50 protein-coding genes, 2 tRNA genes and 3 pseudogenes (1 of these 55 running past the window's edge) are annotated in these 56,473 nt (G+C 72.9%); 27 read left to right on the plus strand and 28 right to left on the minus strand.

Going from position 1 to position 56,473, the window contains the following annotated elements; genetic code table 11:
• Positions 1-118: 118 nt before the first annotated feature.
• The 8 genes and pseudogenes from ACIA6T_RS20800 to ACIA6T_RS20835 form a co-directional block, all read right to left on the minus strand.
• Complete coding sequence (locus ACIA6T_RS20800) at positions 119-964, minus strand: helix-turn-helix transcriptional regulator (RefSeq protein ID WP_399447940.1); 846 nt, start codon at positions 962-964, stop codon at positions 119-121.
• Positions 965-1,214: 250 nt separating this feature from the next.
• Positions 1,215-2,159: an SDR family oxidoreductase gene (locus tag ACIA6T_RS20805; RefSeq protein WP_399447941.1), complete on the minus strand. Its 945-nt coding sequence runs from the start codon at positions 2,157-2,159 to the stop codon at positions 1,215-1,217.
• A 165-nt stretch (positions 2,160-2,324) separates the two neighbouring features.
• A pseudogene (locus tag ACIA6T_RS20810) lies at positions 2,325-3,147 on the minus strand (IS5 family transposase).
• A 29-nt stretch (positions 3,148-3,176) separates the two neighbouring features.
• A complete protein-coding gene (locus ACIA6T_RS20815) occupies positions 3,177-3,455 on the minus strand; it encodes a molybdopterin cofactor-binding domain-containing protein (RefSeq protein ID WP_399447942.1) in 279 nt (92 codons plus the stop codon).
• A 66-nt stretch (positions 3,456-3,521) separates the two neighbouring features.
• Positions 3,522-5,783: a xanthine dehydrogenase family protein molybdopterin-binding subunit gene (locus ACIA6T_RS20820; RefSeq protein ID WP_399447943.1), complete on the minus strand. Its 2,262-nt coding sequence runs from the start codon at positions 5,781-5,783 to the stop codon at positions 3,522-3,524.
• Positions 5,784-5,793: 10 nt separating this feature from the next.
• Entirely contained in the window at positions 5,794-6,939 is a 1,146-nt protein-coding gene (locus tag ACIA6T_RS20825; RefSeq protein WP_399447944.1) for an XdhC family protein, read from the minus strand.
• A gap of 66 nt (positions 6,940-7,005) precedes the next feature.
• Positions 7,006-7,983 carry an FAD binding domain-containing protein gene (locus ACIA6T_RS20830; RefSeq protein WP_399447945.1) on the minus strand — a complete coding sequence of 326 codons (978 nt, stop codon included), beginning with the start codon at positions 7,981-7,983 and terminating at the stop codon, positions 7,006-7,008.
• Positions 7,983-8,606: a (2Fe-2S)-binding protein gene (locus tag ACIA6T_RS20835; RefSeq protein ID WP_399447946.1), complete on the minus strand. Its 624-nt coding sequence runs from the start codon at positions 8,604-8,606 to the stop codon at positions 7,983-7,985. Before ACIA6T_RS20835 ends, ACIA6T_RS20830 begins: the two co-directional genes overlap by 1 nt.
• A gap of 867 nt (positions 8,607-9,473) precedes the next feature.
• Here ACIA6T_RS20835 and ACIA6T_RS20840 point away from each other — a divergent pair.
• From ACIA6T_RS20840 to ACIA6T_RS20875, 8 genes are all read left to right on the plus strand, one after another.
• Positions 9,474-11,366, plus strand: a complete 1,893-nt coding sequence (locus ACIA6T_RS20840; RefSeq protein ID WP_399447947.1) for an ABC transporter ATP-binding protein — start codon at positions 9,474-9,476, stop codon at positions 11,364-11,366.
• Between the two features lie 402 nt (positions 11,367-11,768).
• Complete coding sequence (locus ACIA6T_RS20845) at positions 11,769-12,107, plus strand: hypothetical protein (protein ID WP_399447948.1); 339 nt, start codon at positions 11,769-11,771, stop codon at positions 12,105-12,107.
• Positions 12,108-13,001: 894 nt separating this feature from the next.
• Positions 13,002-15,134: a cellulose binding domain-containing protein gene (locus tag ACIA6T_RS20850; RefSeq protein ID WP_399447949.1), complete on the plus strand. Its 2,133-nt coding sequence runs from the start codon at positions 13,002-13,004 to the stop codon at positions 15,132-15,134.
• A gap of 172 nt (positions 15,135-15,306) precedes the next feature.
• A complete protein-coding gene (locus ACIA6T_RS20855; protein ID WP_399447950.1) occupies positions 15,307-15,699 on the plus strand; it encodes a VOC family protein in 393 nt (130 codons plus the stop codon).
• 322 nt (positions 15,700-16,021) lie between these two features.
• Positions 16,022-18,499 carry a nitrate- and nitrite sensing domain-containing protein gene (locus tag ACIA6T_RS20860; protein ID WP_399447951.1) on the plus strand — a complete coding sequence of 826 codons (2,478 nt, stop codon included), beginning with the start codon at positions 16,022-16,024 and terminating at the stop codon, positions 18,497-18,499.
• Entirely contained in the window at positions 18,496-18,942 is a 447-nt protein-coding gene (locus ACIA6T_RS20865) for a roadblock/LC7 domain-containing protein (protein ID WP_385051203.1), read from the plus strand. Before ACIA6T_RS20860 ends, ACIA6T_RS20865 begins: the two co-directional genes overlap by 4 nt.
• On the plus strand, positions 18,939-19,337 hold the full coding sequence (locus tag ACIA6T_RS20870) for a DUF742 domain-containing protein (protein WP_399447952.1): 399 nt from the start codon (positions 18,939-18,941) through the stop codon (positions 19,335-19,337). Before ACIA6T_RS20865 ends, ACIA6T_RS20870 begins: the two co-directional genes overlap by 4 nt.
• Positions 19,318-19,908, plus strand: coding sequence for a GTP-binding protein (locus ACIA6T_RS20875; protein ID WP_399447953.1), 591 nt, complete (start codon positions 19,318-19,320; stop codon positions 19,906-19,908). The genes ACIA6T_RS20870 and ACIA6T_RS20875 overlap by 20 nt, the downstream gene beginning before the upstream one ends.
• Before the next feature lie 114 nt (positions 19,909-20,022).
• On the opposite strand, the gene ACIA6T_RS20880 is transcribed toward ACIA6T_RS20875, so the two are convergent.
• Together ACIA6T_RS20880 and ACIA6T_RS20885 are read right to left on the minus strand one after the other, a co-directional pair.
• On the minus strand, positions 20,023-21,078 hold the full coding sequence (locus ACIA6T_RS20880; protein ID WP_399447954.1) for a YncE family protein: 1,056 nt from the start codon (positions 21,076-21,078) through the stop codon (positions 20,023-20,025).
• Positions 21,079-21,104: 26 nt separating this feature from the next.
• Positions 21,105-21,656 (minus strand): hypothetical protein, encoded by a 552-nt coding sequence (locus tag ACIA6T_RS20885; protein WP_399447955.1) that lies wholly within the window; start codon positions 21,654-21,656, stop codon positions 21,105-21,107.
• A 282-nt stretch (positions 21,657-21,938) separates the two neighbouring features.
• Between ACIA6T_RS20885 and fes (ACIA6T_RS20890) the strand changes: the two genes are divergently transcribed.
• Positions 21,939-23,234, plus strand: coding sequence for an enterochelin esterase (fes, locus tag ACIA6T_RS20890; RefSeq protein ID WP_399447956.1), 1,296 nt, complete (start codon positions 21,939-21,941; stop codon positions 23,232-23,234).
• Between the two features lie 23 nt (positions 23,235-23,257).
• Here fes (ACIA6T_RS20890) and ACIA6T_RS20895 read toward each other — a convergent pair whose 3' ends face one another.
• From ACIA6T_RS20895 to fes (ACIA6T_RS20930), 8 genes and pseudogenes are all read right to left on the minus strand, one after another.
• On the minus strand, positions 23,258-27,109 hold the full coding sequence (locus ACIA6T_RS20895; protein WP_399447957.1) for an amino acid adenylation domain-containing protein: 3,852 nt from the start codon (positions 27,107-27,109) through the stop codon (positions 23,258-23,260).
• Positions 27,106-27,333: a phosphopantetheine-binding protein gene (locus ACIA6T_RS20900; RefSeq protein ID WP_399448123.1), complete on the minus strand. Its 228-nt coding sequence runs from the start codon at positions 27,331-27,333 to the stop codon at positions 27,106-27,108. The genes ACIA6T_RS20895 and ACIA6T_RS20900 overlap by 4 nt, the downstream gene beginning before the upstream one ends.
• Before the next feature lie 6 nt (positions 27,334-27,339).
• Positions 27,340-27,969: pseudogene (locus ACIA6T_RS20905) on the minus strand (isochorismatase family protein); the annotation flags it as partial.
• 14 nt (positions 27,970-27,983) lie between these two features.
• Complete coding sequence (locus tag ACIA6T_RS20910; RefSeq protein ID WP_399447958.1) at positions 27,984-29,624, minus strand: (2,3-dihydroxybenzoyl)adenylate synthase; 1,641 nt, start codon at positions 29,622-29,624, stop codon at positions 27,984-27,986.
• The gene (locus ACIA6T_RS20915) at positions 29,621-30,814 is read right to left on the minus strand and encodes an isochorismate synthase (protein WP_399447959.1); all 1,194 of its coding nucleotides are present in this window, start codon (positions 30,812-30,814) and stop codon (positions 29,621-29,623) included. Before ACIA6T_RS20915 ends, ACIA6T_RS20910 begins: the two co-directional genes overlap by 4 nt.
• Positions 30,815-30,853: 39 nt before the next feature.
• Positions 30,854-31,636, minus strand: a complete 783-nt coding sequence (locus ACIA6T_RS20920) for a 2,3-dihydro-2,3-dihydroxybenzoate dehydrogenase (RefSeq protein WP_399447960.1) — start codon at positions 31,634-31,636, stop codon at positions 30,854-30,856.
• Entirely contained in the window at positions 31,633-32,607 is a 975-nt protein-coding gene (locus tag ACIA6T_RS20925; RefSeq protein WP_399447961.1) for an ABC transporter substrate-binding protein, read from the minus strand. Before ACIA6T_RS20925 ends, ACIA6T_RS20920 begins: the two co-directional genes overlap by 4 nt.
• A gap of 75 nt (positions 32,608-32,682) precedes the next feature.
• A complete protein-coding gene (gene fes, locus ACIA6T_RS20930; protein ID WP_399447962.1) occupies positions 32,683-34,185 on the minus strand; it encodes an enterochelin esterase in 1,503 nt (500 codons plus the stop codon).
• 177 nt (positions 34,186-34,362) lie between these two features.
• On the opposite strand from fes (ACIA6T_RS20930), the gene ACIA6T_RS20935 reads away from it, so the two are divergent.
• The 11 genes and pseudogenes from ACIA6T_RS20935 (at position 34,363) to ACIA6T_RS20985 (ending at position 43,761) form a co-directional block, all read left to right on the plus strand.
• Positions 34,363-35,409 carry a FecCD family ABC transporter permease gene (locus ACIA6T_RS20935; RefSeq protein ID WP_399447963.1) on the plus strand — a complete coding sequence of 349 codons (1,047 nt, stop codon included), beginning with the start codon at positions 34,363-34,365 and terminating at the stop codon, positions 35,407-35,409.
• Positions 35,406-36,479, plus strand: a complete 1,074-nt coding sequence (locus tag ACIA6T_RS20940; protein WP_399447964.1) for a FecCD family ABC transporter permease — start codon at positions 35,406-35,408, stop codon at positions 36,477-36,479. The genes ACIA6T_RS20935 and ACIA6T_RS20940 overlap by 4 nt, the downstream gene beginning before the upstream one ends.
• 348 nt (positions 36,480-36,827) lie before the next feature.
• A complete protein-coding gene (locus tag ACIA6T_RS20945; RefSeq protein ID WP_399447965.1) occupies positions 36,828-37,415 on the plus strand; it encodes a helix-turn-helix domain-containing protein in 588 nt (195 codons plus the stop codon).
• Positions 37,412-37,957, plus strand: coding sequence for a GNAT family N-acetyltransferase (locus ACIA6T_RS20950; protein ID WP_399447966.1), 546 nt, complete (start codon positions 37,412-37,414; stop codon positions 37,955-37,957). The genes ACIA6T_RS20945 and ACIA6T_RS20950 overlap by 4 nt, the downstream gene beginning before the upstream one ends.
• 30 nt (positions 37,958-37,987) lie before the next feature.
• Complete coding sequence (locus ACIA6T_RS20955) at positions 37,988-38,374, plus strand: MmcQ/YjbR family DNA-binding protein (RefSeq protein ID WP_399447967.1); 387 nt, start codon at positions 37,988-37,990, stop codon at positions 38,372-38,374.
• An 81-nt stretch (positions 38,375-38,455) separates the two neighbouring features.
• Positions 38,456-38,529 (plus strand) — tRNA-Pro (locus ACIA6T_RS20960).
• Between the two features lie 627 nt (positions 38,530-39,156).
• Positions 39,157-39,375: pseudogene (locus tag ACIA6T_RS20965) on the plus strand (response regulator transcription factor); the annotation flags it as partial.
• 139 nt (positions 39,376-39,514) lie between these two features.
• Positions 39,515-40,798, plus strand: a complete 1,284-nt coding sequence (locus ACIA6T_RS20970) for an ABC transporter substrate-binding protein (protein ID WP_399447968.1) — start codon at positions 39,515-39,517, stop codon at positions 40,796-40,798.
• A 5-nt stretch (positions 40,799-40,803) separates the two neighbouring features.
• Positions 40,804-41,724 carry a carbohydrate ABC transporter permease gene (locus ACIA6T_RS20975; RefSeq protein WP_399447969.1) on the plus strand — a complete coding sequence of 307 codons (921 nt, stop codon included), beginning with the start codon at positions 40,804-40,806 and terminating at the stop codon, positions 41,722-41,724.
• Entirely contained in the window at positions 41,724-42,557 is an 834-nt protein-coding gene (locus ACIA6T_RS20980; RefSeq protein WP_399447970.1) for a carbohydrate ABC transporter permease, read from the plus strand. The genes ACIA6T_RS20975 and ACIA6T_RS20980 overlap by 1 nt, the downstream gene beginning before the upstream one ends.
• Before the next feature lie 25 nt (positions 42,558-42,582).
• On the plus strand, positions 42,583-43,761 hold the full coding sequence (locus tag ACIA6T_RS20985) for an ABC transporter ATP-binding protein (protein WP_399447971.1): 1,179 nt from the start codon (positions 42,583-42,585) through the stop codon (positions 43,759-43,761).
• Positions 43,762-43,961: 200 nt separating this feature from the next.
• Here ACIA6T_RS20985 and ACIA6T_RS20990 read toward each other — a convergent pair whose 3' ends face one another.
• The 6 genes from ACIA6T_RS20990 to ACIA6T_RS21015 all read right to left on the minus strand — a co-directional run bounded on the left by ACIA6T_RS20990 (position 43,962) and on the right by ACIA6T_RS21015 (position 47,257).
• Complete coding sequence (locus ACIA6T_RS20990) at positions 43,962-44,489, minus strand: NUDIX hydrolase family protein (protein ID WP_399448124.1); 528 nt, start codon at positions 44,487-44,489, stop codon at positions 43,962-43,964.
• A 31-nt stretch (positions 44,490-44,520) separates the two neighbouring features.
• Positions 44,521-45,333: an SAM-dependent methyltransferase gene (locus tag ACIA6T_RS20995; protein WP_399447972.1), complete on the minus strand. Its 813-nt coding sequence runs from the start codon at positions 45,331-45,333 to the stop codon at positions 44,521-44,523.
• A 116-nt stretch (positions 45,334-45,449) separates the two neighbouring features.
• On the minus strand, positions 45,450-46,106 hold the full coding sequence (locus ACIA6T_RS21000) for an endonuclease (protein ID WP_399447973.1): 657 nt from the start codon (positions 46,104-46,106) through the stop codon (positions 45,450-45,452).
• A 5-nt stretch (positions 46,107-46,111) separates the two neighbouring features.
• Complete coding sequence (locus tag ACIA6T_RS21005; protein ID WP_399447974.1) at positions 46,112-46,444, minus strand: DUF3140 domain-containing protein; 333 nt, start codon at positions 46,442-46,444, stop codon at positions 46,112-46,114.
• Between the two features lie 40 nt (positions 46,445-46,484).
• Positions 46,485-46,967: a Dps family protein gene (locus ACIA6T_RS21010; protein ID WP_399447975.1), complete on the minus strand. Its 483-nt coding sequence runs from the start codon at positions 46,965-46,967 to the stop codon at positions 46,485-46,487.
• Positions 46,964-47,257 carry a WhiB family transcriptional regulator gene (locus ACIA6T_RS21015; protein ID WP_399447976.1) on the minus strand — a complete coding sequence of 98 codons (294 nt, stop codon included), beginning with the start codon at positions 47,255-47,257 and terminating at the stop codon, positions 46,964-46,966. The genes ACIA6T_RS21010 and ACIA6T_RS21015 overlap by 4 nt, the downstream gene beginning before the upstream one ends.
• A 131-nt stretch (positions 47,258-47,388) precedes the next feature.
• Between ACIA6T_RS21015 and ACIA6T_RS21020 the strand changes: the two genes are divergently transcribed.
• Positions 47,389-48,576, plus strand: coding sequence for a thiolase family protein (locus ACIA6T_RS21020; protein ID WP_399447977.1), 1,188 nt, complete (start codon positions 47,389-47,391; stop codon positions 48,574-48,576).
• Positions 48,577-48,651: 75 nt separating this feature from the next.
• A complete protein-coding gene (locus ACIA6T_RS21025; RefSeq protein ID WP_399447978.1) occupies positions 48,652-49,425 on the plus strand; it encodes a sulfite exporter TauE/SafE family protein in 774 nt (257 codons plus the stop codon).
• Here ACIA6T_RS21025 and ACIA6T_RS21030 read toward each other — a convergent pair.
• A complete protein-coding gene (locus ACIA6T_RS21030) occupies positions 49,411-50,862 on the minus strand; it encodes a diacylglycerol/lipid kinase family protein (RefSeq protein ID WP_399448125.1) in 1,452 nt (483 codons plus the stop codon). The two genes, ACIA6T_RS21025 and ACIA6T_RS21030, sit on opposite strands and share 15 nt — an antisense overlap.
• A 121-nt stretch (positions 50,863-50,983) precedes the next feature.
• Here ACIA6T_RS21030 and ACIA6T_RS21035 point away from each other — a divergent pair, with 121 nt between their 5' ends.
• Positions 50,984-51,733 (plus strand): cobalt-precorrin-6A reductase, encoded by a 750-nt coding sequence (locus tag ACIA6T_RS21035; protein ID WP_399447979.1) that lies wholly within the window; start codon positions 50,984-50,986, stop codon positions 51,731-51,733.
• A gap of 319 nt (positions 51,734-52,052) precedes the next feature.
• Here ACIA6T_RS21035 and cobF read toward each other — a convergent pair whose 3' ends face one another.
• Both cobF and ACIA6T_RS21045 read right to left on the minus strand, forming a co-directional pair.
• Positions 52,053-52,826 carry a precorrin-6A synthase (deacetylating) gene (gene cobF / locus ACIA6T_RS21040; RefSeq protein ID WP_399447980.1) on the minus strand — a complete coding sequence of 258 codons (774 nt, stop codon included), beginning with the start codon at positions 52,824-52,826 and terminating at the stop codon, positions 52,053-52,055.
• Positions 52,827-52,881: 55 nt separating this feature from the next.
• The gene (locus tag ACIA6T_RS21045; protein WP_399447981.1) at positions 52,882-53,406 is read right to left on the minus strand and encodes a DUF309 domain-containing protein; all 525 of its coding nucleotides are present in this window, start codon (positions 53,404-53,406) and stop codon (positions 52,882-52,884) included.
• Between the two features lie 99 nt (positions 53,407-53,505).
• On the opposite strand from ACIA6T_RS21045, the gene ACIA6T_RS21050 reads away from it, so the two are divergent.
• Positions 53,506-53,579 (plus strand) — tRNA-Pro (locus tag ACIA6T_RS21050).
• Positions 53,580-53,829: 250 nt separating this feature from the next.
• A complete protein-coding gene (locus ACIA6T_RS21055) occupies positions 53,830-54,276 on the plus strand; it encodes a CU044_2847 family protein (RefSeq protein WP_399447982.1) in 447 nt (148 codons plus the stop codon).
• On the opposite strand, the gene ACIA6T_RS21060 is transcribed toward ACIA6T_RS21055, so the two are convergent.
• Positions 54,237-55,844 (minus strand): chloride channel protein, encoded by a 1,608-nt coding sequence (locus ACIA6T_RS21060; protein ID WP_399447983.1) that lies wholly within the window; start codon positions 55,842-55,844, stop codon positions 54,237-54,239. The genes ACIA6T_RS21055 and ACIA6T_RS21060 overlap by 40 nt on opposite strands.
• 357 nt (positions 55,845-56,201) lie before the next feature.
• On the opposite strand from ACIA6T_RS21060, the gene fxsA reads away from it, so the two are divergent.
• Positions 56,202-56,468, plus strand: a complete 267-nt coding sequence (gene fxsA / locus ACIA6T_RS21065) for an FxSxx-COOH cyclophane-containing RiPP peptide (protein WP_399447984.1) — start codon at positions 56,202-56,204, stop codon at positions 56,466-56,468.
• 2 nt (positions 56,469-56,470) lie between these two features.
• A protein-coding gene (locus tag ACIA6T_RS21070; protein ID WP_399447985.1) for an FxsB family cyclophane-forming radical SAM/SPASM peptide maturase crosses the window boundary here: on the plus strand, positions 56,471-56,473 show its 5' end (the start). The gene runs 1,254 nt beyond the window's last position; the window shows 3 of its 1,257 coding nt (coding positions 1-3); the start codon lies at positions 56,471-56,473; its stop codon lies off the right edge, out of view.

A 56,473-nucleotide genomic window follows, 5' to 3' on the forward strand; every position in this document is an offset into this window, starting at 1 on the left:
CGCGTCCCTCCCCCCCCCCCCCCCCCCGCCCCCCCCCCGCCCCCCCCCCCCCCCCCCCCCCCCCCCCCCCCCCCCCCCCCCCCCCCCCCCCCCCCCCCCCCACCTCGGTAACGGAGTCCTACTGGCGAAGCGTTTGCGCGCCTATGACGGACAGCATCTGCAGTTTTTCGTAACTCTCGCTGCCGGGAATGGCGGTGTAGACCATGAGCAGATGTGACTGCCTTGGATCGACCAGGGTCTGGCAGGTCAACTCCATTGCTCCGAGATCGGGATGAACGAAGTGCTTCACCTCGCGGGGTTGGACGCCGACCTCATGGTCGTTCCATACCTCTCGGAATTCGTCGCTCTCCGCCAGGAGCCGGTCCGTGAGGTGCGCCGCCCTGGAATCGGGACCCCGCAGAGTAACCACCCCACGCAGACCTGCGACGAAGAGGCGGGTGAGGAAATGATGTTCGTCGGAGGCGTAGAGCCTTCTGGTGTCGGGATCGGTGAACCACCGATAGCCGAGGCTCCGCGCCGGGCCGCTGTAGGCGGTGAGGTCGCCGGTGAGAGCGACGCTGAGTTCGGTCTGTCGCAGCGTCTCGCCGAGCTCGGTGACGATCTCCGCGGGAGTGTCGTGCAGCCGGTCGAAGATGCGCAGCATGCCGGGGCTGATGTGCTCGCCGGCCGCGCCCCGCGCGGGTGGGTTGTGTCCTGCGAGCCTGAACAGATGGTCACGCTCATCGAGCGAGAGGTGCAGCCCTTGCGCGATGGAAGCGATCATCTGCTCGGACGGCTGGGGACCGCGCTCCCGTTCCATCCGCGCGTAGTAGTCGGTTGACATGTGGCAGAGCGCGGCAACCTCCTCTCGCCTCAGCCCATTCGTCCTGCGGCGCCGGCCCCGAGGGAGGCCGACGTCCTCAGGTTGCAGCGCCTCCCGGCGACGCCGGAGAAACTCCGCCAGTCCGCTCCGGTCGATCACCATGCTTGTCTCCTTCCGCCTTGCTCCATTTCTACCGCCCGCCCCTCCGCGTATCCACGACCTGTTGATCCCCCGTCATCTTCTTCGCGGTCCCGCAGGAGGGCCGCTGGCCTCCGGGCCCGGCATGACCGTTGCCCCCTTGACGAGACGCACCGTCGGACGAGGTCCAGGCCGGTCCGGTCGCTGAGCCGAGCCGCGCCCCGCTGCCCCACCGCAGTTCCGCGACTCCGCCGGGCAGGGGGTGCAGCGTGCTTCAGCCGAGGGGAAAGTGGACCTTCGTGAGCTCTTGCGACACTCGCCAGACGCGCTGGGCTTCCTCGGTGCCGGTCAGGCGGGAGTACGGCTTCTGCTCGGCAGGAGGTCCGCCGAGATGTCCCGGGCCGCTCGGGCCGTAGAAGCGGCCACCCCGGGCCTCGGCCGATGTCGCCGCATACAGAGCCGGGAGCTTCGCGGTCTCGACGGTTCCGAGCAGGACGCCGCCGACAGACAGGGCGCGGATGAGCCTCCTGCCCGTGGTCTCCTTGTCCCGTCCGACCTCGGGGCGCGCGGCGAGCAGGTTCGTCGGGGCGACGCCGGGGTGGGAGAGGTTACTGGTGATGCCCCAGCCGTGGGCCCGGCTGCGCCGGTCGAGTTCCAGGCCGAAGAGCCCGAACGCGATCTTCGACTGGCTGTACGCCTTCATACCGCCGTAGGAGCGTTCCCAGTTCAGGTCCTCCCAGTTGATGCTGCCGCGGTTCGCCGAGACGCTGAGCTGCGAGGTCACGCGAGCATGGCCGGCACGCAGCAGCGGCAGCAGGTGTGCCACCAGTGCGAAATGGCCGAGATGGTTGGTTCCGAACTGGAGTTCGAAATCGTCGACCGTCGTCTGCCGGTCGGGTGGGGTCATCACACCGGCGTTGTTGACGAGGATGTGGATCGGCCGGCCCTCCTCGCGCAGCCTCTCGCCGAGTGCTGCCACGGAGTCGAGCGAGGCCAGATCGAGCTGCCCCAGCGACACGTTCGCTCGGGGAACCTCCTGCCTGATCGCGGCGATCGCCGCCTGCCCCTTGCTCGGATTACGTACGGGCAGGAGGACCTCTGCGCCGGCCGCGGCCAGCCTCATGGCGATGCCGAGTCCCATGCCATCGCTTGCTCCGGTAACGACGGCGCGCTTACCGGTCAGGTCGGGAACGGTGATGTCGATGTGCCTGCGTGCCATGGGTTCTCTCCTGTGATCCGTGTTGTCGACTCCACTGTCGCCCAAGACGGCGGCGCTGTTCAGGGCCGCTGGATCCGCTGATACGCAAGGCGCGGGTCCGGACGGACGGAGTGACCCTTGCGGGTGTCGAGGAGCGGTTGAATGACCAATCACGCGTTTTCCGGCTCAGAGGCCCTGACAGAGTGTTCGGACGCGTCGGTACAAGATGAGGCAGACCGCCAACTGCAGGGACGCGTCGTGGATGTCGTCCCGACGTTCCCGACGGATCCTCGAGTGCCGGAAGCCCCGCAGCCACGACAGTCCGCGCTCGACCACCCCGTGAGGGGCTCCCAGGCCCGGTCCATGGGCCTGTCTCCGGCGGGCGATGACCGGTGTGATGCCCAGGGTACGGACCATGCGGCGGTAACGGTCGTGGTCGCAGCCACGGTCCGCGTACAGCCGCCGCGGTCTGAACCGGGGGCGCCCTCGGCGGTCACGGCCCGCGGGAATCGCCTTGGGCAGTGGGAGCGGTCGGGCGACGTCGTTGCCGTTGCCGCCGGTGCGGGCCACCGCGAGCGGGGTTTCGCGCGCGTCGGTGATCAGGCGGTGTTTCGCGTCCGGCCGGGCGCGGTCGACCGGGCTCGGTCCGGTTTCGGGCCGCCCCGCAGGGCCCTCACGTGGGAGGAGTCGATGGCGGCCCGGGAGAAGTCCGTTCGGTCCGCGCCGCGCAGGCGGGCCGGCAGGATGGCCTGGAGGTGCTGCCGGACGCCGGCCTCGTTCCAGTCCCGCAGCCGACGCCGGCAGGTCATGCCCGAGCCGAAGCCCAGTTCCTGCGGCAGCCGCTCCCACTGGATGTCGGTGGACAGCGCGAACAGGATGCCCTGCAGAGCTTTGCGGTCGTCCAGCCGCTTGCGGCCTGGGTGATCGTGACGGCGCTCGGTCCTCGGCAGGAGCGGCTCGATCAGCCCCACAGGTCATCGTCCATCTCCCAGGGCTTGGGACGGGACATCACGCACCTCCCGGCCAGAGCAGATCCGCTCAAATAGGCCCAGAATAGTGCAAATATCTCGTTCTGTTGGAGCTTCTGAAGCGCTCTGCACCGATTCGGTAGCAGTCGTCGAGGTGTTTGCTCGACCACGGTGGTTCCGTGGCGGGGCTGGTGCTGGCGTAGTTGCGCAGCCGCAGTTCGAGCGGGTCGATACCGACGTTGACGGCGAGCTCGTCCATCGCGGTCTCCAGGGCGAACGCTCCGGGGGCCTCCCCGTCGTGCCACACGGCGAGGGCGGCGTGGGGAAGAGGGCAGAGTGATTCCTTCATGTGCTGTACGCGAGTGCGCCGGGATGATGTGATGACGGCCCTGTGTCCGCTCCACGGGGCGGTGGCCTACAGCCGGTCGATCAGCTTGTCGAGGGTGATGGGCACGTCGCGCACCCGGATACCGGTGGCGTTGTAGACGGCGTTGCCGATCGCGGCCGCCGAGCCCACCGTGCCGATCTCACCGAGGCCGCGGGCGCCGAGGCTCCTGGTTCCGACGTCCTCGCTGCCGTCGCCCAGCGGCCCGGTGAGGACGGGGTCGGGGCGGTCGAGCAGGTGCACGTCGATGTCGGGGACGTCGGCGTTCACGGGCACGAGGTAATCGGCGAGGGTGCTGTTCGCGAGACGCCCCGTGTCGGGCTCCACCCGGTTCTCCTCCAGCAGGGCGTGTCCGATACCGAAGACGACGCCCCCGACGAGCTGGCTCCGGGCCGCCCGGGCGTTGATGACGCGGCCGACGTCGGCGACCGTCGTGAACCGGGTGACGCGGGTATCACCGGTGAACCGGTTGACCCGCACCTCGCAGAAGTGCGCGCCGAAGCTGTGGTGCACGTACCCCGGGTCGACAGCGCCGGGTGACTCGGCGAGCGCCGTGATGCCTGGTGAGTCGATGGCGGTGAGCAGGCGGCCGAAGGACATCGAACGGCCCTGCCCGTGCAGGATCCCGTGCTCGTAGCGCAGGTCCTCGACGTCCGCTCCGCGCCACGGCGACCCGTCGTCGGTGACGGCGACCCGCTTGAGCTCGTTGATCGCGTCGCGGGCGGCGTTCACGATCGCCGGCACGGTGGCGTGCGTGGCGCTGGACCCGACGGCGGGTGCGCCCTGCGGCAGCAGGGTGTCGCCGATCTCGGGTGTCACTCGCGTCAGCGGGATCCCCAGGGCGTCGGCGCCGGAGACCGCCACCACGGTCGCCGCGCCGGTGCCGAGGTCCGAGATCCCGGTCGAGACCACGGCGGTGTCGTCGTCGAGCAACCGGACGCGCACGCTCGCGGGTCGGCGGTGCGCCGGGTAGATGGCGGTGGCCATACCGGTGCCGATGAGCCAGTGCCCGTCCACGTGTGAGCGGGGCGTGGCACTGCGGGCCGACCAGCCGAATCGCCGCGCGCCGACGTGGTAGCACTCGTCGAGGTGCTTGCTCGACCACGGCAGGCCCCTGGAAGGGCTGGTGGTGGCGTAGTTGCGCAGTCGCAGCTCCACCGGGTCGACGCCGGTGGCGATGGCCAGCTCGTCCATCGCCGTCTCGAGGGCGAAGGCCCCCGGCGCTTCGTTGGGTCCGCGCATCGCCCGGCTCCCGGGCAGGTCGAGGACGGCGAGCTGCGCGTCGACGTGCAGGTTCGGTGTGCGGTAGAGCGCGTCCGTGGTGGCGTGGGCCGGTGTCATGGTGAAGGCGAGGGTGGTCGGCCGCTCGGAGACGCTCTGGTGGCTGACGGCGTTGAGGACGCCGTCGCGGGAGGCGCCCAGCCGGACGTTCTGGGTGAGCTGGGACCGGTGTCCGGTCAGGGTGAACATCTGCTCGCGGGTGAGCACGAGCCGGACCGGGCGGCCGATCTCCCGGGCCGCGGCGGCGGCGAGCGGGGTGTCGCTCCACAGGACGACGCGGGCGCCGAAGCCGCCGCCCACGTACTCCGTGATCAGCTGGAGGTTCTCCGGCAGGACGCCGAGTCGTTGGGCCGTCCCGAGCGCGTACGCCGCGGGAATCTGCGCGCCGGCGTGGATGGTCACCCGGTCGCCGTTCCAGGCGGCGAGGATCGCGTGGGGCTCCATCGCCACGTGGTGCTGCATGTGCTGGTGGAACTCGGCCTCCACGACGACGTCGCTGGCGGCGAGCGCGGCGTCGATGGAGCCGACGCCGGGCGCCAGGATGGTGAGGCTGCTCGGCGCCCCGCTGATCGTGGGGCCCGCCGGCACGTGCGGCTCGTCCGCAAGGGACGTGCGCGGAGGCTGCGTGTCGTAGGTCGCGGTGACCCGCGCGGCGGCGTCGCGTGCCTGTTCGGGAGTCTCGGCGACGACCAGCGCGATGGCCTGACCGTGGAAACGGACCTCCGCGTCGCGCAGGGGGACGTAGTTCTCCGCGAAGCCGGCGGCCGGGCCGGTGACGGGATACAGGCCCAGGCGGGATTCTGGCGCGGCGTACACGCGCAGGACACCGGGGGAGGCCAGTGCGGCCGTCGTGTCGATCCTGGTGATGGTGCCTCGCGCGACGGTGCTCGTGACGAGGTGGGCGTGCGCGAGGTCGACGGCTCGGTGGTCACCGGAGTACTCGGCCGCGCCGGTGACCTTCGGCCTGCCGTCGACGCGCCCGGTCTCGCGTCCGACTGGGGAACGGGTCATCGTGACTCCTTCATATGCTGTGGGCGAGCGCGCCGGACGACGGGACGCCGTGGTGGATGGGGACCCCGGTGCTCAGGGGTGCCCCCGAGCCACCGTGCCGGTGGGCGACGATCTCCGCCGCGATCGACAGCGCGGTCTCCTGCGGGGTGCGGGCGCCGAGGTCGAGCCCGATGGGTGAGTGCAGGCGGTCGAGCTCGTCGCTGGTGAGGCCCGCCTCGCGGAGCCGGTTCAGGCGCTCCTCGTGGGTACGGCGGGAGCCCATGGCGCCGACGTACGCGACCGGCATGCGCAGGGCGGAGGTCAGGAGCGGCAGGTCGAACTTGGGGTCGTGGGTGAGCACGCACACGACGGTGCGTCGGTCGAGCAGCCCGGCCTCGGCCTGGGACCCGAGATAGCGGTGCGGCCACTCGACGACGACCTCCGCGTCCGGGAACCGCTCCGGGGTGGCGAACGTGGCCCGGGCGTCGCAGACGGTCACTCGGTAGCCGAGGAAGGAGCCGAGGCGGGCGAGGGCGGCGGCGTGGTCGATGGCGCCGAAGAGGAGCATCCGTGGGGGTGGGGCGCTGGTCTCCACCAGCAGCGTCATGGGCTCACGGCAGCAGCTGTCGGCCACCCCGAGCTCGATCGTGCCGGTGCGCCCGGCGTGCAGGGCGCCGGTGGTCTGTGCCCCGGCGACCTGGTCGAGCAGCTCGTCCCCGAGTGTTCCCGCGACGGGTCGCCCGGGCCGCGCGACGATCGTTCGGCCGAGGCGGGTGTCCGGGCCGCGCACGATCGTGGCCACGGCCACCGCGTGGCCGCTCGCGGCGTCGGCCAGGGCCGTTTCGAGCCATGGTTCGGTGGCCGGGTCGTGGTGGCGCAGGAGGAGCTCGATCGTGCCGCCGCAGGTCAGGCCGACGCCGAGCGCGTCGGCGTCGCTGTATCCGAACCGCAGGGCCCGGGGTCGGTGGTCCCCGGCCAGCATCCGCTGGCAGGCCTCGTGGACGGCGGCGTCGACGCAGCCGCCGGACACGTTGCCCAGCACAGTGCCGTCCGCGTTCACGACCAGGGACGAGCCGGGCTGCCGCGGAGCGCTGCCGGCCACGCTCGTGACGGTGGCCACCGCGAAGGGGGTCCGGCTGCGAGTGCGTCCGAGCAGCTGGGCGGCGAGCTCAAGCATGGCCGCCGCCCGATCCGGGACCGCCTGACTCGACGACGACAGGGTGGACGGGATCACGCCGGCCGCTCACCGGCGCTCCCGCAGCTCGGTCAGCGCCCGTACCAGGGTGCGGCGCAGCAGGGCGGGCTTGAAGGCGTTGTGCTCCCGCGGCCGGGCGCCGTCCGCCGCACGGGTGACGGCGGCTTCGAACGTGGCGGGGGTGGCGGGCCGCCTGGTCAAGGCGCGTTCGACGGCCGTCAGCCGCCAGGGCCGGGTCCCGACGCCGCCGGCGGCGATCCGGGCGGTCGTGATGGTCCGGCCCCGCAGCTCAAGGGCGACGGCGGCGGAGGTGAGGGCGAACTCGTACGACTGCCGGTCGCGGACCTTCACGTAGAGCGAGCGCGCGGCCCAGGGGGACCGGGGCACGGTGATGCCGGTGATGAGCTCGTTCGGACGCAGTACGTTCTCGACGTCGGGCGTGCTGCCGGGCAGGGTGTAGAAGGTGTCCAGCGGCACGCTGCGAGTGCCCCGCGCCGAGGCCAGGTGTACCACGGTGCTCAGCGCCACCAGCGGTACGGCGAGGTCGCTGGGGTGGGTCGCGATGCACGCATCGCTGGTGCCGAGTACCGCGTGGCCGCGGTTGATCCCTTCCAGGGCTGAGCACCCGCTGCCCGGCTCGCGCTTGTTGCACGGGGTGGTGACGTCGCGGAAGTAGCCGCACCGGGTGCGCTGCAGCAGGTTGCCACCGATGCTGGCCATGTTCCGCAGCTGCGCCGACGCACTCAGCTCCAGCGCCTGCGCGATCATCGGGTAGTGCTCGCGCACGGTGGGGTCGGCGGCGACGTCGCTCATCCGTTCGAGCGCACCGATGTGCAGTCCTTTGTGGTCGAGGGTGATGCCGCCCAGCGGGAGCCGGTTGATGTCCACGACGTGTTCGGGGCTCACCACCTCGAGCTTCATCAGGTCGACCAGCGTCGTGCCGCCGGCCAGGAACGCGGTGTCCGGCCCGGCATCCCGCAGGGCCTCGCGTACCGAGCGGGCCTGGGCGAAGGTGTAGGGCCGCATCAGCGCATCACCCGCTGGGCGTCACGGACCGCGTCGACGATGCGGGGGTAGGCGCTGCACCGGCAGATGTTGCCCGACATGCGCTCCCGGATCTCGTCGTCCGAGCGTGCGCCTCCCTCGTCGTCGACCATCGCGACGGCGGACATGATCTGCCCCGGGGTGCAGAAGCCGCACTGCAGCCCGTCGTGGTCGATGAACGCCTGCTGCATCGGGTGCAGCCGCTCGCCCTGCGCCAGGCCCTCGATCGTGGTGACCTCGTGGCCGGTCGCCGAGGCGGCCAGGGTGAGGCAGGACAGCACGCGCCGGCCGTCCACGTGGACGGTGCAGGCCCCGCACTGGCCCCGGTCGCAGCCTTTCTTGGTGCCCTTGAGGTCCAGCTGCTCGCGCAGCGTGTCCAGCAGGGTGGCCCGCGGGTCGACCCGCAGCGTGACAGGGCTGCCGTTGACGGCGGCCCGCACCGTCACCTGGCTCACGCCGTCCGCGGTAGGTGCCGAGGCGGTTTCCGCCGCCTCGGCCTGTCCGGTCAGCAGCGGCGTCACGGCGACGGCGGCCAGGCTGCCGCCCATGAAGTTCCGCCGGGACACACCCGAACGGCCGTGTCCCGCATCGTTCTCTTCGTTCATCGAGTTTCTCCTGGCTGGTCGCAAGTCCGGGCAGGGGACGGGCAGCGCCGCGACCATCCATGTGGCCTCCGGGTTCAGCGCTGCTCCAAGGCTGGCTACCGGGAACAGGGACATCCAGGACCTGCCGATCCCAGGATGAGGTCGAGCTGATGGGGCTGGAGCGGGCACCGAGCCGGGTCCGGGGCATGATGCGGGGGATCGGTCGTGTGTGGCGCGCCGCGCGTCGGGACGGTGGAAACGGACCATCGCAGGTCAGCGAAGTGCGACGCAGGTCGGTCGGCACGGAATCGGCATGCTACGAGCCCCGTGCTGGTTCCGTGCTGGCTTCGAGGGCCCGAATCATGGAGAACCGCAGGTCCTAGCCACGGTCGAATGGGTTGTCGTACCACTCGATGGTGGTGCCGATGAGGGACGTGGCGACGATGCGCTTGAGGTTGGCGGGGGCGGTGGAGCGGTTGCTGGGGAGGCCATGTGCGCCACTTCCTCGTGTGCGATGGGGACGGGTACGTGTCGGCACACCGTAGAAATACGCAGGTCAGGCGCACATATGGCGGGACACCATAGTTCGGGGACTGGGTATGCGCGCGGCCACCATGCTGACTCCCGTGCTGGTTCGGGCGGGACCGGGCGGGATCCCCGCCCCGCCCGGTCCCGCCGCCGTACGTTCCGTACCGCTTCTCGCTGTCGGACCCCGTCCGCCTTTCGAAGCCGAAACGGCCGCACCGGCCACCGGAAGTCCACCGGCGGATACGTCCGCTGTGTGCGTTGAGCGCACCGGTGTCCGGTTATCACCTGTCCGCGTTAAATGCCTGGACCGGGGACCTTCCCCGACGGGAGACTGCCGACTTCCGAACCTCCGGGAGTGTGATGGGGACAACAGATACGCGAGGGCCGACGCCGGGCAGGAGCGCGGTCGTTCTGGCGCTGCGCCGCTACGGCCGGGAACTGCTGCGACTACGACTGCTGGCCCTGCCCGCGCTGCTGCTGCCGGCCGTGGGCAACATCGGCATCCGCTACGTCGCCCCCCTGCTGATCGCCAAACTGGCGGGGCAGGCCGCCGACGACGGTGGTCTCACCCTCGCCTCGGCACTGCCGTACGTGCTGGGCTTCGGCGCGGTGCTGCTGCTCGCCGAGACCGTGTGGCGGATCGGGCAGCACTGCCTGAACCGTGTGGACGCCTTTGGCATGGAGCACCTGTACGTGAGCGGCATGGACGAACTCCTCGCCCAGGACGCGGCGTTCTTCCACGACAACTTCGCCGGCTCCCTGACCAAACGGGTGTTGAGCTTCGGCAAGCGCTTCGAGGACTTCGTCGACACGGTGACGTACCGGATCGTGGGCAGCCTCGTCCCCCTGGTGTTCGGTGCCGTGGTGCTGTGGAGCTACGAACCGATGCTCGTCGCCGGCCTCCTGGTGATGATCGCGCTGACCGTGGTGGCCGCGACACCTCTGATCCGGCGCCGGCAGCGGCTCGTCAACGACCGTGAGGCGGCGATCGCCCGGGTCTCCGGTCATGTCGCCGACAGCCTCATGAACATGGAGACCATCCGGGCGTTCGCGGCCGAGCGGCGGGAGGCCCAGGAGCACCGCAGTCGTGTCGCGGACTCCCGGCGCCTGACGCTGAGGTCGTGGGACTACGGCAATCTGCGCGTCGACGTCCTGGTCGCCCCCATGTCCGTGCTGACCAACGTGCTCGGCCTGTTGGTCGCCGTCGCCTTCGGCGGCCCGGGACAGGGAGTGGAGGAGATCGTCGTCGCTTTCACCTACTACTCCAACGCGACCCAGATCATGTTCGAGTTCAACCAGATCTACCGGCGTCTGGAAAGCTCGATGACCGAGGCCGCACAGTTCACGGAGCTGCTGCTGGACCCGCCCACCGTGCTCGACCCGACGGAACCCGAACCGCTCGCACCGCGGGACACCGGTATCCGCTTCGAGGCGGTGACGTTCGCCCACACCGGTGCGAAGCCGATCTTCCAGGGCCTCGACCTGGACGTGCCCGCAGGCGCACGGATCGGCCTGGTCGGCAGGTCCGGCGGCGGCAAGACCACACTCACCCGGCTCCTGCTGCGGATGTCGGACATCGACGGCGGACGCGTCCTGATCGGCGGTCAGGACATCAGCCGGCTGCGCCAGGCCGACCTGCGCTCACTGATCGCCTACGTCCCGCAGGAACCCGCGATGTTCCACCGCAGTCTGCGGGACAACATCGCCTTCGCCCGGCCCGGCGCCACCGACGAGGAGATCCACGCGGCGGCCGTGGCCGCACACGTCACGGAGTTCGCCGACCAACTCCCGGACGGCTTCGCCACCTTGGTGGGGGAGAGGGGAGTGAAACTCTCGGGCGGTCAGCGTCAGCGCGTCGCCCTCGCCAGGGCCGTCCTCCGCGACGCCCCGGTCCTGCTGCTCGACGAGGCGACCAGCGCGCTGGACTCGGAGAGCGAACTCCTCGTCCAGGACGCCTTGTGGCGGCTGATGGACGGACGTACGGCCCTCGTGGTCGCCCACCGTCTGAGCACCGTCGCCGGCATGGACCGTCTCGTCGTCCTCGACCGCGGAAGCGTCGTCGAACAGGGCACCCACAAGGAGCTGCTCGCGACGAACGGCGCCTACGCCAAGCTGTGGCGGCACCAGTCGGGCGGCTTCCTCGGCGAGAGCGCAGAGAGCGCCGAGAGCGCCGAGCCCGTCCCCGGACACCCGGTGCTCGACGGGGACCACAGGACGTCGTCGCACGTTCGTACGAGCACCGGGTCCACATGACGAGTGGGTTTCCGGCCGTCCTTGACCGCCGGTGGTGTCACGCCGGCGAGATCAGGGCTGCACTCCATGACAAGGATGGCTGCACTCCCCGCCGAGGACTGAATCGTCCGTGCTTGGCACAGTGAAGCGGTGACACCCGAGTGAGCTCGTGCCTGCCCGGTGCCGGACGGCACGTGGTGTCCGGCAAGCGGAGGCGACGAGCAGGGCAGGGGGCACCGACGGCATGAGGACGAGCAGGGCAGGGGGGTGCCGGCGGCATGAGAACGAACGGCTCTTCGTGGGCCCCGACTTCAACCATGTGGCGGCGTGATCCGCTGATCACCGACGGCGTCCCCGCCGCAGCGGAAGAGGCGTTGCGGATGGCGCATGCACCCGTACCGGGCGAAGGAGGAAACCGACGCGATGAAAACGGACGACATGGGGGAGCCCGAGGGCGGGCGCCCCTGGCAACGTTCGAAGGCCTGGAGCGAACCGCCGGCAGGCGGCCCCGGCGGGCCGGCCCGCCCCGGAGGGCCCGACCGTCGCCATGTGGAGGACGGTGACGGCAGATGGCACACGACACGGAGCGTGCCGTCCGTCATCGTCGTGGTCCTGCTCGCCGTCTGGACCGTCTTCGCCGCGCAGTGGAGAGAGCAGGACTGCGCCCTCGTCCCCACCTCCTACGTGCTCGTGATCACTCACGGAGCCCCGAGCGTCTTCGAGGGATGCGGCGATCACCCCATAGACGTCACCGAGGACTGAACGGCGTCAAGTCGCTGGCCAGGGAGGGCTGAACGGTATCTTCGGGTACCTCCTCGGGTCGACCGGCCAGAAGGCCGACCGACCAGAAGGCCGACCGGACGCTCACAGGGTGCGGTGCGGCGTCCAGGGACCGTGCGCCGCGTCCGGTCGACGGCGACCCGGTGGTCGGCCCGACGGCTCCCGGCGGGGCCGCGTCCGCCGTGGCGCTCGGCGGACTGGAGTACGAGCCGGACCCGCCGGTCCGCACCTCCCGCGGCACCGCGCCGATCAACCCCGACGGTGGCCGCGCCGCCGTGTTCGGCGCCGCGTGTCCCAGTCGTGCCTCGCGTCCGTCGACGAACGTGACGACCCTCGCGGTACGGGACCTGGAGCCCGGTGAGGCCGTTCTGCCCACGCCGTACGCGTCCGGCGGCGAGCGGGTCCCGTCGCCGCGCCCTGTGCCGGGACGGCCGTCGAGGCGAAGACCGCCGAGGGCCTGCCGGCCGGGATCCGGTCCGCACCCGACAGCCGGTTCCGCGTCGCCGCCACGGTCGTCGACCCCGTCAAGGCCCTTCAGATCCGCCAGGACGCCGGACACGTCCGGCAGGGCGGATGCCCCGCCGTCTCGCGCCGGCCCGTGTCCCCGAGGCTCTCCTCCTGGCGGACGGCCGCGCCGATGTCCCCGGAGTCCGCACTCCTGTTGACAGGATGTCACACCACTCCCATCATGGGAGCGCTCCCACCAGCGTGATCCGCCGCGCGCCGCCCGTGCACGACCGCACCGCATCCACGCACCGTTTCCTGTGCCACCGGCGCGGAACGTCCTGCTGCCGCACCGGCACTCCGCCTGTCCGGCCGCACGGTCCGGCACACGCCGCCCCGTCCGTGCCGCCGGGCCCCGAGGGAGGATCCCCCATGTCCTTACCGCAGAGATCCGGCCGGCCGGCCGGTACCGGCACCCGTCACCTCGTACGCGCTGCCGCCGCCCTGACCGCCGCGCTCGCCCTGCTGTCCCCGCTGAACACCGCCGGTGCCGCGTCGGCCGCCGCGCCCGGGACCTCCGCCGCGGACGTCGACGTCCGGGTCAACACGCAGGCGTCGCTGGGCCGCATGTCCGACACCGCGCGCGGGGTCAACACGGCCATCTGGGACTCGCACATGAACGATCCCGAGGTCGCCGACCTGATGAAGGCGGCCGACGTCGGGGCGATGCGCTACCCCGGCGGCTCGTACGCGGACATCTACCACTGGGAGACGCACACGGCGCCCGGCGGATACGTCGCCCCCGGCACCGGCTTCGACGCCTTCATGGGCACCGTCCGCGCCACCGGCGCCCAGCCGGTCCTGATCGCCAACTACGGCTCCGGCACGCCCGAGGAGGCGGCCGGCTGGGTCCGGTACGCCAACGTCACCAAGGACTACGACGCGAAGTACTGGGAGATCGGCAACGAGATCTACGGCAACGGCCACTACGGCAGCGGCTGGGAGCACGACGAGCACGAGGACAAGAGCCCCCGGGAGTACGCCCGTCAGGTCCGCGCCTACGCCGAGGCCATGAGGGCCGTCGACCCCACCGTCAGGATCGGCGCGGTCCTCACCACCCCGGGCGAGTGGCCGGACGGCATCGTGGGCGAGGGCGATCCGGGCGACTGGAACCACACCGTGCTCTCCGAAGTCACCGACGTCATCGACTTCGTGAGCGTCCACTGGTACGCGGGCGGTGCCGACACCACCGCCGAGGACGCCATGGCGAGGCTGACCAGGCTGCCCGGCGAACTGCGCGAGGTCCGCGGCCAGCTCGACCGGTACGCGGGCGCCGACTCACCGCGCATCGGCATCGCCCTCACCGAGATCAACACCAACACCGGCGGCGCCATGCTCACCGCCCGGCCCAACGGCCTGTTCGCCGCGGACGCGTATATGACGGCCCTGGAGAACGGTGTCTTCACCGTCGACTGGTGGAACACCCACAACGGCGCGGGGCGGATCACCACCGTCGACGGCGAGACGGACTACGGCGACATGGGGATGCTCTCCAGCGGCGCCTGCACCGGTGACGTCTGCGAGCCGGCACCCAACACACCGTTCCACCCCTACTACGGCATGAAGATGACCAGTGAACTGGGCACGGCCGGCGACACCCTGGTCGCCGCCGAGTCCTCCGCGCAGGACGTCTCCGTCCACGCCGTGCACCGTCGCGACGGACGGCTGGGCGTCCTGCTCATCAACAAGGACCCGGACGCCGCACGGACCGTGGCCCTCGACTACGAGGGATTCACCCCGTCCGCCGCCGCACCCGAGGTCAGCCGTTACGCGCGCGGCGACAGCGACATCACCGACGTCACCGACGGTACGGCGTCCGCCTCCCGGATCACCGTGCCGCCGTACGGAATGCTCACGCTCACCCTCACCCCGCAGCCCGGCACCGGGCCGGGGGCGTCCGACGCCGGGGCCCCGGGGACGCCGCGGCTGGAAGCGGTGACCGACACCACCGCGAGCCTGTCCTGGGAGGGCGCGGCGGGCGCCACCCGCTACCTGGTCCAGGAGCGCGACGGCGCGCACACCTACGTGGTGGGCGAGACCACCGGCACGTCCGTGACCCTGCGGAACCTGCCCCCGGGCAGCGCCCACACGGTCAACGTGCTGGCGGCCGACGCCTCGGGCCGGCTCTCCGCCCCGTCCACTCCGCTGACCTTCACCACCGGCACTCCGCCGGACGCCCCCTGCGCGGTGACCTACCACCGCGACACGAGCTGGGGCAACGGCTTCGTGGCCACGGTCACCGTGCGGAACCTCTCGGACACCCCGATCACCGGCTGGACCGTGGACTGGGACTGGCCGACCGACCGCCAGTCGGTGTCCTCCGGCTGGAACGCCACGTTCCACCAGACGGGCGCGCATGTACGGGTGACGGCTCCCGAGGGTGCCGGGGTGCTGGCCCCGGACGGCGGGTCGACGGCCTCGTTCGGCTTCGTCGGCGCCAACGACGGGCCCAACCCGCAGCCGACGGTCTTCCGCCTCAACGGCGCCGTCTGCTCGGGCGGCTGACGCCGGGCCCGCCCGGGACCGGTGGCAGGGTGACCTGCTCCCGGGCGGGCCGGTCTCCTCGCAGGGGGTCGGGAGCGCACGGCCATCCGGCCGCCACCCGCGTGGCGCGCCCGGCGCGCATGGTGTGGCCTGAGACGTGCGGGAGGGTCCACCCACGGAGGAGACACGGAGCATGTTCGGTCAGGCGCAGGCGTTCAGCGGTTTCTCGGTCGACGACCTCGGCGAGGCCCGCCGGTTCTACGGCGAGACCCTGGGTCTCCAGGTGGAGGAGACCGGGCAGGGGGACATGCGGGTGCTGGCTCTCACGCTCGGCAGCGGTGCGCGGGTCTTCGTCTACCCGAAGGAGACGCACACCCCCGCGACGTTCACGATCCTCAACTTCCCCGTCGACGACATCGTGGCCGCCGTCGCCGAACTGGAGCGGCGCGGCGTCACCCTGGAGCGCTACGCGGAATTCGACCACGACGAGAAGGGCGTCGTCCGGGTCGGCGGCGACGGCCCCGCGGCGATCGCGTGGTTCACCGACCCGGCCGGGAACGTCCTCGCCGTGCTCCAGGAGAACTGACCGAGGGCCGTCGAGCGGTACGGCACGGACCGTCCGCCGCTTCCCTTCGGCCAGGGATCACCCGTCCCTCCCGCTGCTGTCGGACCGGCGTGGACGGTCCGACGGCGCCTGCGGGGCGGTCGGCCGTTGTGACGGAAACACGGAATCGGGTGTTCTGTCACGGGGTGACAGGTCCGTTCCGGCGGGCCGCGTCCCCGTGCACTGTCGAATGCGTTTTCGGCCTTCGCGCGCTGTATGGCTAATATCAGGCCACCAACCGCTACTGTCTGGCGCGTTCTCGTCACAGGTGCGGCTGACCAGTGACGAGGAGAGTGTCCTGCGGGTGAGCGGATCGAACAGGGACGGGCGGCGCGGAAGGAACAGCGCGCGGGCCGGCCGTCGACGGAAGGGCGCGACGGACGAGCAGCCGTGGGCGGCCGGCGAACGACGTCTGCCGCTGCGCACGGTGCTGCTGGTGCTGCTGCTCGTACCGAGCGTGGCGCTGGTCGCGCTGTGGGGCCTGGCCACGTACGAACTGGGCAACGAGTACCGGGTGCAGGCCGCCCAGCACGACCTGAAGACGACCGTGGGCCCGCGCAACGCGGCCCTGTTCAACGCCCTGCAGCGGGAGCGGCGGCTGACCCAGGAGGCGCTGGCCGCGCCCGAGGCGTCCCGGACCGCCCTGATCCGGCAGCGCACGGCCACCGACCGCGCCCTGCGCGGCTTCGAGCCGCTGACCTCCGCGGACACCAGCGACGGCCAGCAGGGCCTGGCCGCCGCGATCTCCCGGACCGTGCGGGTGACCGACCGGCTCGCGCAGGAACGCCGCGCGGTGGACGCCGGGACCTCCGACGAGGAGCGGGCGTTCGCCTACTACACCGAGGTCATCGCGGCCGGCACCGAGGTCTTCGCGGCGATCTCCCGCGGCGCCAACGGCGAGGTGACCGGCCTGTCGCAGGTCCTGTTCGACCTGAACGGGGCCGTGGACATGATCAACCGCGAGGACGCGGTGCTGGCTCGGAGCTGGCCCTCGGGCCGGCTGTCCGACGAGGACTACGACCTGGTCACCGACGCCGTCGGCACCCACGAGTACCTGCTCAAGTCACGTGTGGCGCCGAACCTGAACACCGAGGAGAGCCGGCTCTACACGGCGATGACCAAGAGCGGGGAATGGCGGACGCGGGTCGAGCTGGAGGAGCGGCTGCAGGCCTCCGACGGTGAGGGCGTCGCGCTGTCCCCGGCCCGCGCCAAGGAGTGGCGGGCCGCGGCGGACGCCTCGATCGCCCGTCTCGAGGAACTCATCGGAGTGCACAGCGAGGTCTCCAACGCCGCCGGTGCCGTCGCCGTGCGAGAGCTGAAGCTGTACCTGTACTCCGTCGCCGCCCTGGGCCTGATCGCCGTCGTCCTGGTCGTGCTGATGACCTGGCGGCTGACCACGGTCCTGCGCCGGCGCGTCCTCGCCGTACACGGTCAGGCGCAGGACCTGGAGCAGCGGCTGCCGCAGGTGGTGACCCGGCTCGAACAGGGCGAGGACGTGGACGTGGACGCCGAGGTCCCGGAACTGTCCCCGGCCTCGGACGAGTTCGGCGAGCTGAGCCGGGCGCTGAACCTGGCCAGCCGCACCGCGGTGCACACCGCGGTGCGCCAGGCGGAGCAGCACCGCGGCTTCGAGCGGCTGTTGCAGCGCATCGCGCGCCGCACCCAGCTCCTGATCGGCCTGCAGCTGAAGAAGCTGGACGAGCTGGAGCGCCGGCACGAGGACCCGCAACTGCTGGAAGGCCTGTTCGACCTGGACCACCTCACCGCCCGGCTGCGCCGCTACGAGGAGAACCTGGTGATCCTCGCGGGCGGCCAGCCCCGGCGCCGCTGGCGCAAGCCGGTGCCGCTGCTGGACGTCCTGCGCGCCGCGCAGGGCGAGGTCCAGGACTACCGGCGCGTCGAGATCGACGTCGAGGGCCGGCCGTGGATCTCCGAGCGGGCGGTGGGGCCGCTGATCCACATCCTGGCCGAGCTGATGGAGAACGCGACCGCGTTCTCCAAGCCGCCGGCTCCGGTCGAGATCAAGGCGGCACCGGTCAGCCGGGGTGTCGCGGTGGAGATAGAGGACCGCGGACTGGGCATGGAGGCCGAGCAGTACGAGGCCGTCAACGCCCTGATGCAGGCGCCCCCGCAGATGGACGTGATGACCCGCGCCGACGACGTGCGCCTGGGCCTGTACGTGGTGGCCCGCCTGTCGGCGGGCCTGGGCCTGCAGGTGGAGCTGCGGCCCTCGGCGTTCGGTGGCACCCGCGTCATCGTCCTCGTCCCGCAGGACCTCGTGGCCGAGCGGCCCCGATCGGTGCCGGACGCGGCCGACCGCCCGTCACCGGAGGACGCCGGCACCCCCTTCCCCCCGCCGCGCCGGCATGCCGGTCCCCGTCCCGCGGACGGCTCGGACGGCTCGGACGGCTCGGCCGACCTGCCGGTACGGTCGCGGGGACAGGCGATGGCCGACGTCACCGCACCGTCGCCGGCCCCCGCGTCGCCGGTCCCCGCGTCGCCGGTCCCCGCGTCGCCGGTCCCCGCCGGTCCGCCGGTCCCGCAGACCGGGCCCGCGCCCCTGCCCCGCCGGACGCGTCAGGCCAGCCTGGTGGCCGAGCTGCGCGCGCCGGCTCCGCAGGACCCCCCGGCCTCCCAGGCCCCGTCCAGTGCCCCGGCCCGCTCCGGCGCCACCATCGGCGCCTTCCAGCGGCAGTCCCGCAAGAACCGTGCCGCCGGCGCGCGGCCGTCCGCGCCCGGCACCGACCAGTCCGAACCGCCCACGAGGGAAGACCGAGGATGACTCAGCGAACCACCGCCACCGACGCAGACCTGGACTGGCTCCTCGACGGACTGGTCGACCAGGTCGCCGGTACCCGGCATGCCATCGTGCTGTCCGACGACGGTCTGGTGATCAGCCGCTCGAAGACCGTCGAACGCTCCGACGCCGAGCGCCTGGCCGCGATCGCCACCGGTCAGCAGAGCCTGGCCCGTGGCGTCGGACAGCTCTTCCAGGGTGGTCCGGTCCACCAGGTCATCGTCGAGATGGCCGACCTGTGGCTGTTCGTCACCGCGGCCGGCCGGGGCACCCACCTGGCCGTGGTCGCCTCCCAGGAGGTCGACGCCGAAGTGATGGCGGTCGCCATGCACACCCTGGTCCAGCAGGTGGGCCAGAAGCTGGGCACCGACGAACGCACCCCGGGGTCCGACCCGTCCCCGCCCGCCGGTCCCGGGGCCGGCGAGTGAGGCACTGGACGGAGGACCTGGAGGACGACGCGGACGAACCGCTGGTCCGCCCCTACACCATCACCGGCGGCCGCACCACCGCCGGCCGTGACGACCTGACCCTGATCACCCTGATCACGGTACGGACCACGTCCGGTACGGACACCGCGGCCGCCCGGCCCGCACTGCAGCCCGAGCACCGCACCGTCCTGCGCCTGTGCGCGCGCAGGCCCGTCGCGGTGGCCGAGATCGCCGCCGAGCTGGACCTGCCGGTGTCGGTGACCAAGATCCTCATCGGCGACCTGATCGACGCCGGCCGGGTACGGGCCCGGCCACCCCTGGCCTTCGCGCACAACGGCACCCTCCCCGACATGACGATCCTTGAGGCGGTGAGAGATGGGCTCCGCGGGCTCTGATCCGGCACAGACGGCCCAGGCCGTGAAGATCCTGATCGCCGGCGGCTTCGGCGTGGGCAAGACCACCCTGGTCGGCGCGGTCAGCGAGGTCGCCCCCCTGCACACCGAGGAATACCTGACCCGGGCCAGCGTCGGCGTGGACGACCTGGTCGGCATCGACGCCAAGACCACCACCACCGTCGCCCTGGACTTCGGGCGCATCACCGTCAGCGACGAACTGGTGGTCTACCTGTTCGGCACCCCCGGCCAGGAACGCTTCTGGTTCATGTGGAACGACCTGGTGCTCGGAGCCCTGGGAGCAGTGGTACTGGTCGACACCCGCCGCCTGGAGGTCAGCTTCGCCTCCATCGACTTCTTCGAAAGCCGCGGTGTCCCGTTCGTCGTCGCGGTCAACTGCTTCCACAACGTCCGCGACCGCACACCCCAGGAAGTCCGCACCGCCCTGGACCTGGACCCGCAGGTCCCCCTGGTGATGTGCGACGCACGCGAGCGGACCGACGGCAGGGATGTCCTGCTCACCCTGATCGAACACCTCATGGCCCGCCGCTCCGCGCCCCAGCCGGCCATGTGATCCCCGGAGCGCGGTCGCCACCCCGCTCACCCGCCGACGCGGACGTGGCCGACCGCGGAGGCCGTGTGGTGAACACGGGGGCGGCCGGCGGGCCCGGCCGCCCCCGTCGATGCCTCAGCGGGCGAGGCGGATCCGGGTCAGCGTGTCCTCGGTCTGCGTGGCGCCGGACTTGTCGGTCACGTAGGCGGTGCCGTCGGCGATCTCCACGTGGTTGGGGTTGGCGCCGGTGGCCACGGTCTCCTCGACCACGCCCTCGCGCGGGTCGACCACCGTGACGGTGGCGGCGGTGCGGTTGACCACCACGACGTCGCCGGAGCGCTCGTCGGTGGCCACCGAGAGGGCGCCGGCGCCGGTCGCCACCGACTTGGTCACGGTGCCCTCGCGCAGGTCGATCACGGACAGGGTGCCCGAGGTCTGGTCGGCGGTGTAGGCCGTCCGGCCGTTCTTCGACAGGGAGACCGAGACCGGACCGTCACCGGCCGGCAGGAAGCGCGGGGTCGCGGAGCCGCGCTTCAGCTCGATGAGCCGGTCGTTGCCGAGGTCGGCGGCGTAGAGGGTGCCGGTCTTCTCGTTGAGGGTCAGGCCGGTCGGGCCCGCGCCCTCGACGGTGACGCGCTTCTTCTCCTTGAACGTCCTGGAGTCGAAGGCGACCAGCGTGCCGTCGCCGTAGCCGCTCGCCCAGACCGTGTCGTGCCGCTCGTCGACGACGATCTCGCGGGCGTGGGCGATGTCCGGCAGGCCGGCCAGCCGCTCGCCGGTGCGCTGGCTGTAGACGGAGACGGTGTTGTCGCGGGTGTTGGTCGTCCACACGGTGTTGTGCTCGTCGTCCACGGCGACGCCGTAGACCGCCTCGACGGCACCGGTGGCGGTGTCGGTGACCGGCGGGGTGTGGTCGGCCTCGATCTCCAGGGTCCTCGGGTCGACCTTCAGCAGGTGGGACTCGGTGACCGGCGGGCGGCCGACGGCGGCGGTGACCCACAGGACGTCGTTCCGCTCGGAGTAGGACGACTGGTACAGGCCCTTGGTGAGCTTCGCGGCGGTGACCTGCGAGCCGCTCGTGTGTGCCGACGCGGTGCCGGCCAGCGTCAGCGTGCCGCCGGCGGCGACCGCCACGGCGACGGCAGCGGCGACCGCGGTGCGGCGGGAGGTGCGGGTGGTGGGAACGGACATGGTGGTGGAACTCCCTTTCTCGGGAATCAACGGGGTGTCACTGCGTGGGAGAAGTGGCTTGGGGGCCGCGTGCGGCGGCGTGTCGGTCGCCCGGCGGTGCGCCGGCGGACGACGAGCAGCGTGGTGGCCGCGGCTCCGGCGGCACCGCCGGCCGCGGCGGCCGCCGCGGACCAGGCGATCGTGGAGCAGGAGACGGGGGCCGCCAGGGACGTGGCCGCGAGGGTCTCGGTGGCCTTCGTCTCGGGTGCGGTGGTCGAGGAGGCCGCGGGCGATCCGGCACCGTCCGTCCCGGCCGCGGTGACCGTGAACGCCACCTTCAGCGAGGTGGGCGGGTCGGGTGCGAGGAACCGCAGCCAGTGGTCGCCGGTCGCCGTGTCCGCAGGAACCGTCACCGTGCCCGACGCGCTGCCGTCCGCGCCGACCGGGAACCGCTCAAGCAGGGCGCCGTCGTCGAACTTGACGCTCAGGGTCGCCCCGGCCGGAAAGCCGGTGGCCGTGAACGGCACCTCGCCGCCCTGCCGTACCGAGGACGCGCCCAGGGCGACCGAAGGGGCGGCCGTGTCCGCCGCGGGGGCCACCGTGCCGGTGGCCCCCGCGTGCCTTCCGTGCCGGCCATGGCCACAGGGGCGGCGCAGAGGGCGCCCAGGCCGAGTGTCGCGCCGGCGGTCAGGGCGACCACGCGGCTCAGCCGGGCACCGGAGGGCGGAGCGGATCTGTCAGAGGTCATGGTTGCTGCTCCTGGCAGGCGAACGTCCGTGAAGGGGACGGGGAGAGGAGAAGGCGGCACGGCGGGGCGGCGAGAGGCGGCGCGGAAACCGGGATGCGATCAGGTAAGGTAAGGCTAACCTAACTCAAAGATCATGGGCAGTCCATTGGATTCCGTACACACCCATCCGGCCGTACCTCCCCGGAACACCCCGCACCACCCGCCCCGCACGCCCCGGCCGCACCCGGTGCCCCGGCTGGCCGAGCCCGTCCGGGAACTGCCCGGTCCGGACGGCGTCGAGGAGTTCTGGGCCGAGGTCCGCGCGCACGGCACGCCCCTGGTGGGGCCCGACCCGTACGGCAGCGCCGAGCACCGGGCGGTGACGTTCCTGTGGCGCGGCACGGCCGCCACCCGGGCCGTCGAGGTGCTGCCCAACAAGCTGGGCGACCCGCGTGCCCCCGAGGACAACCTGATGGAGCACGTCCCGGGGACGGACGTATGGCACCTCACGCTCCGGCTGCGCCACGACTGGCGCGGTACCTACGACTTCCACGTCGAGGAGGGGACGGGCCTCGACCCCGACGCGCCGGACCACTGGCGCCGGCTGCGCACCCACCGGCGCGCCGACCCGTTCAACTCCCGCACACTGCCCCGCCGCTGGGGCGGCGACCCGGTGCCGTACGCCGAACTCCCGGCCGCACCGCGCGCCGTGGACTGGGAACCGCGCCCGGACGTCGCCCGCGGCACCGTCACCGGGCACCGCGTGCCCGCCGGGCGTCTCGGCGGCAGCCGGCGCGTGTGGCTGTACGCGCCACCCGGCACGGAGCCGGGAACCGGGCGCGGCACGGCCGGACTGCCCGTGCTGGTCCTGCTCGACGGCGAGCACTGGGGGCCCCGGCTGGGCCTGTCGCACCTGCTGGACAACCTGATCGCCGACGGCCGCATCCCGCCCGTGGCCGCCGTGCTGCCGGAGGCCGTCGACGAGCCCACCCGCTGGGCCGAGCTGACCTGCGACCCCGAGTACGTCGCCTTCCTCGCCGACGACCTGCTGCCCTGGGCGGCCGGGCACCTGCCCCTGACCGCCGACCCGGCGCGCACCGTGATCGCCGGGCAGAGCCTGGGCGGGCTGACCGCCGCCTACGCCGCCGTGGCGGCCCCGCACCGCTTCGGCAACGCCCTCGCCCAGTCGGGCTCGTTCTGGTGGCCGGTCGGCGAGGACGCGGAGTGGCTCACCCGCGTCCTCGCCGCGACGCCACGGCTGCCGGTACGCCTGTGGCTCTCCTTCGGCGAGCAGGAATGGGTCGCCCTGCCCGCGGCCCGCCGGCTGCGCGACACCCTGGCGTCCGCCGGCTACCACGACTCCTCCTACCGGGAGTTCAACGGCGGCCACGACTACCTGTGCTGGCGCACGGAACTGGCCGACGGACTGGTGGAACTCCTGGCCCGCTGACACCCGGCCGCGCATCGCGGAGGTCATGCGTCCAGCTCCTTCAGCCGGGCGGCGAGGACCGCCGCGATGTCGTCCAGATGGCGGTCCCGCATCAGTTGCGGGTGGGTGCAGTCCAGGTCGTGGTTGACCAGACGGCCGCTCACGTACGGCCGCCACGCCTCGCGGGTCAGCCAGTGCTCGGCGCGCGGGGCGGCGGCGGTGAAGAACAGCACGTCGCCGTCGTACGTGCCGTGCGTGTGCTCGCGCATCATGCGGGCGTGGTTGGGCACGATGTCGACGATCCGGGACAGGGTGTGCCCCGGCAGCCCGGCGAGCGGGCTGCCCGCCCGGCGCAGCGTGGCCAGCACGTCCTCGCGGGTGCGCTCGCCGGTGCGGTCGAAGCCCGCCATGCGCAGCACCGCGGTGAGCGCGTCGCCCTCCTCGGGCGCGGGGCTCTCCCGCCACTGCTCGGACGGGAACGCGTCGAGCAGCGCAAGGAGTTCGACCTCCTCACCCGCCTGCTGGAGCAGTACCGCGACGGTGTGCGCGAGGACCCCGCCGACCGACCAGCCCACCAGCCGGTACGGGCCGTGCGGGCGGATCGCGCGGATGCGTCCGGCGTAGTCCTCCGCCTCCTCCCGGAGCGTGCGCGGCAGCGCCTCGTCGCCGGTCAGGCCGCGGGCCTGGATGCCGTACACCGGCTGCCGCGGTCCGAGCCGGGCCGCCAGGGCGGCGTAGCACCAGGCGATGCCCCCGGCGGGGTGCACGGCGAACAGCGGCGGCCGGTCGCCCTCGGCGCGCAGCGGCAGTACGACGTCCAGCGCGGCCCCGGAGGCCGGGGCGGCGGCCTCCAGGCGGGCGGCGAGCGCGGCGGGCGTCGGCGCCTCGAACAGCGCGCCGATCGTCAGCTCGGCGCCCAGTTCCTCCCGGATCCGCCCCACCAGGCGCACCGCGAGGAGCGACGTTCCCCCCAGGTCGAAGAACGCGTCGTCGGGACCGACCCGTTCCGCGTCCAGCACCTGCGCGAACAGCCGGGTCAGCGTCTCCTCGCCGGCGGACGCCGGGGGCCGCCCCGCCGTACCGCCCGCGAAGACCGGGGCGGGCAGCTCGCGGCGGTCCAGCTTGCCGTTGGGGCTGAGCGGGAACGCCTCCAGGGCGACGACCGCCGACGGCACCATGTGCTCCGGCAGTTCGCGCGCCAGCGCCGCCCGCACCCCGGCCGGGTCGGCGTCTCCGGTCACATAGCCGACCAGCCGGTCCTCCAGCACCACCGCACAGGCGCCGTCCACGCCGGGCCGGGACGTCAACGCGGCCTCGATCTCGCCGAGTTCGATGCGCTGGCCGCGCAGCTTGACCTGGTGGTCGGTGCGGCCGAGGTACTCGACCTCGCCCTTCCGCGTCCAGCGCGCCAGGTCGCCGGTCCGGTACATCCGGGTGCCGGCCGGCCCGAACGGATCGGGCACGAACCGGGACGCCGTCAGCTCCGGCCGGCCCAGGTAGCCGTCGGCCAGTTGCACACCCGCCAGGTACAACTCGCCGGGTACACCGGGAGGGCAGTGCCGCAGGCCCGCGTCCAGCACGTACAGGCGGGTGTTCCACACCGGCCGCCCGATCGGCACCGGGCCCGAGTCCGCCGGGTCACAGGCGTGGTACGTGACGTCGACCGCGGCCTCCGTCGGCCCGTACAGGTTGTGCAGCTCGACCCCGGGCAGCGTGCGCGCGAAGGCGTGCGCGGTCTCGCGGGGCAGGGCCTCGCCGCTGCAGAACACCCGGCGCAGCGGCGCGCACCCGGCCGCCTCCCGCCCGGCCAGGAACACCCGGAGCATCGACGGCACGAAGTGGCAGGTGGTGACGGCCTGCTCGCGGATCAGCCGGGCCAGGTACACCGGGTCCTTGTGGCCTCCCGGCTCGGCGACGACCAGCGTCGCGCCCTCGCGCAGCGGCCAGAAGAACTCCCACACCGACACGTCGAACGACGACGGAGTCTTCTGCAGCACCCGGTCCGCCGGGGTCAGCCCGTACGCGTGCTGCATCCAGCGCAGCCGGTTGTCGATCGCCCGGTGCGGTACGACCACGCCCTTGGGGCGGCCCGTCGAACCGGACGTGTAGATGACGTACGCCGGGTGGGCGGGGGTCAGGGCGCGCGCCGGGACGGTCCCCGGACACCCGGACACGTCGAGTCCGTCCAGGGCGACCACCCGCGTGCCGGTGCCGTCCGGGAGGCGGCCGGCGCGGTCGGTGACGGCGCACACCGGGGCCGCGTCCCGGAGCATGTACGCCAGCCGCGGCGCCGGATAGTCCGGGTCGAGCGGCAGATAGGCCGCCCCCGCCTTCAGCACGGCGAGCAGCGCCACGACCAGCTCCACCGAACGCGGCACCGACACCGCCACCACGGTTCCGGGCCCGGCACCGAGGGACTGCAGGTGCCACGCCAACCGGTTGGCGCGCGTGTCGAGTTCGGCGTAGGTCAGCGTGCGGTCCGCGCACACCAGGGCGGTCGCGTCGGGGGTGCGGCGGACCTGCGCCTCGATCGGCCCGATCAGGGTGGTCGCGGGCAGCTCCCGGTCCGTGTCGTTGAACTCATCGAGGACCAGGGCCTGTTCCGCCGGGGTGGCGATCGCGTGCGCGGACAGCGGGAGGTACGGATCGGCGTCGGTGAGGCGCTCCACCAGGTACAGGAACCGCTGCTGATGGGCGGTGAGTTCCGCGTCGTCGTACAGCACGGGATTGCCGTCGAAGTCGATGCGCGGACCCTGGCCGTCGGCACGGTCGTGGATGTTGACGGTCAGGTCGTCCACCGGCCCCGCCGACAGGTTCCGGGACCGGGCGGGGGCGCCCGCGAAGTCCACGCCGTAGTCGAAGGGCATGACGTTGACCAGCGGGCCCACCAGCCCCCGGTGCTCGCCGAGCAGCCCCAGGTCGCGGCGGATGTCCTCGTAGCGGTAGCGCTGGTGGCGGCGTGCCTCGCGGATGCCGAGCACCACCTGCCGGACCAGTTCGGCGAACGTCGCCCCGGGGGAGACGGTGAGCCGGAGCGGCAGCACGTTCATCACCATGCCGGGCACGCGCAGCGCCACCGAGCCCATACGGCCCATCATCGGCAGCCCCAGCACCACCTCCGCCCGCGCCGTGGCCCGGGAGGTGTACAGCGCCTGGGCGGCGACGAGCACGTCCGGCCAGGTCGCGCGCAGCCGGGCCGCGAGGTCCTTCAGACGTCGCGTGGTCTCAGGGGACAGCGGGGAACCGTGGCGGCGGAACGTACGGGACGGCAGCGCGCCGCGGCCCGCGAGCCGGGGCGGTTCGGGCCGGTCGGCGAACGACCCGGTCCAGTGGGCGCGGTCGGCGGCGAAGGCGGGCGACGACCGGTACGCGGCGTCGTCCGCGACGAGGTCGGCCAGGCTCCCGAAGGAGCACGCGGCGGGTTCCTCACCACGGGCCAGCGCCGAGTACACCTCGGCGGTGCGGCGCACCAGCAGCGAGCAGCCGTAACCGTCGATCACCAGGTGGTGGACGCACTGGTACCACAGCCACCGCCGCTCACCGACGCGGAACAGGGCGTGCCGGAACAGCGGTCCGCGCGCCAGGTCGAACGGCTCGGCCAGGTCGGCGCGCATCCACGCCTCGGCCCGTTCCGGGCTGCTCGCCCCGTCCACGGTCAGCGGCGGCCCACCCGGCGGGCACAGGTGCTGACGGGGCCCGTCCGGGGTGTCCTCGACACGGACGCGCAGCGCCTCGGCCTCGGCGGCCACCCGGCGCAGCGCCGCGGCGAACAGTTCCGGATCGAGCGGCCCGTCGATCTCCAGGCACTCGGCGGTGTTCTGCGCGGGGCTCAGCGGGTCGAGCGCCTGCGCGTACCACATGCCCGACTGGGCCGCCGTCAGGGGCAGGGCGGTCATACGGCCCCCAGCAGACGTGCCCAGGCCTCGACCGTCGGCTGCTCCGCGAGGTCGGCGAAGCCGGCCGTGACGGCGTGGTCGCGGCGCCAGCCCTCCAGCAGCGTCATGACGCGGACGGAGTCGAGACCGTGGTCGACGAGGTTCTCGTCGACGGGGACGTCCGCGGGGTCCTCGCCGAGGCAGTCGGCGACGTCGTGGCGGATCCGTTCCACGGTGAGCGGCATGACTCGGACCTCCTGGAGGAGTGTGTCGGTGGTGGTCACGACCGCGCACCGGCCGGCCGCCCAGCGCAGCGCCAGGTCGTGGTCGTCGCGGGAGAAGTCGGCGACGGCGTCACCGACCACGAACGCCCGCACGTCCCGCATCCACGCGTCGGCGGCGGTCATCAGCACGCCGATGTGCGCGTACACGCCGGTGATCACCAGCTGGTCCCGGCCCTCGCGGCGCAGCAGCTCCGCCAGGTCGGTGCGGACGAAGGCGCTGTACTTCCACTTGGTGAGCACCGTGTCCCCGTCCGCGGGCGCCACCGCCTCGGGAACGGCCAGCGCCTCGGGGTCGTCGGCGGCGCCGGGGCCCCAGAAGTCGAGCTGGAGGCCGCGCTCCTCGGGCGTCTGGCCGCCGCGCTGGACGGAGTACACGACCGGCACGCCGAGACGCCGGTACGTCGTCAGCAGGCGGGCGGTGTTGGCGAGCATGCCGGTCAGCGGCTGTTCCCCGGCGGGGTAGGCGGACAGGAAGTGCTGCTGCAGGTCGTGCACGAGCAGCACGGCGCGCTCCGGGTCCACGTGCCAGGGGACGCGGTTCGCGGGGAGTTCGTCCGGTGCCGGGAGCGGATAGGGGGCTATGGCGGGCAGGGCCATGGGGAGGGGGCCTTTCAGTGCTTCTCGGGCTGCTCGGCGGCGGACCGCAGGTGTTTCTTGCTGACCTTGCCGACACCGGTCCGCGGGAAGGCGCCGACGAACTCGACGAGGTCGGGGACCTTGTAGGCGGCGACGCCGTGCTCGCGCACGAACCGCTTGACCGCGGCCGGCTTCAGGGGCTCGGCGCCCTCGCGCAGGATCACGTAGGCGAGGGAGCGTTCACCGAGGTACGCGTCGGGCACGGAGACCACCGACACGTCGTGGACGGCCGGATGGGCGAGCAGGATGTTCTCGATCTCCTCCGGTGCGATCTTCTCGCCGCCGCGGTTGATCTGGTCCTTGGCCCGTCCCTCCACCACCAGGTGCCCGGTCGGGGTGCGCCGCACGATGTCACCGGTGCGGTAGAAGCCGTCCTCGGTGAAGGCCCGCCGGTTGTGCTCGGGGGCCCGCCAGTAACCGCGAACGGTGTACGGGCCACGGGTCAGCAGATGCCCGAACTCCCCGTCGGGAACGTCCTCGTCGGCGTCGTCCACGACGCGGATCTCGTCGTCGGGGGAGATCGGCCGGCCCTGTGTGGTGACCACGGTCTCGGTGTCGTCGTCGAGGCGTGTGTAGTTGACCAGTCCCTCGGCCATCCCGAACACCTGCATCAGCCGGCAGCCCAGCGCGGGCTCCAGCCGACGCGCCGCCCGCTCGCTGTACTTGGCGCCGCCGACGAGCACCAGCTCCAGGCTCGACAGGTCGTACGTGGATCCGGGCGCGGCGTCGGTCCACACCAGGGCGAGCGGCGGGACCAGCCCGGTCATCGTGACGCGCTCGCGCTCGATCAGCTCGAACGCGGTGACCGGGTCCGGCTCCGGGCACAGCACCACCGTGCCCCCGGCGTACAGCACGCCCAGCCAACCCGGGGAACTCGCCGGGAAGTTGTGCGCGGCCGGCAGTACGACGAGGAAGCGGGTGTCCGCGTCCACACCGCAGATCTCGTCGGAACCCCGCACCGAGTACAGGTAGTCGTCGTGCGTGCGCGGGATCAGCTTGGAAACGCCGGTCGTTCCGCCCGACAGCTGGAGGAAGGCCGGCTCGTGCGGCGCGGGCCCGTCGAACGGGCCGGACGGCACGCACTCCACCTCGGCCAGCGCGGTGTGCCCGCCGGGATCACCGGCCACGAACACGTGCTTCAGGCCGGGCACCCGCTCACGGACGCGCGAGGCGAGCACGCGGTGGTCGTAACCGGCGTGCACGTCCGGGACGACGTACGCCACGGCCTCGGTGAAGGAGCAGAAGTGGGAGATCTCCGTCTCCCGGTGGGCCGGCAGCGCGTACACCGGCAGCGCGCCGATGCGCAGCAGCGCGAAGACCACCTCGAAGAACTCGCCCACGTTCGGCAGTTGGACGACGACCCGGTCGCCCTTGCCCACACCGCGCGCCAGGAACCCGGCGGCCAGCCGGTCGGCCCGCTCGTCCAGTCGGCGGTACGTCCAGGTACGGCGCACGGGTGCCGGGTCGACCAGGGCGATCCGGTCGGGGTGGGCGGCGGCGCGCTCGCGCAGCACGCCGTCGATCGTCTCGCCGCGCCAGTGCCCCGCCGCGCGGTAGCGCTCGGCGAACTCCGCGGGCCAGGTGGGGGAGTCCGCCCCCGGCGTGAGGGCGCTCACAGGGCGGCTCCCACGGCGTGCAGGAACGTACGGAACTTGGCGGCCGTCTCCGCCGTCTCGGCCTCGGGGGTGGACGCGGCCACGACCCCCGCGCCGGCGAACAGCCGCAGGGTGCGGCCCTCGGCCTCGGCGCAGCGGATGGTCACGACCCACTCGCCGTCACCGTCCGCGTCCTGCCAGCCGACCATGCCGGTGTACGGGCCGCGGTCGAAGGGCTCCGACTCGGTGATCACGGCGCGGGCCGTGTCGGTCGGCGTACCGCACACCGCCGGTGTGGGGTGCAGCGCCGAGGCCAGGTCGAGCGCGGTGACGTCGGGGTCGGCGACCTCGCCGGTGACCGTGGTGGACAGGTGCCACATGGCGGCGGTGCGCACCAGCGTGGGCCGTTCGGGCACCTCCAGCGAGCGGCACAGCGGGGCGAGCGCCTCGCGTACGGCGGCCACGACGACGGCGTGCTCGTGCAGGTCCTTCTCGGACTCCAGGAGCGCGGCAGCACGCCGGACGTCCTCGGCGAGGTCGCCGCTGCGCGGCGCGGACCCGGCCAGCGGGTTGGCCGTCAGCCGGCCGCCCCGCCGGGCGACGAGCAGTTCGGGGCTGGCGCCGATCAGCGTGCGGCCCGGACCGCTGGGCACGGCGAAGGTGTAGCCGGCCGGGTCGTGGCGGGCCAGGCGGCGCAGCATGGCCGGCAGGTCCGGTTCCCGGGCGGAGGTCAGCTCCAGGGTCCGGGCGAGGACGACCTTGTCGAACTCCCCGGCTCGCATCCGCACGACCGCGGCGGCCACCGCCTCGCCGTACCGCTCCGGCGCCGGCACCTCCCGCACCCGCCAGTCGGTCCGGTCGCCGTCGTGCGGCACGGGCAGGGCGATCAACGGGTCCTCGCGCAGCGGCGGCGCCCAGCGCACCTGTTCGGGGACGGCCAGAGCGGCCGGTGCGTCCGGGGCGAAGGGCAGTGCTCCCACGGCCACCGGCGGCGGGGCGCCCGGTCGGCGCAGCGCGCCCAGCACCTCCCGCACCCGCCGGGCGGGCGGACGGGCGTCGTGGGGTATCCCGGCCGCGGTGCCGCGCCCGAGCAGGGTTCCGCGCGGGGTGGCGAGGAAGCGGTCGGCGGTGGGGCGGTAGGCCTCCAGCAGGGCGGTCGCCGTGCCGGGGGAGACCGTCGCGGCGGTGGGTTCGTCGAGGGAAAGGGACATGGCTGTCTCCAGTGGGGGAGGCGTGGAGCGGGGCGGGGGTCAGGCCCGCAGGGTGGCGCCGCCGTCGACGTACAGGTCGTGCATCGTGATGTGCCGGGCGCGGTCGGAGGCGAGGAAGACCACCGCGTCGGCGATGTCGGCGGGCTCGGCGATCCGGCCGAGCGGAATGCCCGTGCGGTACGCCGTCGGGTCCCCGTCGATCACGCGCCGGGCGGCGGCCGTGTCGTCGCCGTCCGTCCACAGGGCGCGCTGCATGTCGGTGAGCGTGGAGCCGGGGGAGACGGTGTTGCAGCGCACGCCCCGTCCGGCCAGTTCGAGGCCCAGGCACTTGGTGAACATCACGGCGGCGGCCTTCGAGGCGGCGTACGCGGACAGGCCCGCACGGGGGATGCCGGCCGCGTTGGAGGCGACGGTGACGACGCAGCCGCTTCCGCGGCCGGCCATGGGGCGGGCGACGGCGCGCGAGACGTGGAAGACGCCGGTGGTGTTGACCGCGAACGTGGCGGCCCAGTCCTCGTCGGTCAGGTCCACGGCGTTCGAGGGGCGCAGGATCCCGGCGACGTTGACGGCGACGTCCAGCGGTCCGAGACCGTTCTCCACCTCGTCCACCAGTGCCTGTACGGCGGTGGCGTCGGTGACGTCGAGGGGGCGCGCGGTCACCCGGTCCCCGTACCGGCCGGTGAGCGCCTCGACGCCGTCGGCCGCGAGGTCGGTGGCGACGACGCGGGCGCCCTCCTCGACGAGCGCGGTGACGACCGCCGCGCCGATGCCCCGGCCCGCCCCCGTCACGAGGGCGAGCCTGCCGCCGAGTCCGGCGGTCATGAGGCGAGGGCCTTCGTCAGGTCGTCCAGCACGATCCGCGCGGCGAGCGGACCGCCGGCACTGTTCCAGGCGGAGCCCTGCACCACCACGACGTGCCCGGCCCGTTCCGCCTCCAGCTCACCGAAGTTGGGCACCTTCTCCGCCTCGGCGTACGCCTTCTCGCCGTCGGCCCTGTCGCCGAGGGTACCGAGGAACAGCCAGTCGCCGTCGATGGTGGACAGCTTCTCCGGACTGACCGGCTCGCTGTGACCGGTGCCGACGCCCTGCTGGTCCTTCGGCCGGTCCAGGCCCAGGGCGGTCAGGATGGAGCCCACGTGGCCCACGCCGCGGCCGACGACGGAGGGCGCCTTGTCCTGCCAGCGGATCACGCTGACGACCGCACCCGCGTTGTCGCCCAACTCCCCCTTGGCCGCGGCCACGTCGGCGTCGAAGCCGGTGAGGAGCTTCTCGGCCTGCGCCTTCTCGTTCAGCGCGTCGGCGGTGGCGGTGAACGCCTTCTTCCAGTCCTCGTTCAGCTTCGCGGTGACGACGGTGGGGGCTATGGACTCCAGTTTGGCGACCTCGCCCTTCACCGCCGTGGTCTCGTCGAGCAGGATCAGGTCCGGCCGGAGCGCGGCCACCTTCTCCAGGTCGGCCTCGGCGACGGTGGCGACGACCTGCGCCTCGCCGGCCTTGTCGGCCAGGTAGCTGGACACGCCCTGCTGGCCGCGGCCCGCGGTGGTGCCGACCGGCTCGACACCGAGGGCGAGGGCGGCGTCCAGGGTGGGCTCGCTCAGCGCGACGACCTTCTTCGGGGCGGCCGGTACGTCGACCTCGCGGCCCGTGGCGTCCGTGATCCGACGGGTGCCGGACTCCTTGCCGCCCGCGTCGTCGCCGTCGTCGTCACCGCAGCCGGTCAGGAGCAGCGCTCCCGCCACGACGGCTGCGGCGGAGGCCAGGACGGTTCTGCGGGGGGCACGTACGGGGGACATGTGAGTGGGACTCCTCGGAAGGTCAGGGAGGGGACAAGGACGGGGATGGGACATGCGGGGGCCAGGACCGACGGGTTACGGGGTGCCCCGGCGTTGGTGCGGGCCGGGGGGTGTCTGCGCGGCCCGGCGCTTGCGGGGTGCCGTCGCGCCCACCCGTGCCGCCCCAGCGGCACGACTGCCCGCGGGAACGGCGGGAGCGGTGGGGGCGGCGGGAGTGGCGGAAGTGGCGAGGGCGGTGTGGGTGTCCGTGGGGGTGGTGGAGCCGCCCAGCAGGCGGATCAGTCCGGCGGCCGGGGCGCCGTGCCAGCAGGCGTAGTCGTGGCCGCCGTTGTACGTGTCGTAGGTGACCCGGTGGCCCGCCGGGCGCAGCACCTCGTACAGGGCGCGGTGGTGGTCGACCATCGCCCCCTCGTGCAGGTCCACGTCCAGATGGACCGTCACCGGCCGCGCGGGGGCGCAGGCGTAGCGCCCGGCGAGCCACGGCGTGCCGTACACCGCCGGTTCGGCGCCGGCCGGTGCCGGCACTCCCGGACGCCACCACAGGGAGGCCGGCTGGGCCAGCACGTTGCCGAACCGTTCGGGGCGCAGGAGCGCCGCGTACAGCGCGGTCACCCCGCCGAGGCTCTGCCCGACGACCACGGTCCGGCGCGGGTCCGTGGTCAGCGGCCGGCGGCCCGCCGCCCAGGGCAGCAACTCATCGGCCGGGAAGGCGACGAACGGCTCCCGGCCGCCGAGGTCGCGCCAGCGGGTGCACCGGTCCACGGCGTCCGGCGCCACCACGACCAGGGGCGGCAGCGCCCCGTCGGCGATCAGCGCGTCGAGTGTGTCGCCGAAACCCATCCGTCCGAACCACATGTCGCCGTCACACACCACGGCCACCGGCAGCGGGACGTCCGTCCGGCCCGAACCGGGCGGCAGATAGACCCACACGTCCCGGTCACCGATCGGTGCCGCGCCCGCCACACGGTGCCGCTCCACATGTCCGGCCGGCACATGGCCCCGCCGCCCGGCCCACGGCTGGGGCGGGGCACCGGGCAGGGCGAAGACCGAACTGTCGGCCGGTCGCCAACGGGTGGGGACGGACAGCCGGCCCCGCGGGTCGGCCGCGGCGTGCGCGGTCAGCGACCGCAGCCGCTGCTGGAGGCCGTCCGGACCCGGAACGGGCTCCTTCGGCGAGAGGTCCGCGACCAGCCGGTACGAGCCGCGGTGGTCGGCGCGCAGCCGCAGCCCCAGGTGCCACACGTCGGTACCGGGCACCCGCTCCAGCAGCGAACCGGCCGGCCGGCCGCGGTCGGTGAGGTGGTGGGCGGACAACAGCACCCGCCGGGTGGCCCGGTGACCCCGCCACAGGAACGTGACCGCGCGGTGGCCGGGACGGCCGTCCAGGGCCTCCACCGGGGGAGTGCCCCGCTCCTCCACCTCGTTCCAGAACGCGTCCGCCAGGGCCGTGCGCCGTGGGGCGTCGGCCCCTTCGACCTCGTCCAGGAGGCGTGCGACGCGTGGACCGGTGACCCGGACCGGACGGACGTCGTCCGGCACGGCGGCACCGCGCCGTCGGGCAGTGGGGAGGGTGGTCATCGGGTTCTCCGTCAACCGCTGGTCGGAGGGCAGGCGTGCCCACGGACTGTCGACGAAATCGTCAACAGGTCTACTTAGGTTAGCCTAAGCTAAGCACATGATCCTCGGAATGCCTGCCCCACACATGGGCCGTTCGGCCCCTGTCCGCGGACGCGGCCCCGTCGCGGCGGTCGCCTCATGAGTGCCGCGACGCTCCCGGCGCCACCGGACGGAACCCGCCCCGCCACCCGGCCCCGGTCCGCCGCCCGCTCGGCGAGCCTGCTGCTCGGCCCGTTCCTGCTCGCCGGAGCGGTCGCCCTGTCCCTGGCCGTCGGCACCGAACGGATCCCCCTCGACCAGGTCTGGTCGGCCCTGTTCACCCCGTCCGGGACCGAGCACGACGCGATCGTCCGGGACCTGCGACTGCCCCGCACCCTCATCGGCGCCGCCGTCGGCGCCGCCCTCGGTCTCGGCGGCGCCGTCATGCAGACGCTGACCCGCAACCCGCTGGCCGACCCCGGACTGCTCGGCGTGAACGCGGGCGCCTCGGCCGCGGTCGTCACCGCGATCGGCGTCCTCGGCATCACCTCGTTCACCGGGTACCTGTGGTTCGCGCTCGCCGGAGCCGCCCTCGCCGCCACCGGCGTCCACGCCCTGGGCGGCGGCCGGCACGCCACACCGGTCCGGCTCGCCCTGGCCGGAACCGCCGTCAGCGCGGCCCTGTTCGGCTACGTCAACGGGCTCCAGCTCTGGCACCTCAGCACCCTCGACGAGATGCGGTACTGGTCCGTCGGGACCCTCGCCAAACGCGACGTGTCCCTGCTGCTGACCGTGGCGCCGCTCCTCGCGGCCGGCGCCCTGCTCGCCTTCGCCCTCGCCCGGCCGCTCGGGGCCGTCGCCCTCGGCGAGGACCAGGCACGCGCCCTCGGCACCCGGGTCCGGCGCGTGCGGGTGCTCTCCGTCGTCTCCGTCGCCCTGCTGTGCGGCGGAGCGACCGCCCTGTGCGGGCCGATCGGCTTCGTCGGCCTGATGGTCCCGCACGCCGCACGGGCGTTCTGCGGCCCCGACCCGCGCCGGCTCATGCCGTTCTGCGCGCTGTACGCGCCGGTGCTGCTGCTCGTCTCCGACGTCATCGGCCGAGTCGTCGTGCCGCCCTCGGAGATCGAGGTCGGCACGGTCAGCGCCTTCCTCGGCGGTCTCGTCTTCATCCATCTGGTACGGCGGCGTAAGGTGGCCCAACTGTGAGCCTCGCACAGGACGGAAGAACCCGTCCCCGCGTCCGCGTGCGGCACGGTCTGCTGCGCACGGGCCGCTGGTCGCTGCGGTACGACACCCGCGCCCTGCTGGTGTGCGGGGCGCTCGCCCTCCTGACCGCCGGCACCGCGGTGCTCGCCCTCGGCACCGGGAGCTACGCGCTCTCCCCGGCCGAGGTGGTGCGCACGCTCACCGGAGAGGGCCCGCCGGGCGCCGGCTTCGTGGTGCTCGGTCTGCGCCTGCCGCGCGCCCTGGTGGCCGCGCTGACCGGCTTCGCGATGGGTACGGCGGGCGCGGTGTTCCAGTCCCTGACCCGCAACCCGCTCGGCAGCCCGGACGTCATCGGCTTCGGCAACGGCGCCTCGGCCGGGGCACTGGTCGCGATCATCGTCCTCGACACGGGTGCCGCGCAGACCGCGGCCGGCGCGGTCTGCGGAGGCCTCGCCACCGCCGCCGCCGTGTACCTGCTGGCCTGGCGGCGCGGCGTGCACGGCTACCGGCTGGTCCTCGTCGGCATCGGCGCGTCCGCCGTACTCGGCGCGGCCACCAGCTTCCTGTACGTCCGCGCGGACATCGGCAAGGCCGCCCAGGCGGCGAGCTGGATGATCGGCTCTCTCAACGCCCGCGACTGGACCGACGTACGTGTCGCGGCGCTCGGACTGCCGGCCCTGCTCCCGGTCGTCCTGCTGTACGCGCGGCGGCTGACGATGCTGGAGATGGGCGACGACACCGCGGCCGCGCTCGGGGTGCCGCCCGAGCGCAGCCGCCTGGTCCTGCTCGCCGCCGGTACGGGACTCACGGCGATGGCCGTCGCGGCGGCCGGCCCGATCCCGTTCGTGGCGATGGCGGCCCCGCAGCTGGCACGCCGCCTGACCCGGGCCGCGGGGCCGAACGTCCTGCCCGCCGGTTGGACGGGGGCGCTCCTGGTGACCGCCGCCGACCTGGTCACCCAGCGGCTGACCGGCTCGGCACTGCTGCCGGTCGGCGTGCTCACCGGCGTGGCCGGCGGCGCCTACCTGGCGTGGCTGCTGCGCGGGGAGCGCCGTGCCGCCCGGCTGTGAACCGCCCGCGGGACCACAGCCCGCCGGCCCGGTTTGCCGTACTGCGAGTAACAAGATCAAAGTTGATGTGTGCGCCTCAGGCAACCAGTCGAGGTGACCCCATCCCCCTTGTGACGCCAGTGAGTTGGCGTCCGAATGACCGTCAGGAAAGTCGAATGCAGTCGTCGCGCGACCACCTCGAGCAAGCCCGCCAGGACTACGAACAGCACCTTCGGAACTGTCGTCAATGCGGCGCGGACGGCGCACAGTGCCCCGTGGCCAAGCACCTGAGGCGGCTGTACAACAACTTCGCCAGAGCCGGCCGGTGATCACTCCCTCTCGTCTCGGATACGGGATAGAATCCCGTATGTGAAACGTGATGAAACCGGGGGCACCTCCCCGGACCCCGTCGACGTCCGGCTCGGCGGGCGCCTGGCCGAGCTGCGGAGCGAGCGAGGCTGGTCGCTCGGGGAGCTGGCGGAGCGCAGTGGGATCAGCCGGTCCACCCTGTCCAGGGCCGAGCGTGCGGAGACCAGCCCCACCGCCTCCCTGCTCAACCGGCTGTGCGCCGTCTACGGGCGGACCATGTCCCAGCTGCTCAGCGAGATCGAGGCGGAGCCCGCGCCGCTGGTGCGGGCCGCCGACCAGCCGGTGTGGGAGGACAGGGCCTCCGGTTTCGTCCGCCGGTCCGTGTCCCCGCCGCACGGCGGGCTGCGCGGCGAACTCGTCGAGGGCCGGCTCGACGCCGGTGCGGACATCGCCTACGACCGGCCGCCCGTACCCGGCCTGGAACAGCACATCTGGGTCCTGGAAGGGGCCCTCGCCGTGACGGACCGGGACGTCGAGCACCGTCTCGGCGACGGCGACTGCCTCAGACTCCGCGTCTGGGGCCCCACCCGGTTCCGCTGCCCCGGCCCCGAGGCCGTGCGCTACGTGCTGGCGGTGGTGCGCCCGTGAACATCGTCCTGCTGGACGCGGCCCGTCTGACCGGCCTGACCCCGTCACTGGCCGAACTGCTGGCCGACACGGTGGACGGCGGCGCCTCCGTCGGCTTCCTCGCCCCGCTCGGCCGCGCGGCGGCGGCCGGCTGGTGGGAGGAGCGGTCCGCGGCCGTGGCCGCCGGCCGGCTCGCGGTGTGGGCGGCGTACGAGGAACCCGGAAGGGTGCTGGGCACCGTGAGCCTCGCCCTCCCCGACAAGCCCAACAGCGCCCACCGCGCGGAACTGGTGAAGCTGATGGTGCACCGCGCGGCCCGTGGCCGGGGCCTCGGACGGCGGCTGCTGACCGTCGCGGAGGAGGCGGCCGCCGCGCGGGGCATCACCCTGCTGCACCTGGACACCGAGACCGGCAGCCCCGCCGAGCGCCTTTACCGCTCCTCCGGCTGGACCCCCGTCGGCGCCATCCCCGACTACGCGGCGGACCCCGCCGGGGTGCCGCGGCCCACGACGATCTACTACAAGCGTCCGGGAACGGGCCCCGTACCGTCCGCCCCCGGGTGAGTGTCAGTGCCGGCCGCTACGGTGCCTGCCATGCCGGATGCCGAAGACGTACGACGGATCGCCCTGTCCCTGCCGGACACCACGGAGAAGGTCGCCTGGAACATGCCCACGTTCCGGGTCGCGGGGAAGATGTTCGCCACCCTGCCCGAGGACGAGACCTCCATCGCCGTGCGCTGCCCCAAGGAGGAGCGCGACGAACTGGCCCTCGCCGAACCGGAGAAGTTCTGGATCGCCGGCCACGAGGCGCAGTTCGCCTGGGTCAGGGTCCGCCTCGCCGCCCTGGAGGACGAGGGCGAGCTGCGCGACATCCTCGCCGACTCCTGGCGCCAGGCGGCCCCGCCCCGGCTCCTCGAGGCGCATCCCCGGCTGGGCCTGCCGTCCGAGGAGGCGCGCTCCGGGAAGAGCCCGCGGCCGTAAACGGGTGCGCGATCACCGCCTGGAGTGCGGTATGGTTTCCGTGCGCGTTCGGCCGGGGGAACCCCCAGGTCAGACGGGCAACGGGACGTGGCGCAGCTTGGTAGCGCACTTGACTGGGGGTCAAGGGGTCGCAGGTTCAAATCCTGTCGTCCCGACTTGTTGAACAGCAGGTCGGAGGCCGTATCGGGGACACCCGAGACGGCCTCTTCGTCGTTTCCGCCGGCCGTCGGCCGGTGGCCGCCTCCCGTGCAAACACGGTTGAGTCCGCCTGCCGGAGTACCGCCAAGGTTTACCGCGATCGTCAACCGGCGGGCTGACGATCCGCCGGGGCCGGCGGCATGGCTTCTGTTGCCGAGCGGGGAGCACACCCCGCGGGACACGGGGGCGGCAGGGGGCGGCATGGACTCACCCATGATCAGGAACGGTCACGGCAGGACGAGGGTTCTGCTCGTCTCCCTCTGCGCGGCCGTGGCCGTGGCGCTGCCGGGCTGTGCCTCACCCGCGGACCGGCAGCCGGCACGGCGCACGCCGGCGGACCCGGGCAGGCCGCGTGACCTGACGTACGCCGAGCAGGTCACCGTGGAGCGCGGCGAGGAAGTCCTGGCCGAGAGGTGCATGGAGAAGAAGGGCTTCCCGTACCGGACCGGCCCGGTCGCGGGCGTCGCCGACCGGCAGGGCAACGGATACGTGCTCACCGACGTCGCCTGGGCGAAGAAGTGCGGCTACGGCCGGGAGCTGGACGAGCGGGCTGAGCCTCGGAGCCGGTGCCGGACTCCCCGGCGTCCCTGGAGGCGCTCACCGCCCGGGAACGCGAGGTGCTGCTGCTCACGGCCAGAGGGCTGTCCAACACCGGGATCGCCGAACAGCTCTTCATCAGCGAGGCGACGGTCAAGACCCATCTGAACCGCACGATGACCAAACTCGACCTCGACAGCCGCGCCCAGGCCGTCGTCGTGGCCTACGAGACCGGCCTGGTGGTGCCGGGCGGCTCCACCGGCTGAACCGGGATCCGCACGCGAGGGGCGAGTCATGGGTGAATGTCCTTGATGTCGCCCCATGTCCTGTTTAACGTTCGCCGGGTAGGCGCCGCCGCGGGGTCGGACCCCCGCGCCGTGATCCCGGAAGCGAGGTGTGGAGCGCGTGCACGCGAGGCGCGGACGTACCGGAAGGCCGCGACGGACGCGGGCGCTGGTCGCGCTGACCCTGCTGGCATCGGCGCTCGCCGCCTGCGGCGGTGACGAGGACACCTCCCGGCCCACCCTCGACTGGTACAACTTCCCCGACGACTCCGGCGCCCTGCAGCAGGCAGCCGACCGCTGCAGCCGGGCGTCCGGCGGCCGTTACCGCATCAGCTACCACAAACTGCCCCGCGCCGCCGACGGCCAGCGCCAGCAGCTGGTGCGCAGGCTCGCCGCCGAGGACGACTCCCTCGACATCCTGGGCCTCGACGTCACCTGGGCCGCCGAGTTCGCCGAGGCCCGCTGGATCCGCGAGTGGACCGGCGAGACGAAACGCCGGGCCACCGAGGGCACGCTCCGCGTCCCCCTGCGGACGGCCACCTGGAAGGGCAAGCTGTACGCCGTTCCGTACAACACCAACATCCAGCTCCTGTGGTACCGCGAGGACCTGGTGCCCACCCCGCCGAAGACCTGGTCCGAGATGCTGAACATGTCCCGCGAGCTCGCCCGGCGGGGCGAACCGCACTACGTGGAGATCCAGGGCGCCCAGTACGAGGGCCTGACCGTCTGGTTCAACTCCCTGGTCAACAGCGCGGGCGGCTCCATCCTCGACCCGAGCGCCACCGAACCCTCCCTCGGACCGCCCGCCGTACGGGCCGCCTCGATCATGCGCGACCTCGCGAACTCCCCGGCCGCCGACCCCTCCCTGCCCAACCAGATGGAGGACCAGAACCGCCTGGCCATGGAGTCCGGCGTGGCGGCCTTCGAAATCAACTACCCGTTCGTCTATCCGTCGATGAAGGCGAACAACCCGCGGCTGTTCAAGGACTTCCGCTGGGCGCCCTACCCCCGCGTCGACGCCGGCCGCCCGTCCCGCCCCACCGTCGGCGGCATCGACCTCGCCGTCAGCGCCTACTCCCGCCACCCCGATCTGGCCTTCGAGGCGGCCCTGTGCCTGCGCGACCGGGAGAACCAGCTCACCGCCGCGCTCGAGGGCGGACTCCCGCCCACCCTGCGCGCCCTCTACGACGACCCCGCCTTCATGAAGCAGTACCCCTTCTCCGAGGAGGTCCTGTCCTCCCTGGAGAGGGCGAGCGTACGGCCGCTCACCCCCGCCTACCAGAACGTGTCGATCGCCGTCTCCCACACCCTGTCCCCGCCGTCGGAGATCGAGCCCGAGAGCGCGGTCGGCACCATCGGGGAACAGATCGACCGGGCCCTGCGATCCGAGGGCGTGATCCCGTGAGCACCATGGCAGAGCCGGCGAAGGACAGGACGAAGGACAGGAAGCCCCTCTCCGCCGGCGCCAGGCAGGAGCGCCGACTGGGCTGGCTGCTGTGCGCACCGGCCGTCCTGGTCATGGTCGCCGTGACCGCCTACCCCATCGGCTACGCGGTCTACCTGTCCCTCCAGCGCTACGACCTGCGCTTCCCGGCACGGGCCGAGTTCGTGGGCCTGAGCAACTACGGCGCGGTGCTGTCCTCCCCGTTCTGGTGGGACGCCTTCTGGGTCACGGTGTTCCTCACCGCCGTGTCCGTGACGATCGAGCTCGTCCTCGGCATGGGCCTGGCCCTGGTGATGCACCGCACGCTCTTCGCGCGCGGTACGGTGCGCACCGCGGTCCTCGTCCCGTACGGCATCGTCACCGTCGTCGCCGCCTTCTCCTGGCAGTACGCCTGGACCCCCGAACTCGGTTACCTCGCCGAGCTGTTGCCCAGCGGCGACGCCCCGCTCACCGAACAGTGGCCCGCGCTGTGGCTGATCGTCCTCGCCGAGGTGTGGAAGACCACCCCGTTCATGGCGCTGCTCCTGCTGGCCGGCCTCGCCCTCGTCCCCGAGGAGACCCTCAAGGCGGCGATGGTCGACGGCGCCACTTCCTGGCAGCGGTTCACCAAGGTCATGCTGCCGCTGATGAAACCGGCCATCCTGGTCGCCCTGCTCTTCCGCACCCTGGACGCGTTCCGGATCTTCGACAACATCTACGTCCTGACCTCGGGCGCCCACGGCACCGGCTCCCTGTCGATCCTCGGCTACGACAACCTGTTCACCGCGCTGAACCTGGGCATCGGGTCGGCGATCTCGGTCCTGATCTTCCTCTGCGTCGGGATCATCGCCTTCACCTTCGTCAAGCTGTTCGGCGCCGCCGCACCGGGCGCGGAGGTGAAGCGCTGATGGCCGCCGCGGGCACGTCGCACGCCACCCGGTGGGGTTTCGTCAACGTCGTGGTGGTGCTGTACGCCCTGTTCCCGGTGTGGTGGATCGCCGCGCTGTCGTTCAAGGACCCCGGCACCCTCACCGACGGCGACTACATCCCGCGGGACTGGACCTTCGAGAACTACCGGGGCATCTTCCAGACCCCCGAGTTCACCCGGGCGCTGATCAACTCGATCGGCATCGCCCTGATCGCCACCGTGATCGCGGTGGTCCTCGGCACCATGGCCGCCTACGCCGTGGCCCGGCTGCGGTTCCCCGGCAAACAGCTCCTGATCGGCATGTCGCTGCTCATCGCCATGTTCCCGCCGATCTCCCTGGTCTCTCCCTTGTTCAACATCGAGCGGATCATCGGGATCTTCGACACCTGGCCCGGGCTGATCATCCCGTACATGACCTTCTCGCTGCCGCTGGCGATCTACACCCTGTCGGCGTTCTTCCGGGAGATCCCCTGGGACCTGGAGAAGGCCGCCAAGGTGGACGGTGCCACGCCCGCGCAGGCCTTCCGGCTGGTCATCGTGCCGCTCGCCGCGCCCGGCGTGTTCACCACCGCCATCCTCGTCTTCATCTTCTGCTGGAACGACTTCCTGTTCGCGATCTCGCTGACCTCCACCGAGTCCGCGCGCACGGTCCCCGCCGCGATCGCGTTCTTCACCGGCAGCTCGCAGTTCCAGCAGCCCACCGGGTCGATCGCCGCCGCCGCCGTGGTGATCACCGTCCCGATCATCATCTTCGTCCTGCTCTTCCAGCGGCGGATCGTCGCCGGACTGACCTCCGGGGCGGTCAAGGGATGAGCGTGAAGGCAAGGAGGCGCCGCCCATGGCCGAGATCGTCCTAGAGGGAGTCACCAAGCGCTATCCCGACGGCTCCCTCGCCGTGCGGGAGGTGGACCTCGACATCGCCGACGGCGAGTTCGTGATCCTGGTCGGCCCGTCCGGCTGCGGCAAGTCGACCACCCTGAACATGATCGCCGGGCTCGAGGACATCACCGAGGGCACCCTGCGCATCGGCGGCCGGGTCGTCAACGACCTCGCCCCCAAGGAGCGCGACGTCGCCATGGTGTTCCAGAGCTACGCCCTGTACCCGCACATGAGCGTGCGGGAGAACATGGGCTTCCCGCTGCGGCTGGCCAAGGTGGACAAGGCCGTCATCGACAGCAAGGTCGAGGAGGCCGCCCGGGTGCTCGACCTGAGCGAGTTCCTGGACCGCAAACCCGCCAACCTCTCGGGCGGACAGCGCCAGCGGGTGGCGATGGGACGGGCGATCGTCCGTGACCCCAAGGCGTTCCTCATGGACGAGCCGCTGTCCAACCTGGACGCCAAGCTCCGGGTGCAGATGCGCACCCAGATCTCCCGGCTGCAGCGCCGCCTGGGCACCACCACCGTGTACGTCACCCACGACCAGACCGAGGCGATGACGCTCGGCGACCGGGTCGTGGTGATGCGGCAGGGCCTGGTCCAGCAGGTCGGCACCCCCGCCCAGCTCTACGACAAGCCGCGCAACCTGTTCGTCGCGGGCTTCATCGGCTCCCCGGCGATGAACTTCCTGGGCGCCTCCCTGTCCGGCGGCCTCCTGCGCACCCCGCTGGGCGACCTGCCGCTCGACGACCGTATGCGCCGGGTGCTGGAGCGGCGGGACGCCCCGCGCGAGGTGATCGTCGGGCTGCGCCCCGAGGCCTTCGAGGACGCGAGCCTGGCACGGGAGACCGGCGGTCCCGTCGTCACCGCCACCGTGGACGTGCTGGAGTCACTGGGCTCCGACGCGTACGTCTACTTCAGCGCGGAGGGCGGTCCGGTGACCACCGCCGAACTGGAGGAACTCGCCGCGGACTCGGGCGCGCGCGACACCGGGGCCGGGGGAACCCAGCAGATCGTGGCCCGGCTGAACGCCGCCACCCAGGCCCGCGAGGGCGCCCCCGTCGAACTCCGGGTCGACATGGGCAAGGCCCATGTCTTCGACCCGTCGACCGGCACCAACCTCACCCACGCGGGGAGCTAGGGGGTGTCGTTTGGATCGTGCCGGGGTCGCGGGCCCTGGCACGCGTATCTGCCGCGTTGTCGTCGGTTGCCAGGGCTCCGCCCTGGCGCCCTCCTCCGCCTTGCAGCCGCACGCACCAGACCCCGCTCGGGTCGGCCACAAGGTGCTGCCATCCGAAGCCGGCCTGATCCAAACGACACCCCCCCCAGGGCGCCTCCGCGTCAGATCACGCAGCCCGCGTGGGCCAGTGCCTGCTTCAGCAGCACCCCGTGACCGCCCGGCATCTCGCTCTGCACCGCCTGCGACACGGCCTCCTGCGGGCTGAACCACACCAGGTCGAGGGCGTCCTGCCGGGGCCGGCAGTCACCCGTCACCGGCACGATGTACGCCAGCGACACCGCGTGCTGACGGGGGTCGTGGAACGGGGTGATGCCCTGCGTGGGGAAGTACTCCGCGACCGTGAACGGCTGCAGCGACGCCGGGACGCGCGGCAGCGCCACCGGGCCGAGGTCCTTCTCCAGATGGCGCAGCAGGGCGTCCCGGACCCGTTCGTGGTGCAGCACCCGGCCGGAGACCAGAGTCCGGCTGACCGTTCCGTCGGGCCCGATGCGCAGCAGCAGACCGACGCTGGTGACTTCACCGCTGTCGTCGACGCGCACGGGCACGGCCTCGACGTACAGGATCGGCATCTGGGCGCGTGCCATCCCCAGGTCGTCGGAGGACAGCCAGCCCGGCGTGGTTTCGGTCATGTCAGACATTGCTTGATCATACTTTCAGCGGTCAGGGCTTCACGGCCACCGCGCCGTACTGCGGCACCGCGACGGCGGAGTCGGAGGCGGCGTGCCACTGCGAGCAGGACACCAGACCGGGCTCCACCAGTTCCAGCCCCTCGAAGAACGCGGTGATGTCCGCGGCGCTCCGGGCGGTGATCGGGGGAGTGGCGTTCGCGTTCCAGAACTCCATGGCCGGGACCTGCAGTTCACCGCCGACCTCGGGGTCGTACGTGGGGTGGGTGAGGACCAGGAAGCTGCCGGAGGGCACCGACGACATGATCCGGCGGGTGATCTCCCGGGCCTTGTCGGTGTCGAGCACGAAGTTGAGGATCCCCAGCATCATCACCGCGACGGGCCGCGTGACGTCCAGGGTCCCGGCGGCGCGTTCCAGTATGGCGTCCGGGTCGTGCACGTCGGCGTCGATGTAGTCGGTGACGCCCTCGCGCGTGCCGGTCAGCAGGGTGCGGGCGTGGACGAGCACGATCGGGTCGTTGTCGACGTAGACGATCCGCGAGTCCGGCGCGATCCGCTGCGCGATCTCATGGGTGTTGTCCGCCGTCGGCAGGCCGGTGCCGATGTCGAGGAACTGCCGCACACCGCGCTCGCGGGTCAGATACGTCACCGCCCGGCCCAGGAAGTCCCGGTCCGCGCGGGCTATGTCCCGGATCACCGGGTTGATCGAGGCGACGCGGTCACCGACCTGCTGGTCGACCTCGTAGTTGTCCTTGCCGCCGATCCAGTAGTTCCACACGCGCGCGTTGTGCGCCACACCGGTGTTCAGCCTCGCCGAGCCGCTCGGCGGGGTGTGGCTCTCACTCACGGTCTCTCCCTCTCCCTCACCCGTACGGCCGTGATCGGGCCGCCGCGGCCATTGTGCCGCGTGGTGATCACGTTGTCCCGCGAATGGGGGAGTGGAAAAGCCCTGTTGACGTGAGGTCACATGTCCTCGGCCCGGCTGAGTGTGTCCTCGGCCACGTGCTTGTCGATCGCCGCACGGACCAACGCCGCCGCCAGGACGGCCGGTTCGGTGCGTCCCGCGAGGGCGAGGAGCCGGTCCTGGTCCTGTGGCAGTCCCAACCGCCGCGCGCCGTCAAGGGCCTTGGCGTCCAGCAGTGGTGCCGCCTCCGGCCAGACGCGCTGGACCTCGCGCAGGAAGATGTCGGCGCCCGCCGGGCCCACACCGGGGAACTCCCGCAGCAGACGGCGCAGTTCGCCGACGTCGCCGTCCGCCTCCTCGCGGAGTCCGCGCAGGTCGCCGCCCCAGCGTTCGGTCAGCAGTTCGGCTCCGTCGCCCAGTTGGGTCGCGGTGCGCTCGTCGTAGCGCCGGTAGCCGCCCCGGCCGAGCGCGTCCACCCGTTCCTGCCAGTCGGCCTCCGCCATGCGGCGGGGGTCGCGCAGCCCCGCCTCGTGCAGGGCACGGGCGGAGGCCACGGCGATCGACCCCTTGATACGGGCGCTGAGCAGATGGGCCAGCACCAGCAGTCGGTACAGCGGCTGCGGGGTGTCCTTCAGCCCGATGCCCGCCTCCTCCGCGTACGTCCGGCCGTGCGCGTCGACGAGGGCACGGACCACCCGCTCGTCCCGGCCGGCCACGGCGGTTACGGCTTGAGGGGGTCGTGGCCGAGGGTCATCAGACGGTGCCGGCGGGGCGTGTCCTCGGCCACGGGCTCGTTCTCCGGGTCCGTCTGCGCCGTGACGGCGTCCACGACCTCCTCCATCACCCGCAGATCGTCCTCGGTGAGGTCGGTGCGGCGTTTCTGCAGGATGGCGAGGACGTGCTGTCCCGTCTCGCTGCCCGCCCGGTCCGGCAGGGGCTCGGTCGTCTCGCCGGCGTCGCTCACCCGCAGCCAGGCCGCCAGTTCCGCCGAGGTCATGTTCACCACGCGGTGGAAGTCGTCCCACAGCGCGTCCATCTCGAGGGCGTCGCTCATGATGTGCCCCTTACGTGCGTGTGCTTCGGTGCCATGACGGTCAGGACTCGCCGGGGAAGTTCTCCGCCTCGAACATCCAGCGCTGCTTCTCCAGTTCGGCGGTGATCGAGATCAGCAGGTCCTGGGTGACCAGGTCCGCCTTCTCGGTGGCGTCGATGCGCTCGCGCAGGCGCACGACGGCCACGCCGAGCGCCTCCGTCATCACCTCCACGGCCTGGGAGTCGCGCAGCCAGCCCTCGTTCGGGGCCGGCAGCGAGAAGACCTTGGCGATGGTCTCCGGGCGGCCGTCCGGCGGCACACCGAGCGCCGCGGCCCGTTCCGCCACCGTGTCGGCGTGGGTGCGCGCGGCGGAGACCACCTCGTCCAGCTGGAGGTGGATGGAACGGAACCGCGGACCCACGACGTTCCAGTGCGCCTGCTTCCCGATCAACGACAGCCCGAGCAGGTCCACCAGGGTGTCCTGGAGGGCCTCGCAGGAAACCCGACGGGCCTCGTCGGGCAGGGTGCTCCTCACAACGGTCATGGGGTGCTGTTCCTCCTTCTCGAATCGTCCGTGGTCCGACGGAGCAGTGCCTCGCGCTCGTCCTCGCCGGTGCCGCCCCGGACGCCCGAGGTCGGACCGCTGTCGAGCGCGAAGCCGAGACACTGCGGGGTCACCCGGCACCGCGCGCAGACGCGCCTGGCGGCGGCGAGGTCCCGCAGCGCCGGCCCCGTCGATCCGACGGGGAAGAACAGCTCCGGGTCCTCTCCCACACAGGCCGCGCTCCGCGACCACTCCATGAACGCGCGGGTGCCCTTGGCCCTCGGGCGCAAACCCGGCCCCTGGCCGGTGGGGAGCTTCCCAGGGAGCCGCCCGGCGGTCTATAGTCAAAAACTAGCGGTGCTAATTAAGAGTAGTCGCCGATCCCACAGCACAGCCATCGGCATCGGTCAGGAGTCCCCTCGTGCGTCCCGTCCACTTCGCGGCCGCCCGCCGCACCCCCATCGGCAAACTGCGCGGAGCCCTCTCCACCGTACGGCCCGACGACCTCGCCGCCGCCGTGATCCGCGGCCTGGTCGCCGACGTGCCCGAGCTGGACCCGGCCCGCGTCGACGAGGTCTACTGGGGCGCCGCCAACCAGGCCGGCGAGGACAACCGCAACGTCGCCCGCATGGCCGCGCTGCTCGCCGGGCTCCCCGAGTCCGTTCCGGGCGCCACGGTCAACCGGCTGTGCGCCTCCGGCCTCGAGGCCGTCACCACCGCCGCCCGCACCATCGCGGCCGGCGAGGCCGACATCGTCGTCGCCGGCGGCTCCGAGTCGATGAGCCGCGCCCCGTTCGTCCTGCCCCGTCCCGACGAGGCCCTCCCGCACCGCATGGAGACCGCCGACACCCGCCTCGGCTGGCGGCTGGTCAACCCCGCGATGAAGGACCTCCACGGGGTGCTGGCCATGGGCGAGACGGCCGAGGAGGTCGCCGCCCGGTACGGCATCCCGCGCGAACGCCAGGACGAGTTCGCCCTGCGCAGCCACCAGCGCGCCGCCGAAGCCCGCAGACACGGCCACTTCGACGACGAACTCCTGCCCGTGACCCGCCCGGACGGGGTGGTCGTCGACACCGACGAGTGCGTCCGCGAGGACACCTCGATCGAGAAGCTGGGCCGGCTGAAGCCGGTGTTCCGCGCGGGCGGTTCGGTCACCGCGGGCAACGCCTCCCCGATGAACGACGGCGCCGCCGGCCTGATCCTGGTCAGCGAGGAGGCCCTGAACGAGCTCGGCCTGGAGTCGCTCGGCCGCTACGTCGCCGGCGCCTCCGCCGGAGTCCACCCGGACGTCATGGGCATCGGCCCCGTCCCCGCCACCCGCAAGGTGCTCGCCCGCGCCGACTGGGCGATCGGCGACCTCCAGGAGGCCGAGTTCAACGAGGCGTTCGCGGCCCAGGCCCTGGCCTGCGTCGACCAGCTCGGCATCGACCCCGGCCTGGTCAACCCCAGCGGCGGCGCCATCGCGCTCGGCCACCCGCTGGGCTGCTCCGGTGCCCGCATCCTCACCACCCTGCTGCACCGCATGCGCCGCACCGGCGCCGAACGCGGACTGGCCACCATGTGCGTGGGCGTGGGGCAGGGCAGCGCGGTGCTGGTCGAGAGGCACTGACCAGCGCCCCGGGCGCCATCAGGCGAGACGGTCCTTACCGGCGTCGATTGCCTGCGCATAGCATCTGTCCTCGCAATGAACATGATGACGCTCTGGCACCTCAGCGGCTGGGAATTCGCCGTGCTCGCCTTCGCGGCCCTGCTCGTCGGCTTCTCCAAGACCGCCGTCAGCGGGGCCAACACGGTCAGCCTCGCCGTCTTCGCCGCCGTGCTGCCCGCCAAGGCCTCCACCGGCGTCCTGCTGCCCATCCTGATCGCCGGGGACGTGCTCGCCGTCCTCACCTACCGCCGGCACGCCCACTGGCCCACGCTGTGGCGGCTGTTCCCGGCGGTCGCGGCGGGCGTCGTCGTGGGAACCCTGTTCCTGGTGTGGGCGGACGACGGGATCGTACGGGTCTCCATCGGGGCGATCCTGCTGCTGATGGCCGGGGTGACGGTGTGGCGGCGGCGGACGGCCGACGCGGAGAAGGAGCCCGACGGGGTCACCACCCGGGCCGGCCGCGCCAAGGCCCGCTCCTACGGCGTCCTCGGCGGCTTCACCACCATGGTCGCCAACGCGGGCGGCCCGGTGATGTCGATGTACCTGCTCTCCGCGGGCTTCCGGAAACTCGGCTTCCTGGGCACCTCGGCGTTCTTCTTCCTGATCGTCAACACCTCCAAGCTGCCCTTCAGCGCCGGTCTCGGCCTGATCGACGCCGACTCGCTCCTCCTCGACGCGGCGCTCGTGCTGTTCGTGGTGCCCGGCGCGTTCCTCGGCACATGGGCGGTGAGCAGGATCAACCAGCGGCTCTTCGAACGGCTGGTGATCGCGGCGACGGTGGTGGGCGGCGTCCAGCTACTGGTGCCCTGAGCGGGGCCCGGCCGGTTCGTTGCGCCCGTTCGGCCCGTCCGGGTCCGTGTGCGGTGCGGCCGGCCGCTGCGGGTCGTGCGGGGCCCCGTACGGGCGGTGGAGCCGGCTCGGCGCGGCGGTACGGCCGACCGTCGCCGCCAGCTTGCGCAGCCGCCGCCAGTCCAGTCGCGGCGGGGCCTGTGTGACGCCGGGCCGTCTGCGCGGGACCCGGACGCGCAGCGCGCCGGGTGCGATGCGGCAGTGGACGGGGGCGGGCAGGACCATGGCCTCTCCGTCGACCCCGGCCTCGATCTCCGCGCGGTCCGCCTCGACGACGACCTCGGTGGCGGTCACGATGGTGAGCCCGCTCGGCTCGGGGTTCAGCAGCAGGGCGGCGGCACTGATGGCGCCCTCCAGCCTCACCCCGAGGACGCCGAGCGCGGCGGAGTCGAGCCGCTCTCGCCGCCCGAGGCCGAAGGGGTCACCGGTGCGGTACGGATTGTTGCTGACCAGCACGGCCTGCGGCGCGATGAGCGTCGTGTCCCCCGCGCGGGCCACCAGCCGGGGCCCCTGCTGACCGGTGAGCAGGCCGGGCAGCATCTCCAGACTGGTGCCTATCTTGTCGTCGCGGTAGGCGGGGCTCTGCACGATCGCCGCGTACGCGCCGAAGGAGGCGTTGTTCACGAACGGCTGCTCACCCGCGAAACCCAGGTCGACACGGAGCTCGACGCCGTCCGTGAGCGCGTCGAGACAGGCGGCCGGGTCGCCGCGGTCGAGGCCGAGGTCCAGGGCGAAGTGATTGCGCGTCCCGGCGCTGATGACCAGGAACGGGATGTCGTGCTCCGCGGCCACGGCCGCCACCAGCGCCTGTGTGCCGTCGCCGCCGGCGGCGCCCAGCAGATCCGCGCCGTCCGCGACGGCGGCCCGGGCCAGCGCGGTGACGTCGTGCTGCCTGCCGGGTTCGAGCAGCACCACCCGGGCGCCCAGGCGCTCCGCCTTCTCCCGCAGCCGGAACCGGCCCACCTTGCCGCCGCCCGACCGGGGATTCATGATCAGCACCGGGCGCCGGGGCGGCGGCAGCCGCCGCTCCCGCACCTGGGCCTGCCCGCCGCCCGTGCCGCGCAGCGCGAACCGTCCGCTCCACACCGCCAGTCCCCACAGGGCCAGGGACACCGGCAGCGACCAGAACAGGGTCACGGCGAACAGGGCGATCAGTCCGGCCGGCAGACACACGGCGACCAGGGCGGACACCCACCGCAGCGGGCCCCGCAGGGTCAGCGTCCACCACACGGCGGCCGCGCTGAGCCCCGCTCCCGCGATCCCGCACACCAGCAGCAGCAGACCGCGCAGCCCGCCGTAGACGAGGGGGGTCGACACCGCGAGCGCGGCGGCGGCCAGCGCCCCCCGCGCCGCCCATCGCTGGGCGTGATAGCCCCGCCTGCTCCAGTCCACGGCCATGCTTCCTCCAGTCACCCGGCGTCATCGTATGGCGTGTGCGTACGTGGGTGCGGCCGGATGGCGATCTTCGTCGGGCGGGCCGGTGCCGGTCGCGGCATCCGGGCCTCGTACCCTCGGCGCCATGTCCCCCCACGTCCTGGTCCTCGGCGGCACCACCGAGGCACGCGCACTGGCCGGCGAGCTGTCCGCCCGCCCCGGCCTCAGGGTGACCACCTCCCTCGCGGGACGCGTGACCCGGCCGGGCGCGGTCGCCGGCGAGTTGCGCGTCGGCGGTTTCGGCGGCGCCCAGGGGCTGGCGGACTGGCTGCGCGAGCAGCGCGTGGACGCGGTGGTCGACGCCACGCACCCCTTCGCGGAGACCATCACGGCGAACGCGGCACGGGCCGCGACCGCCACCGGGTTGCCCCTGGTGGTCCTGCGCCGCCCCGGCTGGCAGCCGGGCCCCGGCGACCGCTGGCACCCCGTCCCGTCACTGGACACGGCCGCCGGCCTGCTGCCCCGGCTCGGACACCGGGTCCTCCTCACCACCGGCCGCCTCGGCCTCGCGGCCTTCGCCCACCTGACGGACCTGAGCTTCGTCGTCCGGTCGGTCGAGCCCCCCGAGCCGCCCATGCCGCCGCACACGCGTGTGCTGCTGGCCCGCGGCCCCTTCACCGTGGCCGACGAGACGGCCCTCCTGCGCGACCACCGCGTCGACGTACTGGTGACCAAGGACAGCGGCGGCGCGGCGACCGCCGCCAAACTCGCCGCGGCCCGCGACCTCGCCCTCCCGGTCGTCGTCGTCCGACGCCCGCCGCTGCCGGACGGCGTCATGGCGGTCGAAGACGTACCGACGGTCCTGCGCCGACTGGACACCCTCGTCCGGCCTTGAGGCCGGACGGCTCGCCTCGCGCCCGGCCGCGCAGCTCGCGCCCGGCCGCGCAGCCCGCGCAGCCCGCGCAGCCCGCGCCCGGCCGCGCAGCCCGCGCAGCCCGCGCCCGGCCGCGTGGGACGCGGCCGGTCGGCACGTTCACCGAGGCCCGCAGCCCGGGCCTCCGGGCCGTCGTCGTGTGCCGCCCGCCCCTGCCGTGCGGTGTGACCGCCGTCGGTGGCGTCCCGGGGCCCTGCGCCGGCCGGCCGTGCCCGGCAGGCCGGCACTCCGTCCGGGTACGCCCCGGATGGCCGGCGGCCCGGCGCACCCGGCCGGACGCTCAGCCCTCGGCCGGTCTGCGGCGCAGCAGGTACGTGTCCATGATCCAGCCCTTGCGCTCGCGGGCCTCCGCGCGGAGCCGCTCGATACGGGGAGCCGCCTCGGCCAGCGGCCCGGAGACGAGGATCTCGTCCGGCGTGCCGATGTAGGCGCCCCAGTAGATGTCGACGTCCTGGTCGGCGTACGCGCGGAAGCTCTGGTGGGCGTCCAGCATCACCACCACGTCGTCCACGCCCTCCGGGAACCCCTCGGCGAGCCGCCGCCCCGTGGTGATCTGCACCGGGCGGGCGACCCGGTTGAGCCCGGTCCGGTGCCGGGCGACGAGCGCCGACACACTGCTGATGCCCGGTACGACGTCGTAGTCGAAGGCGACAAGACCGCGCTCCAGGATTTCCTCGAGGATGCCGATCGTGCTGTCGTACAGCGCCGGATCCCCCCACACCAGGAACGCCCCGGTCTGGTCCTCACCCAGCTCCTCGGAGATCATCCGCTCGTAGATGTCCGCGCGGGCACTGCGCCAGTCCCCGACGGCGGGGGAGTAGGCCGACCCGCCGGCCGTCCGGTCCCGCTCCGGGTCACGTGCCTCGACGACGCGGTAGGCACCCCCCGGTATGTGCGTGTCGAGCATGTCCCGGCGCAGCCGGGTCAGGTCCGCCTTCGCCTCGCCCTTGTCCAGGATGAAGAACACGTCCGTGCTCCGCAGCGCCCTGACCGCCTGCAGGGTCAGCTGGTCGGGGTCGCCCGCGCCGATACCGATGACATGAATCTCTCGCACGCCCCGAGTCTGCCGCACGCCACTGACAGTGGGTGCACCGCACCCGGTCCCTCCGTCAGGAGGTGCCCCGCAGCCGGGGCGCCCGAGCCCCCGCGTCCACCGGAGCGCCCGCTTCCACCTCGGCGGCCAGCTCGCGGGCCCAGGCGATCACGCCCGGGAGATCGATCCCGTGCGGCCGGTGGCCGGCTCCCGGGGCCCACGCCTCCGCCGCACCGGCCCCGCGCCGCAGCAGCCGCGCCCCGCCGGTGACGTTCCCGCGCGCGGCATGGGTGAGCCCCACGGCGAGCTGCGCCAGCCCCCGCCACAGCTCGCGCTCCTCCTCCGGCCCCGACTTCCAGGCGTCCTCGAACACCTCGTGCGCGTGGAACGGCTTCCCCTCGTCCAGCAGCCGCTGCGCCTCCGCGACGCTCTCCTCCGGCCGCCGCACCACCCCCTCGGGCTGCCGGGGCACCCCCGGTGCGCCGTAGGGCAGGGGCCGCCCGAGCCCGTCCCGCGGCCGGGCGTTGCGCGCCCGCCCCTCGCTGTCCCGGTCCCGCGCGGCGGCCGTCCGGCCCGACGACGTGCTCTCCATGCTGCCCATACGCCGATTGTCCCGCGCCCGCTCCGATTCGGGCCGTGCCGGGGGCGTGGGGTAAAGTGCTGTCCGCGCGATCACGCGGATTCACCCGTGTGAGCGCACCGGGACGTGGCGCAGCTTGGTAGCGCACTTGACTGGGGGTCAAGGGGTCGCAGGTTCAAATCCTGTCGTCCCGACTTTGCGAAGTCGCGGGCCAGGGGCCATTCCAGCGGAGAGCTGGGATGGCCCCTGGCCGTTTCCGGGGCGCTGGCCGAGGACAGGTGCCGTGGGGCCGCCGTGGTGACCGTGACGACGGGGCCGGGAGCGCTCCGTCAGGCCTGTTCGGTGAGGGGTGCGGGGGCGGTCCGTTCCGGTGTGCTCCGGCGCCTCGCGCCGTAGGCTGGCGCCGCCGGGCGCACGGCCCGGTCCGGAGCGGGCGGAGGGGACATGCCGGAGGAGTTGGCGCGGTTCGGACTCGGCGACGGGGACGCCGCGGTGTACGTGGCTTTCGAGGACCAGGACCCGGAGATCGTACGGGCCCGGAGCCGTGACCGGTCGGGGAACGGTGCCGTGGACGTCGCGGCGGGACGGTTCGAGGAAGGGCTCGACCAGGTCCGGCAGATGGCCGGGCGGACGCTGGAGCGGATGGTGTCGCTGCCCGCCCCGCCGTCGACGGTGGAGCTCGAGTTCGGGGTGAAGTTCAACGTGGAGACCGGTGCGGTGATCGCCCGTACCGGGGTCGAGGGGCACCTCAAGGTCAAGGTGGTCTGGGAGCGGGGCGAGCGGCCCCGACGGCCCGAGGAGGACGAAGAGCCCCCGGCCGGGGGCGGGAACGGGGACGGTGCGGCCGGGGGTCAGTCGGGCGCGCAGGCGGGGGCGGACGGCGAGGGCTGAGCCGCCGGCGGGACCGTGGGAGCGGCGACCGGCTCGGCCGCCGGGTCCGTGGTGGAGCCGGCCGCCGCCCCCCTCTCCCCGCCGGTGGCCACGGGTGCGGGCTCCGGCTCCGGCGGAGTCCCGGGCTCCCGGACGGGAGTGCGGGCAGCCGCCGGAACCGGGTTCGAGGTGTGCGCCGTCCCGGACCGGCTCTCCGCCGCCTCGTCCTGCTCCTCGGCCGTCTCCCGCGGCCGACGCTCCAGTTGACTCCGGTACAGCGTCGTGCGTCCCGTCACCGCCGACGCGCACAGGACCGCCAGCATGCCCGGCCCCAGGAGGGAGGCGTCCGCGACCATCTCCGTCGCCATGACCAGCACGCCGAGCGGCGCGTTGGCCACGGGGCCCAGACAGGCCGCCATGCCCACCACCACGTACGGGAGCGGTCCGGCCGACGGCAGGTGCAGCGCCTCGCCGACGCGCCAGGCGAGCGCGCCCGTCCCCGCGCCCACGACCATGCACGGTCCGAAGATGCCGCCGGAGCCGCCGGAACCGACGGTCAGGGCCGTGCCCGCGATCTTCGCGAGCGGGATGGCGAGCAACATCAGTACGGGAAGCCCGGCGACGAGTTCGCGGTCGGTGAGCGCCTCCATCAGGCCGTACCCCGTGCCGAGCACACCGGGCACCAGTAGCCCGAGGACGCCCACGAACAGGGCGGCGACCGCCGGGGCGGCGATCCTGGCCGGTACGGACCGGACGCGGTCCTCGGTGCGCAGGTGCACGGCGTAGAAGGCGCCGGTGTAGAGCCGGCCGGCCAGTCCGCACAGCAGCCCGGTCACGGCGATCAGGGCGAAGTCGCCGGCCCCGAAGCCCGGTCCGTCCGCCGAGTGCCGCCCGAGGACGGGTGCGAAGCCGTAGCACGCGCCGAAGACCAGCCAGCCCGCGCAGGCCGCCACGAGCGCCTTCGGCAGCACCCGGGCGTCCATCTCCCTGCGGTACAGGAGCTCCGCGCCGAGCAGCGCCCCGCCCAGCGGGGCCTGGAAGATCGCGCCGACGCCCGAGGCGAGACCGATCACCAGGGCGGTACGGGCCTGTCGCCGGGACATGCCGGTACGACGGGCGATCACCGAGCCGAACGCCGCCGAGATCTGCGCGGCGGGCCCCTCCGTACCGCCCGAACCGCCGGAACCGAGGGTCAGCGCCGACGCGACGAGCTTCACCACCGTCGTCCGGCCGCGCATCCCGGAGGGATCGTGGTGTGCGGCGGCGATCGCGGAGTCCGTCCCGTGCCCGCGCGTCTCGGGGGCCAGCCAGACGGCGAACGCGGTGGCGAGGAGCGCGCCCCCGGCGGCCACCAGCGGAACGGCCCAGGGGCGTTCGGAGGGGACCAGTTCACGGAAGCCGCCCTCGGCGGAGGTTCGGTACGGGCGGAATCCGGCGATGTTTTCGAGGAGTAACTCGGTGCACAGATGCAGGAGTCCGAACAGCGCCACCGCGCCCAGCCCCGCCACCGCGCCGATCAGCAGGGCCGGCACGATCCAGCGGGACAGCGGGTCGGCCGAGGCCTCCGGGGAGGGGAAAAGCCGGGCCACGGACCGTGGCAGAGGGTGATCGGCGGTGGAGCGAGGGCCTGTGGTCTTTCGCTTCCAACTCATCGGAACTCCCTGGCTGTTCGGGCCGCGTCGCACGTATTGTGGCCCAGGGGGAGGCAGGCCCGCGCCATCGCCGCGCCGCCTCGATCGCGCTGTCGATGAATCGGTCATCTGTTTGGCGGGGTCGACAGGTGGCCATGACAGGTAGAGGAGCCCGCACAGCTCCGCGCACGACGAGGTGCGGAGACACCGGAGGCGGGCGGGCCGTGGACACGCGTGCGACAGGGGGAGTGCATGAGGGCCGGTCCACTCGAGCGAGGTCCGGACGTCGTACCGCCCGCGAGGGCGCCGGAACCGATGGACCGGACGGAACCGGCGGATCTGCCGGGTCTGCCGGGGGTTCCCTGTCTCCCGGATCTCCCGGATCTCCCGGATCTCCCGGATCTCCCGGATCTCCCGGATCTCCTGGATCTCGCGGGGCTTCCGCTGGAGGAGCTCCTCGACGCGCCGAACCCGGTGCTCGCCCGCGCCGCCCGGCGCGTCCTCGACCGGCTGATGGCCGAGGAGGCGCCGCTCGCCGCCTACAACTCGTCCGCCGTGCCCATCGACGACCCCCCGGTGTGACCGTG

The sequence above is a fragment of the Streptomyces sp. NPDC051740 genome, from assembly GCF_044453165.1.
Lineage (GTDB): Bacteria > Actinomycetota > Actinomycetes > Streptomycetales > Streptomycetaceae > Streptomyces > Streptomyces atrovirens.

Bases quoted from the DNA above. Each gene is read 5' to 3' on its own strand.
- ACIA6T_RS20800 (WP_399447940.1), bottom strand. From the start codon at position 964: ATGGTGATCGACCGGAGCGGACTGGCGGAGTTTCTCCGGCGTCGCCGG.
- ACIA6T_RS20805 (WP_399447941.1), bottom strand. From the start codon at position 2,159: ATGGCACGCAGGCACATCGACATCACCGTTCCCGACCTGACCGGTAAG.
- ACIA6T_RS20815 (WP_399447942.1), bottom strand. From the start codon at position 3,455: ATGAAGGAATCACTCTGCCCTCTTCCCCACGCCGCCCTCGCCGTGTGG.
- ACIA6T_RS20820 (WP_399447943.1), bottom strand. From the start codon at position 5,783: ATGACCCGTTCCCCAGTCGGACGCGAGACCGGGCGCGTCGACGGCAGG.
- ACIA6T_RS20825 (WP_399447944.1), bottom strand. From the start codon at position 6,939: ATGCTTGAGCTCGCCGCCCAGCTGCTCGGACGCACTCGCAGCCGGACC.
- ACIA6T_RS20830 (WP_399447945.1), bottom strand. From the start codon at position 7,983: ATGCGGCCCTACACCTTCGCCCAGGCCCGCTCGGTACGCGAGGCCCTG.
- ACIA6T_RS20835 (WP_399447946.1), bottom strand. From the start codon at position 8,606: ATGAACGAAGAGAACGATGCGGGACACGGCCGTTCGGGTGTGTCCCGG.
- ACIA6T_RS20840 (WP_399447947.1), top strand. From the start codon at position 9,474: ATGGGGACAACAGATACGCGAGGGCCGACGCCGGGCAGGAGCGCGGTC.
- ACIA6T_RS20845 (WP_399447948.1), top strand. From the start codon at position 11,769: ATGAAAACGGACGACATGGGGGAGCCCGAGGGCGGGCGCCCCTGGCAA.
- ACIA6T_RS20850 (WP_399447949.1), top strand. From the start codon at position 13,002: ATGTCCTTACCGCAGAGATCCGGCCGGCCGGCCGGTACCGGCACCCGT.
- ACIA6T_RS20855 (WP_399447950.1), top strand. From the start codon at position 15,307: ATGTTCGGTCAGGCGCAGGCGTTCAGCGGTTTCTCGGTCGACGACCTC.
- ACIA6T_RS20865 (WP_385051203.1), top strand. From the start codon at position 18,496: ATGACTCAGCGAACCACCGCCACCGACGCAGACCTGGACTGGCTCCTC.
- ACIA6T_RS20875 (WP_399447953.1), top strand. From the start codon at position 19,318: ATGGGCTCCGCGGGCTCTGATCCGGCACAGACGGCCCAGGCCGTGAAG.
- ACIA6T_RS20880 (WP_399447954.1), bottom strand. From the start codon at position 21,078: ATGTCCGTTCCCACCACCCGCACCTCCCGCCGCACCGCGGTCGCCGCT.
- fes (WP_399447956.1), top strand. From the start codon at position 21,939: ATGGGCAGTCCATTGGATTCCGTACACACCCATCCGGCCGTACCTCCC.
- ACIA6T_RS20895 (WP_399447957.1), bottom strand. From the start codon at position 27,109: ATGACCGCCCTGCCCCTGACGGCGGCCCAGTCGGGCATGTGGTACGCG.
- ACIA6T_RS20900 (WP_399448123.1), bottom strand. From the start codon at position 27,333: ATGCCGCTCACCGTGGAACGGATCCGCCACGACGTCGCCGACTGCCTC.
- ACIA6T_RS20915 (WP_399447959.1), bottom strand. From the start codon at position 30,814: ATGTCCCTTTCCCTCGACGAACCCACCGCCGCGACGGTCTCCCCCGGC.
- ACIA6T_RS20920 (WP_399447960.1), bottom strand. From the start codon at position 31,636: ATGACCGCCGGACTCGGCGGCAGGCTCGCCCTCGTGACGGGGGCGGGC.
- ACIA6T_RS20925 (WP_399447961.1), bottom strand. From the start codon at position 32,607: ATGTCCCCCGTACGTGCCCCCCGCAGAACCGTCCTGGCCTCCGCCGCA.
- fes (WP_399447962.1), bottom strand. From the start codon at position 34,185: ATGACCACCCTCCCCACTGCCCGACGGCGCGGTGCCGCCGTGCCGGAC.
- ACIA6T_RS20935 (WP_399447963.1), top strand. From the start codon at position 34,363: ATGAGTGCCGCGACGCTCCCGGCGCCACCGGACGGAACCCGCCCCGCC.
- ACIA6T_RS20955 (WP_399447967.1), top strand. From the start codon at position 37,988: ATGCCGGATGCCGAAGACGTACGACGGATCGCCCTGTCCCTGCCGGAC.
- ACIA6T_RS20975 (WP_399447969.1), top strand. From the start codon at position 40,804: ATGGCAGAGCCGGCGAAGGACAGGACGAAGGACAGGAAGCCCCTCTCC.
- ACIA6T_RS20980 (WP_399447970.1), top strand. From the start codon at position 41,724: ATGGCCGCCGCGGGCACGTCGCACGCCACCCGGTGGGGTTTCGTCAAC.
- ACIA6T_RS20985 (WP_399447971.1), top strand. From the start codon at position 42,583: ATGGCCGAGATCGTCCTAGAGGGAGTCACCAAGCGCTATCCCGACGGC.
- ACIA6T_RS20990 (WP_399448124.1), bottom strand. From the start codon at position 44,489: ATGACCGAAACCACGCCGGGCTGGCTGTCCTCCGACGACCTGGGGATG.
- ACIA6T_RS21005 (WP_399447974.1), bottom strand. From the start codon at position 46,444: ATGAGCGACGCCCTCGAGATGGACGCGCTGTGGGACGACTTCCACCGC.
- ACIA6T_RS21010 (WP_399447975.1), bottom strand. From the start codon at position 46,967: ATGACCGTTGTGAGGAGCACCCTGCCCGACGAGGCCCGTCGGGTTTCC.
- ACIA6T_RS21025 (WP_399447978.1), top strand. From the start codon at position 48,652: ATGAACATGATGACGCTCTGGCACCTCAGCGGCTGGGAATTCGCCGTG.
- ACIA6T_RS21030 (WP_399448125.1), bottom strand. From the start codon at position 50,862: ATGGCCGTGGACTGGAGCAGGCGGGGCTATCACGCCCAGCGATGGGCG.
- ACIA6T_RS21035 (WP_399447979.1), top strand. From the start codon at position 50,984: ATGTCCCCCCACGTCCTGGTCCTCGGCGGCACCACCGAGGCACGCGCA.
- ACIA6T_RS21045 (WP_399447981.1), bottom strand. From the start codon at position 53,406: ATGGGCAGCATGGAGAGCACGTCGTCGGGCCGGACGGCCGCCGCGCGG.
- ACIA6T_RS21055 (WP_399447982.1), top strand. From the start codon at position 53,830: ATGCCGGAGGAGTTGGCGCGGTTCGGACTCGGCGACGGGGACGCCGCG.
- fxsA (WP_399447984.1), top strand. From the start codon at position 56,202: ATGGACCGGACGGAACCGGCGGATCTGCCGGGTCTGCCGGGGGTTCCC.